The following is a 57,671-nucleotide window of genomic DNA, read 5'->3' as shown; positions in this document are numbered from 1 at the left end:
TCCGGATCCGGGTTGGAGCATGCAAACACGATCGGGTTCGGAGCCATTTTCTTGAGCTGGTCGCCGGTCAGCAGGTCCGGACCGGAAAGGCCAAGGAACACATCCGCACCATCGATGGCGTCATCCAGCGTGCGCTTGTCGGTATCATTGGCGAACATCGCCTTGTACTGGTTCAGATCATCGCGACCAGAGTGGATCACACCCTTACGGTCGAGCATGAAGATGTTCTCAGAGCGAATACCGCAGCTGATCAGCAGCTTCATGCAAGCAATGGCGGCTGCACCGGCACCCAGGCAAACCACCTTCGCCTCTTCAATCTTTTTGCCCTGCAGTTCGAGGGCATTGAGCATGCCGGCTGCAGTGACGATGGCAGTACCGTGCTGGTCATCATGAAAGACGGGCACGTTGCATTTCTCAATCAGAGCTCGCTCGATTTCAAAGCACTCCGGCGCCTTGATGTCTTCGAGATTGATACCACCGAACGTATCCGCAATACGCTCGACCGTTTCAATAAACGCCTGCGGGCTCTCGGAATTGACTTCAATATCGAAGACATCAATTCCGGCAAAGCGCTTGAACAGTACGCCCTTGCCTTCCATAACCGGCTTGCTTGCCAGCGGACCCAGGTTGCCCAAGCCGAGAATCGCAGTTCCATCAGAGATGACCGCCACCAGGTTGCCCTTGGCAGTGTACTTGTATGCATTCTCCGGGTCCTTTGCGATCTCTCGGACCGGCTCGGCAACCCCGGGGCTATACGCCAGGGAAAGGTCGCGGGAAGTCTTGGTTGGCTTGGTGATTTCAACACTCAGCTTACCAGGCCGCGGCTTGGCGTGATATTCAAGGGCTGCTTCTTTCAGATCTTGAGACATTGCCACTGTTCCGTTTGTCACGTTTAAAGGTAATAAACCGCCGGAGCTTACCCAGCGGAGCGCGCCATTATGGCCCGCCAGACCCGAAACGACAAGTGGCTCAACAACATTTTATGAACAGTCAATAGGGCTAATTGCGTATGTATTCTACCACTACATACCGTATTGCAGATCAAAAAAAAGCGCCCGGAGGCGCCTTTTCGAATCCGCAGCAATCAGTCTTTCTTGCCGCCGATACGGCCGCCGAAACGCTTCTGGAAACGGTCGATACGGCCACCGGTGTCCATGACTTTCTGCTTGCCAGTGTAGAACGGGTGACACTGTGAACACACATCCAACTGCAGATCGTGCGTGTAGGTAGAACGTGTCTGGAAGGTGTTACCGCAGGAACAGGTAACGGAAATCTCTTCGTATTTGGGGTGAATACCTTCTTTCATGGCGAACCTCGTTAGGTCATGCCGCTACCTGATCACGGGGTATCTGAATTACCCTGGCGCCAGGCACCGCATGTTTGAATCAATTGAGAAGACGGGGCACAATCATGCCCTGCCGGAAACAGACCGCGAATCTTACTTGCAAATACCGCAGCAGGCAAGCACCAGCCTGATTTCCGGACCCGCCGAACGCAGAGATGTCGCGGCAGGCCGCCGATTACTAGCCGACCACTACAGGATAGGGAAAAACCGTGACACTCGTTTTCCAGTGGAGCACTCAGTGCCGTTGATCGCACGCATTGCCCTGAACCGTCCGCTGCGCCGGCTCTTCGATTATATTGTTCCTGAAGGCGTCCAGCTTGTGGCTGGCCAGCGGGTACGAATTCCCTTTGGCCGCCAGCAGGCAACAGGCCTTATCGTACAAACCGGGGTAGAGCCGCCTCCGGGAGTCAGCCTCAAACCGGTGTTCGCGGCCATGGAGGACTGGCCAGCATTGCCGGACGAGACCGTCAACCTTCTCACCTGGGCCAGCGACTACTACCAACATCCTCTGGGCGAGTGCCTGTTCACTGCCCTGCCCCCCGCCCTCAGGCGAGGCCGCAAAGCGGAAGAGAAGTCTGTGGAGTGGTGGGTGGCTTGCGATCACGGCGAACCTCTCCCAGCCAACGCCCATCGGCAGAAAGAATTGCTTGAATGGCTGAGACAGCGCCATCAGGGCGCGGCCGGCAGCGACATCATCAAGGCCGGATTTACCCGCGCCCAATTGAGGGCCCTCAGCGACAAGCAGTTGGTCAAAGCCATCTCGCCACCCGTTCCCGGCTCAAAACCCGAGGCGCCTGAGCTTCTGGCGAGGCGACCAACCCTTTCAGCTGCCCAGGCGGCCGCGGCCGAAGAACTGGCCAGCCCCCGGGAAGGATTCAGTGCCTCCCTTTTATACGGAATTACCGGCAGCGGAAAAACAGAAATCTATCTGCACTACCTCAAGCAGCAACTAGGACATGACGACCAGGCCCTTGTACTGGTTCCGGAAATTAACCTTACCCCTCAGACCGTCGCCCGTTTCAGGCATTATTTCGGTACGCGCATTGTGGTATGGCATTCCGCACTCAACGACAGCGAGCGCCTGACCACCTGGCTGAAGATCCGCGAAGGCGAGCCCGTCATCCTGATCGGCACCCGGTCCGCTGTTCTGCTACCGTTTACCGGATTACGCACAATCATTGTTGATGAGGAGCATGACAGCTCCTATAAACAGGGCGAGGGCTTCCGATATTCCGGCCGCGACGTGGCGGTTTACCGCGCGCACCTGAACCGCTGTCCGGTCATCCTCGGATCGGCCACGCCATCACTTGAATCCGTTTACAATGCGGAACAGGGCAAATACCGCCTTGTAAAGCTCGAAGAGCGTGCGGGAAATGCGACTCCGCCGATTATCAGCCTGCTGGATATTCGCAGCCGCCCCCTTGAAGGCGGGCTTTCCCGGCCTGCATTGAACGCCATTGAACAAACGCTCGCCAAGGGCGAACAGGCACTGGTTTTCGTCAACCGGCGCGGATTTGCCCCTGTCATGATGTGCTTTGACTGCGGTTACATGGTCGAGTGCCCCCGCTGTGACACACGCCTCACCTATCACCGCAGGGACCGGGCCATGCGCTGCCACCATTGCGACTACCAGACGGCAGCCACCGACCATTGTCCGAAATGCCAGAGTGAGGCCTTCAAACCCGTCGGCCAGGGCACTGAAAGAACCGAGGACATTCTTGCCACGGCCTTCCCGGACACACCCGTGGTTCGCGTGGATCGCGACAGCACTCAGCGCAAGGGCAGCATCCAGAGCATCCTGAATCAGGTTAACAGTGGCAAGCCATGTGTACTCGTCGGCACCCAGATGTTGGCCAAAGGCCACGATTTCCCTAACGTCACTCTCGTGGTGGTGGTCAACGCCGATGGCGGCCTGTTCAGTGTCGACTTCCGGGCGCCCGAGCAGCTCATTCAAACCCTGCTGCAGGTCAGCGGCCGCGCCGGCCGCGGCACGAAACCGGGAAAGGTGCTGGTGCAAACCTGCCACAGCGACCATCCGCTGTTAAAAACACTCTGCGAGGGGCATTACCTGGATATCGCCGAACAGCTCCTCAGCGAACGCGAGGAAAGCCAGTTTCCGCCATTCCGCGCCATGGCCATCTTCCGCGCCGAGGCCGACACCATGGAAAAGAGCCTGCAAGTCCTGGATGCCATCAAACCGCTCACCAATGCTCCTGGCATTGAAACCTGGGGCCCACTACCCGCAATGATTGCCCGGCGTGCCGACAAGCACCGCGCACAGCTGATTCTGAACGCCCGGAACAGAAAGCGACTGAACACCCTTTTGACAGGAGTCTGCCAGGAACTCGACCAGAGAAAGCTGCCGGCCGGGGTCAAGTGGATGATTGACGTTGACCCTCAGGAGACCGGTTAATTGTGGTGCTTGAAGGTTCAACGAACGGTTACAAAGTTTTTCATAAATGAATACTAATCATCATTGCTGATTAAGTTCCTGTGCTATGATTTTCAGCAAACTAACAACCAATTCTGTGAAAATACCTGAGCTTGCGGTTCTCTGCAGGGAATGCGCACTTAAAGGCTTTTGCTGTAAATGGAAACTGGAGAAAAAATAATGTCAGGGAACATCCTTGCGCGTTCTACGGCTATTTTACTAGCGCTTCTGCTCTCGGCCTGTGGAGGTGATGAGAACTCAAGCCCTCTCGCTGGCTCGCCGAATAACGGTGGTGGCGGAGATCCAACGACCTTGCCCGACACAGCGGAAATCGGAACAATTGATCTTGTCGCCAGTCCCGTGCGACTGGACACTTCAGCCAATGCCCAGTCGGCCATCACAGCCCGAGTCAAGGACTCAAGCGGTGTCCTTCTTCAAGGCATCACAGTCAACTTTAGCGCCACTAACGGTGGGACCCTCGAAGTTACACAGGGTGAAACCGACCAGGCAGGGGTTGCGTCAGCCATCCTGACAACGGACGGTGATCCCCGAAATCGCAGTGTGACCATTACTGCCCAAAGTGGATCGATTTCAGATACTGTCAATGTAGATATCTCAGGCACGTCTCTTGCAATTTCGGGCCCCGCCTCGATTTCCCTCGGCTCAAGTGCCTCGCTTCGTGTAACGCTCTCTGACGCAGATGGAAACGGTATTCCTAATGAGACCGTTAACCTTGAGACAAGCCTCGGGACACTCTCAGCATCAACTCTGACAACAAGCAGCAATGGCTTGGTGGATTTCCAGTTAAACAGTGGTACCAACGGAGGAACTGCAACCGTAACAGCCACCGCCTATAGCGGTTCAAATACCATCTCCGCTACTCGTGATATTGTTATAGCCGGCGACAGCTTTGGATTCTCCTCCCCTGCCCCAGGTACCGAAGTCGACCTGAACACTCAACAAGAAGTAACCTTGGAATGGCGGGTGAATGGCAACCCTGTGGCAGATGGGAAACAGATACAATTTACAGCAACCCGCGGGACGTTAACTCCAGCGAATGGCGTAGTCACGACCTCAGGCGGTGAAGCCAGTATCGACATTTCCTCAACCAACGCAGGCATCTCAACGATAACGGCGTCTGATCCGAACTCAGGACTTGCTGCCGACCTTACCTTCGAATTTGTCGCGACCACCCCGGATGAGATTAACCTGCAAGCGACCAAGACCCAACTTGACCTGAGTGAAACAACGGAAATTGTTGCCGTGATTCGAGACGCCGACAACAACCTTGTCAAAAACCAGAACGTCTCTTTTAGTATCCTGGAAGATGGTAGTGGCGGCAGCCTAACATCAAGCCGGGACATTACAGACTCTCAAGGAAAGGCGTCGACCATCTACCAAGCTGGCGCCAATACCAGTGGCCGAGATGGAGTAGAGATCCAGGCAACTGTCGCAGGTTCGATTTCTGACACAGTTACCCTAACAGTCGCAAGGCAGGCGTTGCGCCTTGCAATTGGAACTGGCAACGAGATCATTGAGCCGGACACCGTACGCTACATCAAAGATTATGTAGCAATAGTAACCGATGCGAATGGCGCCCCTGTCGAAAACGCCAACATCGAACTTAGCGTACTCCCCACTGGATACATCAAGGGAAATTATGTGCCCTCAATCGACGACACCTGGGTTATTAGCCCAGGCAATCCCGTATTCTGCGATGCAGAAGACGTAAATCGAAACGGACAACTGGACGCTGGGGAAGACACCAATGGAAGCTTAGCCCTTGAGCCTACCAACTCAGCCACGACCAGTGCGTCTTCTGTTATTTCAGCGGCAGATGGATCGGCAGATTTCTCACTGATCTATCCGCAAAGCCATTGCAACTGGGTGAGAGTAGAGCTAACCGCAACGGTCCGCGTAGGCGGCTCAGAAAGTGTCGAGTCTTCAGAGTTCTTTCTCTCGTGCGCATCCTCTGACTTGAACAATACAGATATTTCTCCTCCCGGCGGGACAGAGGGCCTGTATGGAAGCGACCAATCCTGTAATGTGAACAATTGATCCATAAAAGCCCCGCCTATGGGCGGGGCTTTTTCTTACTGTATTTGAGTACGCCACACCTTTCCGCGATAATACCCGCCTTCTGTTATCAATGGGCCTCCTGCCCTGACCCTAATTCTCCTGTAACCCGAGTCACCTGACAGCATGAAAGAAACCGTTTCCGATCTGCTCCAGTCTGCGCTGGCAGCACTCCAATCCGATGGTACTCTGCCTGCGGACCAGGCCTTTGCCCCTCAGGTGGGCAACACCAAGGACAAGTCCCATGGGGATTACGCCTGCAACATTGCTCTGGTTGCATCCAAAGCAGCCGGTTGCCCGCCTCGACAGCTGGCAGAAGCACTGATCGAGAAGCTGCCACAGAGCAAGGCGGTTGAGAAGGTGGAGATTGCCGGGCCGGGCTTTATTAATTTCTTCATGAGCACCGCCAGTGCCTTCGAAGTTGTGAATACCATTCTGGATGAAGGCGAACGCTTTGGTCGCAACAATCAGGGCAAAGGCGAGAAAGTGCAGGTGGAGTTTGTATCGGCCAACCCCACTGGCCCACTGCATGTTGGCCACGGGCGCGGAGCGGCGATTGGCGACTGCCTCTGCCGGTTGCTGGAAGCGAACGGGTACGATGTGACCCGGGAGTTTTATTACAACGATGCTGGTGCCCAGATCAACAACCTGGCCCTTTCGGTCCAGTCACGAGTTAAGGGCTTGAGCCCGGAAGATGAAAACTGGCCAGCTGATGGCTATCGCGGCGACTACATCGTCGATGTCGCCAAAGCGTATCTCGCCGGTGAGACAGTGACAGCGGATGACCGGGAAGTCACTGCCAAGGCGGACCCGGAAGACCGTGACGCCATCCGGGAGTTTGCCGTGGCCTACCTGCGCCGCGAGCAGGATCTGGACCTGAAAGCGTTCGGTGTCCAGTTTGATGTCTACTTCCTGGAGTCCTCCCTCTATGAGGAAGGCAAGGTTGAAGCCACGGTAAAGCGCCTGCGGGAAAACGGCTACACCTACGAGCAGGACGGCGCCATGTGGCTGAAGACCACAGAGTTTGGCGATGACAAGGACCGCGTCATGCGCAAGAAGGACGGTGGCTACACCTACTTCCTGCCGGATGTGGCCTACCACCTCGATAAATGGCAACGGGGCTTCACCACCGTTATCAACGAGCAGGGGGCCGATCATCACTCCACCGTTACCCGCGTCCGCGCTGGCCTGCAGGCACTGAACGTTGGCATTCCGAAAGGCTGGCCGGACTATGTTCTACACCAGATGGTAATGGTCACCCGCTCCGGCCAGGAAGTAAAAATCTCCAAACGGGCCGGCAGCTATGTCACCGTCCGTGACCTGATCGATGAAGTTGGCCGCGACGCCACCCGATTCTTCCTGGCAGCCCGGAGAGTCGACTCCCAGTTAACCTTCGATATTGATCTTGCCCGCTCCCAGACCAATGAAAATCCGGTGTATTACATCCAGTATGCCCATGCGCGCATCTGCAGCGTACTTCGGAAACTTGCCGAGGAAGGTGTGCAGCGTGGTCGGAACGAATGTGTAGGGGATTTGGAACTGTTGACTCTGGACGAGGAAAAAGAACTCGCCAACCAGTTGGCAAAGTACCCCGAGCTGATTATCAACTCCGCGGCCCAGCGTGAGCCGCATCACCTGACCCACTACCTGCGAGAGCTCGCAGGGCAGTTCCACACTTACTACAACGCCCACAAGGTGCTAATTGAAGACACAGCCACCCGCGATGCCCGTGTCAGTCTTTACCTTGCAATCAGACAGGTTATCGAAAACGGTCTGGACCTGCTGGGCGTCAGCGCCCCGGAAGAGATGTAAAACCCAATGTCCCGAGATTACGCCCGTAAAGACAGGTCAGCCAAGGCTTCAGCCACTCCGCGCCGCAAGCCGGTAAAACAGGCAAAGACGAAGGCTGCACGACCAAAATCGGCAGCCACGGCCCGCTCGCAGCACGGGGGGTTGTCGTTGAAGTGGATTCTGTCCCTGGCAGCCGTCGGCGGGTTTATCGGGTTTATTGTATACCTGAACTCCCTGCCGGCCGGTCCGGGCGGCAACGTTCAGTCAGTTTCTGAAAAGCCGGCCCAACAAACAGCCAGGAAACCGGCGGAAACGGCTCGCCCGGAAGACCGGAAACCGGCCTTCCGCTTTTATGACATGTTGCCGGAATCCGAGGTCGTACCTCCAAAGGTTGACGAATACACGCCTGGCCCAACCCAACAGGACTTCGACTACCTGGTGCAGTCAGGCTCGTTCCGCAGCAAGGAAGACGCCGAACGCCAACGGGCCCAAATTGCCTTCCAGGGCCTGCGAGCGAGCATCCAGCGCATTGATCTGGACAATGGTTCCATCTGGTACCGGGTCAACGTGGGTCCGTTCACGTCTCGCAGCCAGATGAACTCTGCGATCGACAAGCTGGTTTCCCTCAGCATCCAGCCTTTGGTTCGGAAGATTCCCAAGGAAGGTTGATCTTCGTTTTCTGGTCCTTAGTTTTGGTGGAAGCGCCTTTAGAGCGAGGCCTTCCGAAACACGCTGTGAATACGTCCCTGTGCGCTTGAGCTCCGCCATCCATGGCTCCGCACAGTTTTGTAAAGCAAAAACCCAATCCGAGCCTTCTCTCAAGCCAGAGCGCTCTTGAATTCCAGCCAGAAGCCTCCATAACTTCCGGATACCAAGTTTAACCAGGCAATTGGAGCCCCAATGACTACCATTCTTTCCGTCAGACGCGATGACGAAGTTGCCATGGGTGGCGACGGCCAGGTTTCCCTGGGCAATACCGTAATGAAAGGAAATGCCCGGAAGGTTCGCCGCCTCTATAACGGCCAGGTAATCGCCGGTTTTGCCGGTGGCACGGCCGATGCCTTCACGCTGTTCGAGCGATTCGAGGCCCAGCTTGAAAAACATCAGGGTAACCTGACAAGGGCCGCCGTGGAGCTGGCGAAAGACTGGCGAACGGATCGGGCGCTGCGCCGACTGGAGGCCTTGCTGGCCGTGGCTGACAAAACCGCCTCGCTGATAATTACCGGCAACGGCGATGTTATTGAGCCGGAACAGGGGTTGATTGCCATCGGCTCAGGGGGGCCTTTTGCCCAGGCCTCGGCTCGGGCACTGCTCGAAAACACCGATCTGTCCGCCCACGAGATTGTCGAGAAGGGCCTGGATATCGCGGCTGATATTTGCATCTACACGAATCACAATCGCACCCTTGAAGTGCTCTCCAAAAACGACTGATCCGGAGCAACCATGTCTGCAATGACACCCCGTGAGATTGTCCACGAGCTCAACAAACACATCGTGGGCCAGCAAGAAGCCAAGCGGGCGGTAGCCATCGCCCTGAGAAATCGCTGGCGCCGGATGCAGCTGGATAGCAGCCTGCGCGATGAGATTACCCCCAAGAACATTCTCATGATCGGCCCCACCGGCGTCGGCAAGACCGAGATTGCCCGGCGCCTGGCCAAGCTGGCCGATGCGCCGTTCCTGAAAGTGGAAGCCACCAAGTTCACAGAAGTGGGTTATGTTGGTCGTGACGTCGAATCCATTATTCGGGATCTGGCGGACATGGCCGTAAAAATGCTGCGTGAAGCCGAGATGAAGCGTCATGAAGGCCAGGCACTGGATGCCGCGGAGGACAGGATCCTGGACGCGCTCATTCCGCCACCGAGAGATCTGAACGAAGACAGCCAGCGCAGCTCGGACTCATCCACCCGCCAGCTGTTCCGGAAAAAACTCCGGGAAGGCGAGCTGGATGACAAGGAAATTGAAATCGACCTGCGCAACTCGGGTCCCGGCATGGAAATCATGGCGCCTCCGGGTATGGAGGAGATGACCAATCAGCTGCAAAGCATGTTCTCCAACCTCTCATCCGATAAGCGCAAGACCCGCAAGATGAAGGTCTCCGATGCCCTGAAGCGGGTCAAGGAAGAAGAGGCCGGCAAGCTGGTCAACGAGGAAGAGATCAAACAGAAGGCCATCCAGGCGGTGGAACAGAATGGTATCGTGTTCCTTGATGAAATCGACAAGGTTGCCAAGCGCTCGGAGAATACCTCATCGGATGTGTCCCGCGAGGGTGTCCAGCGTGATCTGTTGCCGCTGATCGAGGGCAGCACGGTAAGTACGAAATACGGTACAGTGCGTACCGATCACATCCTGTTCATTGCCTCCGGCGCGTTCCACCTGTCCAAGCCTTCGGACCTGATTCCGGAACTCCAGGGCCGCCTGCCCATACGAGTAGAGCTGCAGGCACTTACGCCTGAGGATTTCAAGCGCATCCTGACCGAACCGGATGCGTCGCTGGTTCAGCAGTATGAGGCGCTAATGTTAACAGAAGGCGTAAAGCTGACTTTCCGCGAAGATGCCATCGCCCGCATTGCAGAGGTTGCCTGGAAGGTTAACGAAAGCACCGAAAACATTGGTGCCCGGCGGCTTCATACCGTGCTTGAACGGTTGCTTGAGACCCTGTCCTTCGATGCCGGTGACGAGGTCACCGATGGCTTTGAGGTCACCGCCGAATATGTCGATGAAAGGCTTGGAGAATTGGCGGAAGACGAGGATCTGAGCCGGTACATTCTCTGAATTCAGTGCCATGAAAAAAGGTCCAGATGAATCGTCATCTGGACCTTTTTTATTTGCCCATCCGCACTGTGTTCCAGGAGCCTTACTCAGCTTTCGAGAAAAGGTGGGTGACATTTCCAAGGCCTGCTGCCAACTTCCCCTTCTCCGCTTTCTTCTTCCTGCCCTTGGCCACATACAGAGGCAGCATTTCACCGTAGAGGCTGGTACTGATCGTGCGTTGTTCGTCTTCCAGACGATCCCTCCGCAGTTTGATGCCGTATTTCGCCAGCTTGGGCTCCAGCTGGTCTGCGCGGTTCAGAAGGTCCCGCCGGGTCATCTGGTAGGCGTGTTCGCAAACCATGCGCCGGGACTGGAAACTGAACACATTGGAGAAGAACAGCTTGGCGTCGTCACGAGTGGGCTCGAACAGCAGAATGTCCTTATCGGGGTAGTCTCGGGCGTATTGGGCAATACCGGACTGCATTCGTGAGTACACCATGGTCCGGAACATCTGGGACAACAGATTGGGCATACCGGAATGGGTCAGCTCACCTGGCTTCATGGATCCGGCACGAACCGCGGCACTGGCGTCAATGGGCACCTGGGGATTCACGGCGAACACAAGGTCTGCGCCATCCTCAAAGGCAACGGATGCGTGCAAACCCTTGCGCAGGGTGCCATCCACATAATAGCGGCCATCAATATCCACGGGCACATATAGACCCGGCGAGGATGTGCTTGCCTGAATCGCCTTGGAAATGGGCACATGATCAAAGCCAGGAGCGCCAAAACAGACCGCCTCCGTACTCTCGACATCGGCAGCCACAATGTAGAGGCTACGCTTCAGCTGACGAAAATCATTGGTTCGCCCGAGCATGGTAAAGGCACGCTTGAGGTACTCATGCAGACCTTCGTTATCAAACAGTCCCGCCGGCGATGCCTGCGCCAGAATGGTCATGGCTTCCAGCAGGCTCTGATCATAGGGGTTATTTACAAACCTTCGGACCGCGGTTGAAACCAGCCCGGGCACCGCCAGCAAACGGCTGCCAATTTCCCGGAACGCAGGACGGAAAAATACTTCTGGATGAAAAGGGTGAACTTCCGCCTCATTGCGAACGAAAATCCGGCACAGTTGCGCGGTGGTCATCTGGTTGGCGAGATTCGCCGCCACAAAGGAGCCGGCATTTACTCCGACATAAACATCGATATTGTTGAAGTCGAGGCCGTCCAGCGCTTCATCGAGGGCACGCAATGCTCCGATCTCGTATATTCCGCCCAAAGGACCACCACCGCCCAGGGCAAGCCCGATGCGGGGAGCGGATTTGAGATCAGCTGATGCCTTCATAGCCTTTCCTTTTTCCGGAGAAAAAATGCGATTCCGTATTCTGAACCGCCGGATACTGCAGGTAATAAGGTAACAACCGGTTTTAGTATTTACACCCTATATTCACCAAATCGCCCCGTTCTCAGGACACTGCCGCCTCGGAAACCGCCATGGCGCTTGACTTGCCGGGTCTCAGGTAGCGGCCAAACCCTGCGTTTCTCAGGGCCAGATCCACACAACTCTTGATGACGTGGGGAGAATCCAGCAGCAACACATCTTCCAGTAGCTGTACGGCCCATTCCCGGCTAACGCTTCGAATCACCGATTTGACCTTGGGCAGACTGGCAGCGTTCATGGACAGAGAATCGTAACCCATGGCCATGAGCAACAGCGCGCCACCTGGGTCCCCAGCCAACTCTCCGCAAATTCCCACCGGCTTCCCGACCGAATGAGCGTCCTGGGCAATCCTGACCAGCGCCTGAAGCACCGCCGGGTGATAGGAATGATAAAGCTGGGCAACCCTTGGGTTGTTGCGATCTACCGCCAGAAGGTACTGGGTCAGATCGTTGGAGCCCACCGACAGAAAGTCCACCCGGTCTGCAAACTCACGGATCTGATAGACGGCGGCAGGAATCTCGACCATCACGCCTACTTTGGGCATATGTATGTCGTAACCCTCTTCACGAACCTCGTGATACACCCGGTAAATAAGGTGCAGGGACTCTTCCACCTCTGAAATATTCGAAATCATGGGCAACATGATCTGCAGGTTGTTCAGGCCCTCGCTGGCCTTGAGCATCGCCCGTACCTGAACCAGGAAGATCTCCGGATGGTCCAGCGTTACCCGGATACCACGCCAGCCAAGAAAGGGGTTTTCTTCCTGGATCGGGAAATAGGTCAACGCCTTGTCGCCACCGATGTCCAGGGTACGCATGGTTACCGGGCTGGGCGCAAAGGCTTCGAGCTGCTCCCGGTAATACTCACGTTGCTCCTGTTCGGAGGGAAACCGGTCTTTGATCATGAAGGGCACTTCGGTCCGGTACAGACCAATGCCCTCAGCTCCGTTGGACAGCGAGCGGACAACGTCAGTCATCAGCCCGGTGTTTACCAGCAGAGAAACGCGGTGATGATCGGTGGTTTCACAGGGCTTGTCCTTGAGTACTTCCAGTCCACGGATAAGCTCATCTTCTTCTTCACAGATCGCCTGATAGAACGACCTCAGGTCCGAGGAAGGTGATGCGAATATCTGGCCCTCAAAACCGTCAACGATCAGTTCCCTGCCGTCGAGCTGGTTGACCGGGATATCCACCAGCCCCATGACTGTGGGCACGCCCATGGCCCGGGCAAGAATCGCGACGTGGGAGTTGCTGGAGCCCTTGACCGACACCAGGCCGACCAGCTGACCCTTGGGCACCTCTCCCAACATGGCGGGCGTCAGCTCCTCGCTCACCAGGACGGTCCGCTCGGGGTAATTCAGATGCTTCTGCTCCCCCTCCTGGAGATGAGACAGCAGACGGCGACCAAGATCCCGGATATCAACAGCGCGTTCCTGGAGGTAATGGTCTTCCATCATCTCGAAGTGACGGATATATTGCTGAACTACCTGTTTCAACGCACCCTGGGCCCAAACCCCTTCCCGGATCTTGTTTGCGACCTCGCCGGGCATGGCATCGTCGCCCAGCATTCTCAGGTAGACATCAAACAACGCCTGTTCTTCCGGGCGCAGCTGTGAGGCGAGTCGTTTGGCAACGCGTTCGATATCCTCCCGGACCGCCTTCACCGCAGACCGGAACAGTTCCAGTTCCCCATCGATGTCGTCGGTGGGTTTTTCAGGAACAACATCCAGATCCGCCGACGGGTAGACCACAACACCAGTTCCGATAGCCACACCGGGAGCACCGGGTACACCACTGAAGCTGACATCGTGAGCCTCTTCACCTGTCAGCGACAGGCCACTGATAGCGCCGGTGGCCTCGCTGTGGGCAATCACACCAGCCAGCTGGGCAGATACGGTTACCAGGAAGGCCTCTTCACCTTCATCGAAACACCGGGAGCTTTCCCGCTGCTGGACAACCAGTACGCCCAGAACACGACGGTGGTGGATGATGGGAACACCGAGGAAAGACCGGAAACGCTCCTCCCCGGTTTCCGGAAAGTAGCGATAGCGCGGATGGGACGGCGCATCCTCCAGGTTGATGGGCTCTTCACGGGCGCCCACCAGACCGACAAGGCCTTCAGAATACGCGAGACTCACCTGCCCGACCGCTTTCTGGTAGAGACCTTCGGTGGCCATCAGGATATAGCGATTGGTAGCGGGATCGAGCAGGTAGACGGAACAGACCTCCGTTGCCATGGCCTTCTGCACCCGCGATACGATGATATCCAGCGCCTCCTGCAAATCGCGGGCGCTGTTTACCTCTTGTACTAGACTTCGCAGAATGCTCAGCATGGCGGTCTCAGTCCGTCATTTCTGTTGTTCCTTTAAACGCCGATTCTGCTCTGCCCGTTGCCACTGCTCCATGTTGTAGAACAGTCGCGGCGCAAGCTCTCTCAGCGCACGTCGATACACTTCACGCTTAAATGAAACCACCTGGCCCAACGGATACCAGTAGCTTACCCACTGCCAGCCATCGAACTCCGGTGAATCCGTACCATCCACGCACACCTGCGCGTCTGGCGATAACATCCTCAGCAGGAACCATTTCTGTTTTTGGCCCACACAAACGGGGAGCGAGTTGTGCCGTACCATCCTCCTCGGGAGTCGATACCTCAGCCAGCCCCGGGTGCAACTGATGATTTCCACATCGTTCGCACAAAGGCCGATTTCCTCTCCAAGCTCCCGGTACAGTGCTTCCTCGGCTGATTCATCATGCTTGATGCCACCCTGTGGAAACTGCCAGGAGTCCTGCCCTATTCGCCGTGCCCAGAGAACCTCTCCCCTGTGGTTGGCCAGAATGATTCCGACGTTGGGTCTGAAACCGTCTGAATCGATCACGGCACAGTCCTCTTAAAAAGTCGGTAGACCGGGATAAAAATTCACCGGTCGGATTTATCCAAGTTGCTCTCATTCTTACAGAATCCCAAGGGTTCGGCAAACGCAGCCGTTGAGGACAGGTCGTGTTAGACTTTGCGCTTTCCCGCAAGCCCTGTGATCACCGGAGGTAACAGCTTGACGCTCGCAATTTTTGATCTGGACAACACCCTTCTGGCCGGCGACAGCGACCATGCCTGGGGTGAATTTCTGGTAGAGGAAGGCATTGTGGATGCCGAGGAATATCGCCTTGCCAACGACCGTTTCTATCAGGAATACCTGAACGGCGAGCTGGATATCCTGCACTACCTTGGCTTCGCCCTTCAGCCCCTGGCCAACCACAACATGAGCGAGCTACTGGCCTGGCGGGAAGCTTTCATGGAGAAAAAAGTGCGGCCCATGATGCAGGCCAGCGCCGAAGATCTCCTGAACAACCATCGGGAGCAGGGCCACACCCTGATGATCATTACTGCCACCAACCGCTTCGTGACCGAGCCCATTGCCGAGGCGCTCGGCATTGAGCATCTGATTGCCACCGAACCCGAACTGGTCAACGGCCGCTACACTGGCGAAGTGGCGGGAACCCCGAGCTTCCAGGACGGCAAGGTCAAACGCCTGAAGGACTGGCTGAAAGCCCATGGCAGGACGCTTGAAGGCGCCTGGTTCTACAGCGACTCCCACAACGACCTGCCGCTACTGAAGAAAGTGGACAACCCGGTAGCCGTTGACCCGGACCCGACTCTGGAGGCGTTCGCAAAGAAAAATGGCTGGAAAGTGATGTCACTGCGAGGTTGAAACGCGAACATGGGGTCAGATGAAAGCGTTCATCTGACCCGCTTTTACCTTTCTCAGAAGAAGCCGGTCAATGACCGGACAAAACAGGACTTGATGTAATCGGTTTCAGGAATCCCCGGAATCACCGGATGGTCCGGGGCCTGATGCCCCTGTTCCAGCAACTGGACAAAGCGGTCAATCTTGCGGCCACTGCCTCGGATAATATCCACCAGCTTTTCCTGCGAGAGATGCATCGAGCAGGACGCGGACACCAGAATGCCATCCCGCTCGAGCAACCGCAGACCCAACTGGTTCAGCCGCGCATAGGCTTCTTCCCCCGCCTTCTGATCCCTGCGCCGGGGAATCAGTGCCGGCGGATCCAGCACCACGATATCGAACTTTTCCTTCTCATCCGCCAGCGCCTTGAGCGCCTCAAAGGCATCGCCCTCAATCGTCTCCACATTGTCCAGGCCATTGAGCCTGGCATTATGATGAACCGAATCAATCGCGCCTGCCGAACTGTCCACACAGGTCACCTGAGTGGCCCCGGCACAGGCCGCCTGAATTCCCCAGCCACCGACGTAACTGAACACATCCAGAACCCGCTTGCCCGGCGCATAAGCCTGCAGACGCTGACGATTCATCCGGTGATCATAGAACCAACCGGTCTTCTGACCACCCTCCAACGGTACTTCGAAACGGACCCCGTTTTCCTCAACTTTCAGCAGACTGACCTCCGGGCCATGGGCCTGCGCCACATAGGTATCCAACCCCTCGACCTTGCGCATCTTGCCATCGTTCTTGAGAATGATCGCCTCCGGATGCACCAGACGCTGAATAGCCCGGACAACCGCCTCCTTCATCAGCTCCATACCCGCAGTGGAAATCTGCACCACGACCGTGCTGTCAAACCGGTCAATCACTAGCCCGGACAGCCCGTCACTATCCCCGAAAACCCAACGGTAAAACGGCCTATCAAACAGTCGGTTCCGCAACTCCAGAGCCACTTCCATCCGCTGGGTAAGCCGCTGCGGCGTCATACCATGGCCAGGATCCCGGCTGATCAATCGCCCACAGATCAGCGCATGGGGATTCACAAACAGCGTGCCCAGCGGCTTGTCATTCGCCGCCCGAAGCTCCGCCTGAACACCGGCCTCAAAATCCGTCAGCGGACTGCGGCGGGTATCCACCTCGTTGCTATAAACCCAAAGATGGCCTGCACGGAGACGGCGTTCTGCGCCTTTTCGAAGATACAAAATCGGAAAATTCATGAGAAACACCAGCCAAACAAGGGTAAATAAGAGTGCGCGATTATAACTTACGAGGCGTCGCACAGATGCACGGGAGTGGGCGGGCAGGGCTTTCGAAAACTGTGCGGAGCCATGGATGGCGGAGCCCAAGCGTCACATGGACGTGCCGCAAGGAGCGCGTTTTCGAAAGCCCTGCCCGCCCGCTCCTGCACGGAGATTAACAAACGGCCTTATTCCTCGGCAGCCACATGCTCCGCATAAGCCGTAGAATCCATGAGGCCATCCAGCTCACCGGCATCCACCAGCTTCACCTTGTACAGCCAGCCATCGCCATAAGGATCCTCATTGACCTTCTCCGGCTCATCCTCAAGGCTCTCATTCACCTCAATAACCTCGCCGGTCACCGGGCTGAACACATCCGAAGCAGACTTCACCGACTCCGCCACGCCGGCCTCCTCACCGCCGTTAACCGTCGCACCCACATCCGGAACACCGATATAAACCACATCACCCAGCTGCTCCTGGGCAAAATCCGTAATACCAACCGTCGCCGTGCCGTCGTCAGACACGCGAACCCACTGGTGCGTTTCAATGTATTTCAGGTCTGCGGGTATCTCACTCATAGTCTGCTTTCCTGGACAAATTTTTGCGCAGTTTAACCGAAGACACTAGCTCCAGCGAACCTCTCTTGCCAGCTTCATGAACGAATTCAGATAATCCACCGTCCGATCCCGCTCGCGAAGACCCAGAAAGATCTGCTTGGGAATACCCTCCTTGCCAAGCTGCACCGCTTTTACCGGGATCCGCCCCCCGTAATCTTCCACCAGCCATCGAGGCAAGGCCGCCACGCCACGCCCTGCCGCCACCATCTGCAGCATGATGTCCGTGGTTTCTATGGTTTTATGGCGCGCGGGGCTGGTGTGGGCAGGCAGGAGAAAGCGCGTGTAGATATCCAGCCGTTCAATCTCCACCGGATAGGTAATCAGAGTTTCGTTTTCCAGATCCTCCGGTTCTGCCCAGGGCTTACCTGCCAGCGGGTGGTCCGCACCCACCACCAGAACCTGTTCGTAATCGAACACCGGCTCAAAGATCAGGCCGGGGCGATGTAACGGGTCCGGCGTCACCAGCATATCGATGTCATGGCCGAACAGGGCACCAATGCCACCGAACTGGAATTTCTGCTTTACATCCACATCCACGCCCGGCCACAGCTCCAGATAGGGCCCCACCACTTTCAGAAGCCACTGGTAACACGGGTGGCACTCCATACCGATGCGAAGGGTTCCCCGCTGCCCCCTGGCGAACTGACCAATCAGCATCTCCGCATGTTCGATCTGCGGCAACAGCCGGGTGGCAAGGGAAAGCAAATACTCACCTGACTGTGTCAACCGGAGTTGCCGCCCCTCTCGTACCCAGATGTCCGTGCCAAGCCGCTGCTCCAGCTTTCCGATCGAATGACTCAGGGCCGACTGGGTCAGATACAGCCGCTCGGCCGCCGCCGTCAGCGAACCCTGCTGATCCACTGCCCTGAGGATCTCCAGATGGCCACGCTCAATCATCTCGCCTCCAAACATGAGCCAGTTTCATAGTTACCTGAAATTTTACCATTATTTTTCATCTAACCAGAGCGGTAACCTTCCTTCTCTTGCAATCAACACGACTGACCAGAGGACAAACCATGGTGACCACCCACAATCTTGGCTTCCCGCGCATTGGCGCCCGCCGGGAACTGAAATTTGCCCAGGAAGCCTTCTGGAAAGGGCAAATCAGCGAAGAAGAACTGCAAATCACTGGTGCCGGTCTGCGCCGAACGCACTGGCACAGTCATCGAAATCTCGACCGGGTGCCGGTAGGCGATTTCTCGTTTTACGATCAGGTGCTGGATATGAGTTTCACCCTCGGTAACCTGCCCGAGCGTGTAAGCAAGTCGGAGGGCAGCGCCCTGGAGCGGTATTTCCGGGTGGCCCGGGGCCGGTCCGGCCACGATCCTTCCTGCTGCAGCGTACAGGCCGGAGAAATGACCAAGTGGTTCGACACCAACTACCACTACATCGTGCCGGAATTCCACCGGAACACCCGTTTCCGGCTGAATGCCGACCGCCTGATTGAGCAGATCAGCGAAGCCCGGGCCCAAGGACTGTCTCCTAAACCGGTCATTATTGGCCCGGTGACCTATCTCTGGCTAGGCAAAGCCAAAGACGACAGCGACCCACTGACCCTGCTGGAGTCTCTTCTGCCCGTGTATTCGGAACTTCTGGACTTGTTTTCGAACCACGGCATTGACTGGGTTCAGGTGGACGAGCCAGCCCTGGTCACGGATCTGGATGCTGACTGGCGCCACGCCTTCAGCCTGGCCTACTACCATCTCAAAACCAGCAGCCCAAAATTGTTGGTAACCACTTACTTCGGCGAGTTGCGGGAAAATCTGCAACTGGCCTGCGAACTGCCGGTTGCCGGCCTGCACCTGGACACTGTCAGCTCGCCACAGGAAGCAGCCCGGGTTGTGGACTGGCTGTCACCCCACAAGCACCTTTCACTGGGTGTTATCAACGGCCGAAATATCTGGCGAACAGATCTGGGTAAAATCCTGGACTGGCTGGAACCGGTCCATGAAAAGCTGGGCGATCGTTTGTGGCTGGCGCCGTCCTGCTCGCTACTGCATGTGCCGGTAGATCTCGACATCGAACACAAGCTGGACCCTGAAATACGCAGCTGGCTGGCGTTTGCCCTTCAGAAACTGGACGAGCTGGATATACTGGCCACCGCACTGAACCAGGGCAGAAGCGCAGTCCGTCAGGAACTGGCTGAATCCGCGGCGGCGACCAAAAGCCGGGAAATGTCCGACAGGGTTCGTAATCCCTCGATAGAAGCCCGAATCCAGGCAATCCGCCCGGACCTCGGTGACCGGCAAAGCCCCTACTCTGAACGCATCACCGTGCAACAACAGAAACTTGCCCTGCCCCCGTATCCAACCACAACCATCGGGTCCTTCCCCCAGACACAGGACATCCGTCAGGCTCGCCTGCAGTTTCGCAAAGGCGAACTGACAGAGGCAGCCTACACCCAACGGATCCGTGAGGAAGTGAGACGTTGCATTGACGAGCAGGAAGCCCTGGGCCTGGATGTTCTGGTGCATGGCGAGGCAGAGCGCAACGACATGGTTGAATACTTCGGCGAACAGCTTGAAGGTTATGCCTTCAGCCAGTTCGGGTGGGTCCAGTCTTACGGTTCCCGCTGCGTGAAACCGCCCATCCTGTTCGGCGCCATTTCCCGCCCGAGAGCCATGACCGTGGAATGGATTCGCTACGCCCAGTCACTGACCGACAAGCCAGTAAAGGGCATGCTGACCGGTCCCGTGACGATTCTCAACTGGTCCTTCGTACGGGACGACCAGCCCCGCATGGATACCTGCCTGCAGCTGGCACTGGCGATTCGCGAGGAAGTGCTTGATCTGGAAGCCGCCGGCGTTGGCATTATCCAGATAGACGAAGCCGCCCTGAGGGAAGGCCTCCCCCTCCGCAAATCGGACTGGGCAGGTTATCTGGACTGGGCCATTGAGGCGTTTCGCATCGCGGCCAACGGTGTCGGCGATGGAACCCAGATCCACACCCACATGTGCTATTCAGAGTTCAACGACATCATCAAGGCCATCGCCCGCATGGATGCAGACGTGATCACCATCGAGACATCCCGGTCTGACATGGAGCTTCTCAACGCGTTCCGCGGTTTTCAGTACCCGAACGATATTGGCCCCGGCGTCTACGACATCCATTCGCCCAACATTCCGGCCAAGGGGCAGATGAAGGCGTTGATGACGAAAGCCGCGGAGCAGATTCCAGCCGAGCGGCTATGGGTAAACCCGGACTGTGGACTTAAAACCCGTCAATGGGAGGAAGTGATTCCGGCCCTGAAAAACATGGTCGCGGCAGCTCGGGAATTACGGGAGGGAATTCAGTAACCGGTGCTGCTCTGATCCAGATCGAACTGGAACTCCGTGGCCCGGCAGACTTCCGTAGTGAAGTCGCCGGTGTCATGGAATTCGAACCAGCGATAGCCGGGCGGCAAGTCCTCAACCGCGAACTTGCTGGAGCCGGAGGTGAACTGAATGCAGGTAGACGGCGTGGCCATCAATTGCACCCCATGGCGCTCAAGTTCGTGTTCCTGATGGATATGCCCCCACAACACAATTTTTACCTGGGGAAACCTGTCCACAACCCGCCAGAAGGCCTCCCGGTTGGTAAGGCCGATTTTCTCCATCCAGTCTGAGCCGATATCCACAGGATGGTGGTGCAGCGCGACAACCGCCGGCAGGTGCGGATGTTTTGCCAGCGTTTCTGCCAGAAATTCCAGCTCAGAGTCAGCCAGGGCGCCGAAGACTTTGCCGGGCACAGACGAATCCAGCATCACAAACTGCCAACCGCCCTGGATCACATGGCGGTGGTTCGCACCATACTCAGCGGCGACTCTTTCCAGGTTCTCGACATGGTCGTGATTACCGGCAATCCATACAGAAGGACAGGAAAACACTTTCAGGCTGTCGCCGAACACCTGATAGGCATCCACCGAGCCATCCTGAGCAAGATCCCCTGTTGCCAGGATAAGATCCGGCTGGCCGTGAACCCTCAACACTTCACTGATCACAGCCTGCAGGCTCTCCCGGGTTTTAACGCCCAGCAGATCCCCGTCGGCACGGGCCATCAGGTGCGGATCGGTCAGCTGTAATACCCGGAGCGGCCGGGTTTTTTCCTTGATGGTCATGGCGTTCTGGATCTACTCTCTGCGCAACACTTCATCTGGACACAAGTGTACGACGTGAGTTCAGGGATTTATCACTTGTGAACCGAACAAAAGTCACATTCTGGCCAGGCTCTGACAATATATTGCAATTTTTGACAACTATGGCACATCAGAAAGCCATAACCACACCACTTCAGTACTGCCTGCCGCTCTATAAAACGTCGTTTCAGTCGACGCCTTCACCGGCAGACCAGGCGGCATGTTCCATGGGAAGATGCCCAAACCGCAAACAATAATCCAGCCAGTCGGCCAGGAAGCCGTTGACCTGGACCTTCTCGTCCGGGTGGTGCATAAAACGGTTGGGATAGTCATTTACAGGGGCAATCTGGCGGTCCCGGTAGCAACTGATGACCTCCGCCATTGAAGCATCGTGATAAACCCGAACGGTCATTTGCGGATTATTGAGCCAGCGCCCCGAGTTGTGCACCTGCTCAAGCAACAGGGTTTCGGTGAATCGTGCGGTTTGCAGCACCTGGATGCGGACCCGACCCAGATAATGATTCTCCCGGTGCAACTCAAACTCGCACACCGGCTTGCCGTCCACTTCCAGCTGACGCAGTTTCTGCAGTCTCCGGTAGTTGCCATCACACAGGGCACCGAGCTGGCGCAGGTCCGGAACATACCGCTTGGGCTTCATGGTCCACTCACCCATTACTGCCACCCTTGTCTCAAACGGGCCCGATTAAGTTCGAGCCACTGCAGAGCAATAATGGCGGCGGCGTTGTTGATTCGACCATCGTGGATCATCGCTATGGCATCTTCCGCAGACACCACATGTGCACGGATATCCTCGTGTTCATGCTCCATGCCATAAAGTCCGCCGGCATCTTCGGTGCTGACGCGACCGCAATAGAGGTGGATCATCTCGGTGCTGCCACCGGGTGAAACCAGGTAATCGCAAATCTTGTCCAGCGGTTCAAACGTAAGCCCGGCCTCTTCCTGTCCTTCCCGCTGGGCAACCTCTTCCGGGCTTTCACCATCCTCGTTCATACCGGCGACCAGCTCAAGCAACCAGGGTGACTGGTCGCGACCCAGGGCGCCGAGGCGAAACTGTTCAAGCAGCACGACTTCGTCCCGCTCCGGGTCATAGGGAAGCACGCAGGTGGCGTCGCCCCGGATGAACAGTTCCCGGGTAAACACGGGCATTTCCCGGCCATCAAAACGCGCGTGTGTCAGCCAGAGCTTGTCCATGCGGAAAAAGCCCTGGAAGACGGTTTCGCGTTTTTCGACTTTGACGTCGCTGGCTTTGAACTGGAACGGCTTGGTCATCTTTTATCCGGTTGCTGAATCGACTTTGAACGATAGCCTTTTGTTAGGGCTTACTTCAAGCTCCACTCTTATACTTTGGCTTTGGCCCTAGCCTGTGAGTTTGGTGGTGGGCATGTCGGGACTTTCCTTCCAAAACACGCTCCTTGCGGCACCCCTCCGGGGTCCAGCCTGCAATCATAGATTGCAGTCGTTCGGCTGTCGCATGAAGCTTCGCTTCATAAACGCTCGGCCTCACCCATGTGGCGCTTGGGCTCCGCCATCCATGGCTCCGCACAGTTTTGGAAGGAAAGTCCCGACACACCCGATCTAACAACGTGCAATTCGCAAATAACACCCGTCAAACGAGAATCTGAGAACGACGCCTTGCTAGCAAAGGCGGGGCTTCAAGGCGATATTGCCCGAGTCAGATTGAGCCGGGGAGGCGGCCCCGTTCAGAAACGTGCGGAGCCAGGGATGGCGGAGCCCGAGACGCACAGGGACGTCTCGAGTCGTTTTCTGAACGGGGCCGCCTCCCCGGCTCACATTCCGGAATTGTCAGGCTGGGAGAAAATAAACCCGAGAGTCAGATCTTGTCGTAGAGCTTACTTCCAGACTCAACAAACTCCCGGGATTTCTCCTGCATGCCCGCGTCAATCGCAGAAACCTCATCAAGTCCATGCTCCCTGGCATAATCCCGAACTTCCTGGGAAATCTGCATGGAACAGAACTTCGGGCCGCACATGGAGCAGAAGTGGGCCACCTTGGCGGACTCCTTCGGCAGGGTTTCATCGTGATAGGCACGGGCCGTGTCCGGGTCCAGTCCGAGGTTGAACTGGTCTTCCCAGCGGAACTCGAAGCGGGCCTTGGAGAGGGCGTTGTCGCGAATCTGGGCGCCCGGGTGGCCTTTGGCCAGGTCGGCGGCGTGGGCGGCGATCTTGTAGGTGATAATGCCGGTTTTCACGTCGTCCTTGTTGGGTAGACCCAGGTGCTCTTTGGGGGTGACGTAACAGAGCATGGCGCAGCCGTACCAGCCGATCATGGCAGCGCCGATGCCGGAGGTGATGTGGTCGTAACCCGGGGCGATGTCGGTGATCAGTGGGCCGAGGGTATAGAACGGGGCTTCGTCGCAGCATTCCAGCTGCTTGTCCATGTTCTCCTTCACCAAGTGCATGGGCACGTGACCGGGACCCTCGATCATGCACTGCACATCGTGCTTCCAGGCAATCTTGGTGAGTTCACCCAGGGTTTCCAGTTCACCGAACTGGGCAGCGTCGTTGGCGTCGGCGATGGAGCCGGGGCGCAGGCCGTCGCCGAGACTGAAGGAGACATCGTAGGCTTTCATGATTTCGCAGATGTCTTCAAAATGCTCGTACAGGAAGCTTTCCTGATGGTGCGCCAGGCACCACTTGGCCATGATCGAACCGCCCCGGGAAACGATGCCGGTGGTGCGCTTTGCGGTGAGCGGCACATGGTGAAGGCGGACGCCGGCATGGATGGTGAAATAATCCACACCCTGCTCGGCCTGCTCGATCAGGGTATCCCGGAAGATTTCCCAGGTCAGGTCTTCAGCTACGCCGCCTACTTTTTCGAGAGCCTGGTATATGGGAACGGTGCCGATCGGTACCGGGGAGTTGCGGATAATCCATTCCCGGGTTTCGTGTATGTTCTTGCCGGTGGACAGATCCATAATGGTGTCCGCGCCCCAGCGAATACCCCAGGTCAGTTTCTCGACTTCTTCCTCGATGGAGGAGCTCACTGCAGAGTTACCGATGTTGCCGTTGATCTTCACCAGGAAGTTACGGCCGATGATCATCGGTTCGGATTCCGGGTGGTTAATGTTGGCCGGGATAATCGCGCGGCCACGGGCCACTTCATCCCGTACAAATTCAGAGGTGATTTCATCCGGCAGGCTGGCGCCAAAGGACTGCCCGGGGTGCTGGTCTTTCAGCAGTCCCTGTTCCCTGGCTTCCTGCAGTTTCAGGTTTTCCCGGATGGCGATGTATTCCATCTCCGGCGTCACAATGCCCTGGCGGGCGTAGTGCATCTGCGAGACATTGTGGCCCGGTTTGGCCCGGAGTGGCTTGCGTTCATCCATGAACCGAAGCGGATCAAGCTGCGGATCCTTCATGCGGCGACGGGTGAACTCGGAAGAGTAGCGGGGCAATTGCTCAACATCGGCCCGCTCGGCAATCCAGGCGGCACGGAGTGGTTTCAGGCCTTTACGCAGATCAATAGTGGCTTCAGGATCTGTATAGGGGCCGGAGGTGTCGTACACCACAACCGGAGGATTTTTTTCGCCTCCCATCTCTGTTGGCGTATCCTGCACGGAAATTTCCCGCATAGGCACCCGAAGATCGGGTCGGCTGCCCTCTACGTAGATCTTGCGTGAGCTCGGCAAAGGCTTGATGGCGGCGGAATCCACCTGGGCGGAATCACTGAGGTAATCTGGTAAAGTTGTCATCATTCGCTCCCGGAACAGTTCGTTGGTTTTCGGGTCGCGTATGACGGAGCTTCGGCACGGATTCCAATTGCGAGAATACTGGCCACTCAGCATTGTGGTCTTAAATCCCTACGCCGGTATTATCCGGATCAGGTCGCGGGTTCTGCGTTGCAATCTCAGCCGGCTGCCCCTATTTCATAAAAAGGCAGACCAGCACCCCGTCAAGACGCGAATCTGTATAGCATGACACTCGAAATGAGTGCTGTTTGCAAGTGTAGAGGTGCGGGCAATTATTGTCCATAATGGCCAACCAGACCCCGGCGGCTCAGGAAAACAAGGCCGCCCAGCGTGGCTTGTTGCCTTAAGCGCCCCTTAAAACGGGTGCAGACGCGTAAATGTATTCAGGAGACATAATGAAGAAACGACTGCTTTCCGGACTTATTGGCCTCATGGCAGCCCAGCCTGCTCTTTCCATGGATCTGGTCGAGACCTATGAGAAAGCACTTTCTTACGACTCCGGCATTGCCGCTGCCCGCGCGAGCTTTGAGGCCCAGCAGGCCGCCAGCGACGTCAGTCAGAGCGCCCTGCTGCCCCAGGTAGGCGCCTTCGGCGAAGCCAACCATACAGATCTTGACGGGGAAACCCAGAACACCTCCTACAAGTCTACGAGTTACGGGGTCCAGTTGAACCAGCCGCTGTTCCGCGCCGATGCATGGTTCCGCTACGATGCCAGCCAATTCCAGACTGATTCGGCCCGGGCTCAATACAACCTCGCCCAGCAGCAGTTGATCCTGGACGTTGCAACGGCCTACTTCAACGTACTCAGGGCCCGCGACACGGTGACCACCGCTCTGGCCACCGAGGCCGCCATCCAGCGCCAGTACGAACAGGCGCAAGAGCGCTTTGACGTCGGCCTTATCGCCATTACCGAAGTCTATGAAGCACGCGCCAGTTACGACGATGCCAAGAGCCTGCGAATCGCGGCGGAAAATCAGCTCAATATTGCCAGGGAGCAATTGGCACGTTTGACCGGTGATTACCCGGAAGATATTGAAAACCTGCGCAGGGCCTTTCCGCTTGACCGGCCAGAGCCCACGGACCCGTCCGCCTGGGAACTAGTGGCCCTCGCGCAGAACTGGTCCATTCAGTCTGCCATCTACGAACTGAACGCCAGCGAAGCGAGCCTGAAAGTAGCCAAAGCCGGCCATTACCCGACCCTGGATCTGACCGCGTCCTATGGCGACACCCAGATTGATGGCGGCAGGACTAACCAGTTCGAAGGTACCCAAGGCGTCATCGGCGTAACCCTGAACGTGCCACTGTATTCCGGTGGTGGCACCCAGGCATCCGTGCGCCAGCAACGCTCCCTGATGACCGTGGCTGAACAACAGCTCAATACGGTGCGAAGGGATGTCCGGGTGAATACCCGGAGCCTGTTCCTGACGGTAAACAACAACATTGAGACTGCCTCGGCCCTGGCCCAGACCATTATTTCCCGGCGTAGTGCCCTGGATGCAACCCGTGCGGGCTATCAGGTGGGAACACGGAACATCGTTGAGGTACTGGATGCCGAGCGAGCCTACTACGTGGCGCTGAGAGACTACGCCAACGCCCGCTATGACTATGTGATCAACTCACTTCAGCTCAAACAGGTAGCCGGTACTCTCAGCCCGCAGGATCTGCTCGAGCTGAACAAATGGCTGAGCGAGACCGCTCCGGGCATTGAGGCATTGGCAAACGAGGACGAAACACTCGACGACCCGACCCAATAATAGCCAGGCGGGTGATCCGGCTCGCCCGCCTTTCGGCCCCGCCTCGATTCAGACCCGCTCAATGATACCATCGACGACCTTGTCCAGGGCTCCCCGGTTTTTATTAACCACAGCCAGAGCCCTGCGGCCAATGGCTTTACGCTCTTGCTCATCACTGAACAGCGATGACACATGGGCAGCCAGATCATCTGAATCGGCAACCAGTTTGACACCTTTGTCATCAAGCAGACGCTGGTATATGGTCTCGAAATTGAAAATGAAGGGCCCTGAAAAAACCGGAATCCCCCAGCCAGCCGGCTCCAGGGGATTATGTCCCCCACGTTCAATCAGCGAACCACCGACGAAAGCCAGATCACTGGCGCCATAGAGCATCATCAGCTCGCCCATGGTGTCGCCCAGGTACACCTGCGCACTGCCAGGGTCTTCACCCAGCGATCGCCGGGCCAGGCTGAGCCCCTCCCGCATGGCTTTCTCGGCCACTGACTCAAAGCGGTCCGGATGTCGCGGAACCAGAATCAGCAGGGCCTCTGGATGGGCTTGCAACACCTTCCGGTGTGCCGCCAGCAGCTGTTCATCCTCGCTGCCATGCGTGCTGCCGGCAATCCAGACTGGCCGGCCGGTCAGGCTCTGCCTCAGTGCACTGGAAGCCGCCCGGACCTCATCCGGAATATCAACATCAAACTTGACGCTGCCCGTGACAGCCACTTTCGCTGGTGCAACACCTATGCGACGGAACCGTTCGGCATCTTTTTCCGCCTGGGCGGCAACCCAACTGATACTTCGCATAATGGGTGCTGCAAGGCTTCGGATTCGCTCGTACCCGCGCGCAGAGCGCTCGGACAGACGGGCATTGATGAGAAAAACAGGAACCCGGCGGGCCCGGCACTGGCGAATCATGTTCGGCCAGATTTCGGTTTCCATGATGACCAATATCCGGGGGTTGGCCCGGTCCAGAAACCGTCGGATAGCGCCCGGAGTATCGTAAGGCGCGTAGGCATAATGCACCTGATCACCAAACATCTTCTGGGCCTGGGCCAGCCCGGTATCGGTCATGGCTGTCATCAGAATAGTGATACCCGGATTTCGGGCAAGAAGGCGTCTGATCATGGGTGCGGCGGCAATGGTTTCGCCCACAGAAACAGCGTGGACCCAGACCACGGTTCCACTCATAGCAGGCACTAGCCCGAGGCGTTGATGCCAGTTACGCCTGAGATCCGGTGCACGGCGACCGTTCCACCACAGGCGCAGCAAAATGAACGGCAAAATGAGCCTTATCAATTGGGAATAGATAAATTGCAGCACACAGGACTCCGGGCAAAACAGTGCGCTATCATAGCGCAAAACCTATTGATTTGCTTCCGATTGATCGGACTGTCCAGTGAGCCGAGAACGATCAAGACACGACCTGGAAGGACCCGCTTTACGTGAACAGGAAATACCGCAAACAACCGCGAAATACCGATTACTCTGCCTACCTGCACCCCCGTTGGTGGTCTACCTGGTCAGGCATTCTGGCCATGTGGTGTGTTTCCCGGCTGCCGATCCGCGTCCAGTGGTGGCTTGGCAAGGTTGCCGGACTGCTGGCATACCACCTTGCTCGTAGCCGCCGCCACATTGCCGAGGTTAATATCCGGCTGTGCTTTCCCGAGCTCAGCGCCGCGCAGCAGTCTGCGCTCGTGCGCAACGCCTTTATCGCCAATGGTATCGGTTTGCTGGAACTGGGGATTGCCTGGTTCCGAAACCCGGCCGGATTGACAGACATCACCCGGGTTCATGGCCTGGAGCATTTTGAGAAAGCCCTGTCCGAAGGCAAAGGCGTTCTGCTGCTTGGCGGCCATTACAGCACTCTGGACCTGGGTGGCAGCCTGGTCACCGAATTCATTGAAGCTGACGTGATGCAGCGTGATCACAACAACCCGCTAATGAACGCAGTTATGACCCGGGCCCGTGAGCGCCGGTATGGCATCGTTCTGGGCGCGAGAGATTTGCGGGGCCTGTTCCGCAGCCTGAAGAAAAACCGTGCGGTGTGGTACGCCACGGACCAGGATTATGGTCGCAAAGACATCGTGTTCGCGCCCTTCTTTGGCATTCCCGCAGGCACCATCACCGCAACCTCACGCATTGCCGAACGCAGTGGCTGCAAGGTAGTACCTTTCAGTCACTTCCGCAGGGAAGACGGCCCCGGGTACGATATTTACTTCCACCCGGCTCTGGAGGACTTTCCCAGCGGGAACGACCTTCAGGATGCAACGCTGATTAACAAGACTATCGAAAGAGAAGTCCGACGCGCCCCGGACCAGTACCTGTGGATGCACCGGCGCTTCAAGACTCGTCCGGACCCGAACGATCCCGGCTTTTATGGCCGTCGCTGACCCCTACAACCCCGGGGCAACAAGGAGGCGGGCATTCAGTGCCTGACAACCATGCCAAAGCCCAGTGACCAGGACTCGGCCGCACCAGTGGTGTGGCTTCTGACTGACAACAAGCCGGGGCACCGGAACCAGCTGAAAGGTCTAGGCAATCGACTTCGCGTGCTCGCCGGGGCAAGCCTGTACTGGATCGACGCCTCCGGCATAAAGGTTCCGCTCTGGCGAACCCTTCTGGCAGTTGCACCACATATGGAACCGGAACTGCCACACCCCGATCTTGTGATCGCAGCAGGATCAGGCACGCACCGGCTGTTACTGTCCCTGCGAAAGCTCCGGGGAACCAGAACACTGGTCATAATGAAGCCCGGCTTCCCATTGTCGCTGGTCAGCGGTGCTCTGATTCCTGCCCATGACCGTACCCAGCGCGATTCCCGAGTATTCGTTACCGAGGGTGTTGTGAATACCATAACGCCTCTGGCAAAGATCACCGAGAAGCGGGAAGCGCTTCTGCTGGTCGGCGGACCTTCACCGCATTTTGACTGGGAAGATGATGTCATCTTCGGGCAGGTGTCCCACCTGATCGGGCAATATACGGACTGGCGCTGGACCATCAGCAGTTCCAGGCGAACCCCGGAAGCACTTCGGGATCGACTGGACGAACTCGCCGGGCTTCGGATTACCGTTGTTCACCCGCAGCAAACTCACGAGGATTGGCTCAGCCACCAGCTGTCTGCCTCTCGGGCAGTCTGGGTGACGCCGGACAGTATGTCCATGGTATGCGAAGCCGCGACTTCCGGTGTTCCGACCGGGCTTTTCGAGTTATCCGCCAGGCCCGGCAGCCGGGTAGCGGAGGGCGTAGACCGGCTGGTCCGGGAGGGATACATTGGCCAGTGGCGCGACCATGCCAGTGTCATGGCCGGCAAGGTCAGCCATGCTCACACCCTTTGGGAAGCCAATCGTGCCGCCCGCTGGGTACTGGAACAGGGGCTTCTGCCACAGAAACACAAAGCCAACCAACGCCACCACAAGGGGACCAAGCGTTGAGAATTCTCCAGGCACTGCCGGCGCTTTACAGCGGCGGAGTGGAAAGGGGCACCGTGGAGTTCGCCGCGGACCTCGTCAAACGCGGCCACGAATCGTTTGTTGTCTCAAAAGGTGGCCCCATGGCCGAGCAGCTCCGCGGCCAGGGCTCGAAACACATATTCATGCCCATACACCGGAAGACCCCGGCGTCTTTCGGGCAGATCCTGCCAATGCGAAAACTGCTGCGGGAGCTGAATCCGGACATTGTGCATGTCCGCTCCCGCATGCCGGCCTGGATCATTTTCCTGGCCCTGAAAAGCATTCCGGCCCATGAACGCCCTGCAATCGTGTCCACCTTTCATGGCATGTATTCGGTCAACCCCTACAGCGCGATCATGACCCGGGCTGACCACATAATCGCCGTGTCCCAGTGTGTCCAGAACTATGTTCTTGACAACTATCCCGTACCGGAAGAAAAACTGACGGTCATCCAGCGTGGCGTGGATGTCGATGCCTTCCGACAGCGGGAGCTCAGCTCCCAATGGCTGGACCGCTGGTTCCGGCAGTACCCCCAGCTGGCTGACCAGAAAATCATTATGATGCCCGGTCGCATCTCACGCTGGAAAGGCCAACTGGATTTCCTGGCCATGATGGCGCAGTTGCTACGGGAACGGCCGGATTGCCATGGAATCATCGTGGGCGGCGCCGAACCCGGTAAGGAGCATTTCCTGGAAGAGCTGGAAAAAGAACGCGCCCGCCTGGACCTGACCGACAAGGTCAGTTTCCTCGGGCAGCGCAATGACATGACGACCCTGTATCTGCTGGCAGATGTGGTCTGCCACATGAGCACCAAACCGGAACCCTTCGGCAGGACGGTTACCGAGGCCCTGGCCTCCGGCACACCCGTTGTTGCCTATAACCGGGGAGGGGCAGCGGAAACCTTGCAGGCCTGCTTCAAAGAAGGACTGGTGCCACCGGACAATATTGGGGAATTCGCCCAGACGGTATCCCGGCTGCTCGATTCCGAACCGCCGGCCATCGACATTCCCTATCGATTCCGTCTTGAGGCGCAAACGGAGGCGACATTGCAGGTTTACGAGAAAGTACTGAAGCAGGCCGCTCACCGGACATGAACCCGTCGAGACGATTAACCATCGCATTTCTCCTCGCAACGCCCGGCACAACCTGGGGTGGCATGGAGCAACACACGGCCGATCTGGCCGGAGCCCTGGCCGACCGCGGTCACAGGGTCCATGTGCTTGGCCACCGGGCTTACCGTGAGAAATTTCCGGCTAATGTCGGATTTCATCCGCTACCCTTCCATCTGGGGCGCCGGAACCTGTGGCTGCAACTGGCCCTCCGCCGATGCCTGCGCCGGCTGTCGCCGGATATTCTTCACGCTCAAGGCAACAAGGCCGCGCAACTTGCCAGCAAAACCGGAAAATTGGCACGGGTGCGGGTGCGGGTGGGCACGGTTCATGGCACCAAATCCAGTCATAAAGCCTTTGATCGCCTTGACCGGGTTATTGCTGTCAGCCCTCAGATTTTCAGGACTCTGCAGCACCCCAACAAACACCTGATCTACAACGGTGTGGACGTCACGCGCAGGCCCCTGGGATCCGAAGACAGTCCTGCGCTGCAAACAGGTATCACCAATGTGATTGCCGTCGGACGACTGGAGACGGTAAAAGGCTTCGATGCCCTAATCAGGGCCTGGTCGAGGCTTGGAGCATTAACAGTATCCTGTCACCTGACCATCTTCGGTGAGGGCAGCGAGCGACAGCCGCTTGAAGGTCTTATCCGCCAATCCGGCCTGGAAAAACAGGTCACCCTTGCAGGTTTCTGCCAGAACCTGGCGCCGGTCTATGAGCAGGCCCAGCTGACGGTGATCAGCTCCAGGCGGGAGGGATTCCCCTATGTCCTGGTGGAGTCGCTGCTATACGGGTGCCCAGTTGTATCAACGCCGGTGTCCGGGCCCCGGGATATTCTTCCAGCCGCAGCAGTTAGCCCGGGGCACAGCGACCAAAACCTCGCAGACCTGCTGTCCGGATGGTTAACCGACCTGGATGCCCTGAATGAAGCGGAACAACCGGCAATGGCGTTTGCCCGGGAAACGCTGACGCTCGAGGCCATGGTGGCTCAGACCGAAACCCTCTATCTCGAGGCGATTGCTTAAAATCCGGGAAGCGGACACAGGGGCCACGATTGTTCGAGCTCGATCAGTCGGTCGTACGATCTTTCTCCAAGGCCGCCAGCATCTGCAACTCCCTGGCCTTGGCCAGCCGCATGAAATTGCGGTTGGCGGCAATGATTGCGACACTGAGGCCAAACCAGCCGTTCAATACCTGCCGGTGCACCAGATAATATTTCAGAAACTTCACAGGAAACTCCACGAACAGCCGGGCGTTCGAGATCTTCCTGCCCTTTTCTGCCAGAAAGCGGGCCTGTTCCGTCGATAACTGACAGTACTTGCGCTCCATCTGCTGCAGCGAAATCAGAGTGCGATGGAGGACATCGCCTTTCAGATCCAGAACCCGACCGGCTTTTACCTGCGGCCGGTCATTGTTGCTGTCTTTTTCCCCCTCGATCACGGCCTTGGTGCGGTTGTAGAGCCTCAGGATTTTTTTTGATTTGTCGTGCCGGAATGGGTGCCTGGGGTTCGGCTGGGAGAGCACCCAGCGCATTCTGAAACCTGCAATGTCGGAATCCACGGGCTTTGAAAACAGCTCCCTGATATTGCTCACCAACTCGTCCGAAAGGACTTCATCGGCATCCAGGTCCAGCACCCAGTCATTCCGGCACAAACTGGCGGCGAAGGCTTTCTGGCAGGCGAACCCTTGCCAGTCATGATGAACAAAGCGGGCGCCCGAGGCTTCTGCGATTTCACGGGTTCTGTCAGTACTCCCGGAATCGACTACGATGATTTCATCAGCCCAGCCGGAAACCTTTGCCAGGGATTCCGGCAGTCGCAGTTCTTCGTCCTGGGTGATGTAATAAACGGATAACGGTAGCTTCATCACAAATCCTGGTGGCTGGGCGGTCAGTTTACAGATCGGTCAGAACAATATCATGGTCGCCTTATGATAAGATTACGCGCCTGATTTTGATGTTTTTCCAAGGCATTCTCCAACTCAAGCCCGGAGTGCACCCATGATTCACCCCGTCATTATGGCTGGCGGCACCGGCTCACGGCTTTGGCCGATGTCCCGGCAGCTGAACCCGAAACAGTTCCTGAAACTGACCAGCGGCCCCCTGTCGATGCTGCAGGCCACCGTTGCGCGGCTTGAGGGCATGGACACAGCGAACCCGCTGCTGATCTGCAACGAAGAACACCGGTTTCTGGCAGCAGAACAGATGCGCCAATCCGGCCACGAAGATACCCGGATTATTCTTGAGCCGTGCGGACGCAATACCGCCCCCGCCATCGCACTGGCTGCCCTTCAGTTGTGTGAATCCGTGGAAAACGGCACCGATGATCCCCTGATGCTGGTACTGGCGGCTGATCATCTGATCAGGGATGTCACTGCCTTTCAGGAGGGAGTCACAAAGGCCATTCCCCTCGCCCGGGAAGGCAAACTTGTCACCTTCGGCATCGTCCCCCACCATCCGGAAACCGGTTATGGCTACATTCACCGGGGTACCGAACTGGGCCCGGACAGTTACGCCGTCGACAAATTTGTTGAAAAGCCTGACCAGGCAACAGCGAACCGCTACCTCGACTCCGGAGAGTACCTCTGGAACAGTGGCATGTTTCTGTTCGGTGCCCGCCAGTACCTTGAGGAACTGGAAGCTTATCGCCCCGACATTCTCACCGCATGCCGTGCCGCCATCGCCGATGCCGCTGACGATCTTCACTTTACCCGGGTAAGCGCCCAGCGCTTTGCCGAGTGCCCCTCGGATTCTGTTGACTACGCGGTGATGGAAAAGACCGACAAGGCCGCCGTGGTTGCCCTGGATGCCGGTTGGAGCGATATCGGCTCATGGTCGGCACTCTGGGAAGTCAGCGACAAGGACCCGAACGGCAACAGTCTGACCGGGGATGTGATTACCCATAATACCTCCAACACCCTCGTGCGCGCAGACAGCCGCCTGGTGGCGACCCTTGGCGTGGACAACCTGGTCGTCATCGAAACCAAGGACGCGCTGCTGGTAGCCCACAAGGACAGCGTTCAGGACGTGAAAACAATCGTCGAGCAGATAAAGAACGATGGCCGGCATGAACACATGAACCACCGGGAAGTTTACCGGCCATGGGGCGTCTATGACTCCATAGACAACGGTGCCCGCTACCAGGTGAAGCGCATCACGGTAAAACCCGGTGCCAAGCTGTCTGTACAAATGCACCATCACCGCGCCGAGCACTGGATCGTGGTCAGTGGCACTGCACGGGTTACCAACGGCGACAAGACTTATCTGGTGACCGAGAACCAGTCCACCTACATTCCTATTGGCCAGGTCCACTCTCTGGAGAACCCCGGCGTGATAGACCTGGAACTTATTGAAGTTCAGTCAGGCTCATACCTGGGCGAGGACGACATTGTTCGCTATGAGGACCGGTACGGCCGAAAATGAGCAAGTTCAAGTATTTCGTTATCGCCGGCCTGCTCAGGATCGCCGGCTGGCTTTCTCTTGCTGGCGCCCAGAGGGCTGGCAGATTCGTCGGCTATCTGGCGTGGCGGCTGCCAACCAAGTCCCGCCAGGTGACCGACATCAACCTGTCGATCTGCCTGCCTGAGTTTTCCGGACCCGAGCGCGCAGCCATGTCAAAAGCCTCCCTGGCCCAGACTGGCATGACCATGCTGGAAGTGCCTTTGATGTGGGAATGGCCGGTTGAAAAATGCCTTGGCCTGATCCGCGAAACCGAAGGCCTTGAACTGATTGACGACGCCATGGCCGGTAACAAGGGGCTGATCCTGCTCGCACCGCACCTTGGCAACTGGGAGCTGGCCGGCCTGTTTTTTTCTTCGCGCTACAAGATGGCGGCACTCTACAGCCCCCCGAATATGCCCGAATTCGAGGACTACATGATCAAGGTTCGCGGTCGGCTTGGCTCCGAACTGGTCCGGGGCGACCGACGCGGCCTGGCCCGGCTGGCCTCGATCCTGCGGGAAGGCGGAGTCGCCGGCATCCTGCCGGATCAGTCACCGCGGGGTAAAGGCAATGCCTTTGCGCCCTTCTTCGGCATGGAAGTAAAAACCATGACTCTCGCTTCCAAACTCATTCAGCGTACCGGAGCCAATGTCCTGATCACTTATGCAGAACGCCTGCCAAACGCCAGAGGGTTTCGAATCGTCGTCCGGGAAACCGGGCCCGGCCTGGGCGACAGCGATCCGGTTGCCGCCACAACTGCCATGAATCACGCCATTGAACAGTGCGTCCGGGAAATCCCGGAGCAGTATCAATGGGAGTACAAGCGGATGCGTCATCGGCCGCCAGGAGCGATTAACCCCTACAACCCCGATCGTGTATGTTAACCACGCAACAAAACACCAGACCGAGCTATGCGGAAAATATCACAATGACCTCGCACTCCAGACTGCTTCTCAGCGCACTTCTTATGGCAGGGTTGGGAGGCGCCCTTCTGTCCTCAAGCATTCTTGCCGGTGCCACCTTGCTACTTGCCCTTGCAGGCATGGTGCTCAGTGTTCGCAAGTCTCTGTACAAAACCGGATGGGACAAACCCAAAGAATTGCGGTTGCTGCATTTCGCTTTCTGGTTTTTTGTGCTGGCCAGTTTTCTGTCCTGGACTCTGGAAGGATTCGATTACGAGGGCGGAAAAACGCTGGGCACCCATGCCCGCTTCATCCTGTTCTGGCCGTTAATCGTTGCCGTGACTTATGCCCGGATTGGCGCCCGAACTATGTTTGCCGCCATTGGCCTGATCGCCGTGTCCGTAATTGCGATTTTCCTGGCGACCATAGCAGCCCGCCAGGGTGCCTTTAATCAGCTATTGAACTCTCGCTTTGGTGGCGGGATCAACCCGATCAGTTTTGGCAATCTAGCACTTCTGGGCGGCATGTTAACCATTGTTGCTGCCATCTTCTTCACCCGCGAAAAACGCAGGATCGTGGGCACACTTTTATTCCTGGCCGGAACCGCAGCCATCGTAATTTCCATGCTTTCGGAGACCCGCAGTAACATGGTTGCACTGCCGTTTCTTCTGGTCGCGCTTATTCCGCTCCTCGGCAAACGGCTGCGCATCGCCGGCCTGGTTGTAATTCCCCTTCTCGTGGCCGGCGCAATCGTAACCAGTGACCGTATGTCCCACTCACTGAACGGCCTGCTTCATGACGGTGACCTGGACACTGGAATGGAAATCCGGATAGAAGTCTGGGGACAAGCCTGGAGCATGTTCCGGGAAAACCCCTGGACCGGAGTCGGCCTGGGCGGTTACACCCATCGCATTGAATCGGAGGTTGAGGCTGGAAACCTGTCAAAGCACTTTATAGACTGCTGTACCGGCCACGCTCACAACGATTTGCTGAATAATGCTGCAACCAGCGGCATCCCGGGTATTCTCAGCTGGGCGTTGCTCATTTTCATCCCGCTCGCCATTTTTGCGCGACACCTGTTCAGCCGTCATGTTCCGACGGCGCACCTGGCGACAGCCGGCACCATGGTCTGTGCCGGATACTTTTTCTTCGGGCTGACCGAAGCCACCTTCAACCGGACCCTGTTTCTGACCTTCTACCTACTCGCGGTTGCCTCCCTCGCCTCCGCAATGTTTACGGAACTGAGTGGGTCCTACGTTCGTAACAGGGCTCGTAGGGTCTCTGCGACGGTCATCACGAAAAACGAAGAAGACCATATTGCCGACTGCCTGACATCGGCACGACTGGTTGCGGACGAGATCATTGTCCTGGATAGCGGAAGCTCCGACAGAACGGTCGAGATTGCCAGGGGGTTGGCCGATGTCGTGGAGGTGACAGACTGGCCAGGGTTCGGAGTCCAGAAACAGCGAGCACTCGAGAAAGCCACGGGTGAATGGGTATTGTCGCTGGATGCCGATGAACGCATCACCCCGGAGCTTGCCAGGGAAATCAACCATCACCTGGCGGACCCGGATGCAGACGCCTACAAGCTTCCGTGGGCGGTCACCATCTACGGCAGCCGGCTTGATTTCGGGCGCAGTGGCCGGGCTCCCCTCAGACTATTCCGCCGGGAAGGTGTGAGCTTCTCTGACGCACTGGTGCACGAGCGGATCCTGATTCCCGCCGGCCGGAAGGTCAAAACCCTTCGTGGTCGCCTGACCCATTACACTCACCGGGACTTCGGCCACTCCCTGGAGAAAAGTGCAAAATATGCCTGGCTCGGCTCACTGGAAAAACACCGCAAGGGCAAGAAAACCCGCACCATGATTTATCCAACGGTGCGAGGGGTAATGACCTTCGTGCAGGTGTTCTTCATACGCTTTGGTTTCCTGGACGGCGCCGTTGGCTACCTGACGGCGGTCACCTATGCTCAGGTAACCTTCAACAAGTATGCGGGGTTGTGGACGCTGGACCGGCCGGCGCGCCCCAAAAACCATGAAGATTTACAATGATGTCGTTTCTACGCCAATGCTGTTGAACATTCCCACTATCTCGCCATAGTAGAGCAACTTTGCACTCAAGGCCGAGTCATCAATCTGGAACACCTGCATTTCCGGGAAGATTTTCTTGAGCGTGAACAAGGCGGTAGAGGCAAAGCTGTAAAAGGCGATGTAGGTCTCTCCTGATAGCGCCACTTCAACTTCAATCGGGCGACCTGCCTGTCGGATTTCAACCGGGAATCCGGCCAGCGCCCGCTCCAGATCCGCCCTGGTCTCTTTCCGATGCATAAAATAGACTATTGGACTATCAGGGTGACGCTCCACCACATGCTGGATCTGGAGCCTCAGTTGCTGGAGGCGATCCTCACCTCCGAATGGCTGCCCGAGAAACCCAACCAGGGGCGTTAGATCACTGTCCCGGGCTGAGGTTTTAAAGGTATCCCGGAACACCGGGAAGTCGTGAACCTGAACCTCGACAAGGTCAGAGCTTTGCAGGGGAAAGCAGGTAAAAAACGCAATGACATCCGGAACAGTTCGGTGGATCCGGATTCCCATGGCACTCAGCAGGCGCTTTTTGCCAGACGAAATCCGGGATGCAATTCCTTCGTCGTGGATTGCGTGGTAATACCTCACCGTCGCCAGACCATCATCCACGAAAATCAGCTGCTCGCTGTCGAAGCCCCGATAAAACACCTCATGAATCCAACTGGATTTGTTCCCTATGAACAACCGCTTTATTGTCCGCCTTGCCAGGTTTCGTGCAACAGCACCAAGGCGCAGATAAAACGAACTTTTCTTCAGATGGATTGTTTCAATTCCATGCCAGCCCAGCGCCTCCGCGAGAAACGCCATTTGCTCCTCCGTTTCACGGTTGTCTGGCCGGGCAATAATCAAGAGCGTGGTTTCCCGGCTGCTGCCATAGAAGTGACGGGCCTCGGAACAGCTGATCAATTGCAGAGGTGTGCTGGCAACAAACACATTGAGAGGTGAGGCGCTTTTCACGAACTCTCCGGAGGCATACTTGCCAGTTCGTTGCGGAGCCGGCGCCTGACCTTCAGTTTTCTCAGTAAATTCAGTGGCTTGCTTTTCAGATCGCTTTGTCTGTTGAGCAGAAAGTCTTCAACGGCGTCGAGAACCCGGCCGCTGGACTGACCATCCCTGAAGCTGTGCAGTTCATCGCAAAGCGCCCGGGTTTCATTCATCAGATCCTCGGGATACTCAACGGCCGTCTCCAGAGCCGACTCAACGTCTTCGACGTTCTGCACATCAATCAGGTAGGGGCCAGGCATTTTCGTCCGAAGGGTAACAACCGGGCGGTCCAGGAACATGAATTCGAACATGATTGATGAGGTATCGCACAGCATAACGTCGGCCTGCGGCAGCAAAGGCAACAGATCCTCGTCACTCTCGACGAAGCGGAGGTTTTCCCCGTTCAGCTTCCGATATTTCTCAACCACGGAAGGGTCCATCTTCGGATGCAAAGTGACGATAAACTTCCAGCGACCACTTTGGGCAAGCTCACCAATTTTTTCCACCAGATCCGGCGCGGAAGTTACTGAACGGCTGAAGGTCGAAGCGTAGAACACTACGGGCAACTCAGCGTTCGAACACAGCCGTTTACCCCGAACGGGCTGGGATAATAACGGATCGAGTTTGGGCCACCCCGTATGGGAGACCGCAAAATGCTGAAACTGCTGAGCCAGCTCCTGGAACTTCGCTGTATCCTTCATCGCGTGGGTGCAGTAAAGATCGAACCAGCCCCGGATCCGGTAATGATCACTGTCGTCTTCGCTGCTATGGCCACGCTTGTTTCGTGCCATGCCATGAAACACTTCAACCTTGATGCCGGGAAAAAAATAAGGCACCCAGTCTCCGGGTACAAAGGTGGCATCAGCCTTGTAGTCCATCACCTCTTTAACGGTCGCGAGACGCCGCTCATCGGGACGAAGCGGCGCTGTCGAGCAGCCGGCGACGAACCACGCGGCCTCATCGCCCCGCTGGCGAATTTCATCCTGTAGCGGGCGAAGAATCGAATAGGAATAGGGTTGATTGACAAAAAAAAGATACCGGCGCATTCAGCCCCTGCCCGTCAGTGCTTTGTAGAGCTCACCCGTCTCTCTGACGGTTTGTGATGTGTGAAAATCCCGGCCGATCCTTTCCCTCGCGGCTTGCCCAAGCCTCGACGCCAACTCCCTGTCACGATAAAGGCGTTCAATGGCAGCCGACAATTCGCCGGAGTTGTTAGGGGCAACCACCAGGCCACTGACCCCGTCTTCAACGAGTTCCGGCATGCCACCAACATTAGTCACCACAGGCGTCACACCATAGGCCATGGCTTCGATAACGGCTCTAGGCAGCCCCTCCCGCTCTTTTGATGGCAGGACGAACACATTGCTGGCAGCGGCAATAGCAGGTGCATCATTTCGGAACCCGGTAAAGTGAATGCGTTCCGGATGAGAAGACCCGGCTGCCAGGGCCTGAAGTTCGTCATTGTTGATCATATCCCCGACCAGCAGCAGGTGGGCATCGACATCGGCCGGCAGCTCATCCATGGCCTTGATCAGGACGTCAAACCCCTTCCGGGGGCTGTTGCGTCCGGTACAGCACACGACGAAAGCATCTTCCGGTACGCCAAACTGCGTCAGGTCTGCCGGGGACGCCTGATACCACGCCAGGTCGTGCCCCTTGTAGATTCGCTGGAGCTTCCTGTCTGGAATATGCATCCCCAAAAAACGAAGACTCGCCAGGTAATCCCTGATCGCATCGGCAACGCACACAATCTTGCTGACCCGCGGGTGCAAAAAGGTGATCCAGGACTCCGGGTTAAGAAAGCTGATGTTTCCGATTACCCCGCGGTAAGCCACCACCTTGATATCCCTGCCCCGGGAGGCCCGAAGCCCGCATGCCAGCGCCCTCGGATTGTAGGCGTGAATCACCTCATAGTTCTTTTTGGCAAGCTGCTCACGGATGGCCGATATCCCGTCCTTATCAAACCGGCTTTTCAAGGCCATGGGCTGGGCAACCATCCCTTCGTCCAGCAGGCGTTGATAATTCCTGCCTTTGGGGTTGCACATGACGTCAACATCAAAGCCGGCCCTTTTAAGACCGATAAAAAGCTCGCTCTCCGGACGATCACAAGCATCCGTAAGGCAAAGGATCGACGGTAGTGACCCGCCTTGCTGTGGATTGGTCAAGTAGCCATTCCCCTGTTGTATCCGTTCAAAAATGAATCCCAGACCTGCTCCCGGACCTGCTGCCCGGCGACCTTTGCCAGGGATCTGGAAAAGCGATCAAGGTTGGCTGCCTTCCAGCGAGCGGAGGCGCCGTCCTTCATGAGTCGGCTCTTGTCGAAATCGATAAGAAAATACTCTCCGCTCCGGACAAGCACATTGAAACAGTTGAGATCGGCATGCATAACGCCGGCATCGTGAAAACGGCGAATGGTTGTTCCGAGCGATTCCCAGGCCTCGCTATCCAGTGTCAATATCAGCTCTGCCAGAGGCACCGTATCCTCAAGTTGCTCGATCATGATGGCAGCCCGGTATTGTACCGGAGAGAGCTTTCGGTACCAGGCCGCGACAGGGCGAGGCACCGGAAGCCCCAGTGTCACCAGCTTGTTCAGCAAACGGAACTCGGCAAAAGAGCGTACGTCGGATTCACGCACGTACGCGTAGGCGTGTTGCGCCACCATGGCCATCAAACCACCACGGCGATACTCCCGGAGAACCAGCCTGTCATCTCCGGCCCGCACAAACCAGGCGCCGCCCCGTCCACCACTGCTCACCGGACGGGCCTTATCGCCCCAAAAGTCGGCATCGAACCAGTCGACACTAACCCTACCTCGGTAATCGGGATGAATCAGCATTACAGAGCCGCTTTCCCGAATACAGATTTCAGACTCCACCATGTTGGCACCCGGTCACCGAAGCAGAACAAGAGGTCTAGTCGAACCCGCACGCGCTGGGACGGACAAGCGCGAGTACGATAGAATGGCCGCCAGTTTACCAATGAATGCCGACAAAGCTCCACAGCACCGGGCGCCAACCTGAAATGGATCACGATTTGATAAATTCCATCTGCATTCTTCGCCTCTCCGCCATCGGCGACGTGACCCACGTGATACCGGTGGTTCTGAGCCTTCAGGAACAGATTCCTGGCGTAACGATCACCTGGGTAATTGGCAAGATCGAAGCCAGGCTGGTGGGTGACCTGCCAGGTGTGGAATTTATCATTTTCGACAAAAAGGCCGGGCGGAGGGGCTATTCGGATCTTCGCAGGCAGATGCAGGGTCGAAAATTCGATGCCCTGCTTCACATGCAGGTGGCGTTTCGCGCCAATCTGGCAGCGGCATGCATCCCCGCCAGGGTCAGGGTCGGTTATGACAAGGCCCGCAGCAAGGATCTGCACAGTCTATTCATCAATCGCCGGATCAAGCCCGCTGCACAACAACACGTTCGTGATTGCCTTGCCAGTTTTCTTGAGCCACTGGGGCTGACAGCTGCACCACCACGCTGGCACATCCCACTGAGCGAAGATGACCATGGCTTTGCCAGGGCTCAGTTGGCAAGCGACCGAAGGAATCTTGTCATCAGCCCCTGCGCCAGCCACACCCTCCGCAACTGGCCCGCCAGGCATTACGCTCAGCTCGCCGACTATGCCATCCGGGAACACGGAATGAAGGTCATTCTGGTCGGCAGCCCCGCCCCTTCCGAGGCAGAGTACTGCGCTGCCATCGAATCTTCGATGGCGGAAAAAGCCCACAACATCTGCGGCAAGGACACCCTGAAACAGCTGGCTGCTTTGATGAGTCACGCCGATCTGGTGGTGGCGCCCGATACCGGGCCGGCCCATATTGCCAGCGCCGTTGGCACTGATGTGCTTGGTCTGTATGCGGCAAGCAACCCTTATCGCTCGGGGCCCTATAACTCACTGCAGTGGTGTGTAAACCGTTACCCGGAAGCGCTTGAGAAGTTTACCGGGAAAACCGTCGAGCAGGCGCGCTGGGGGGCCAAGGCAGAGTTTGAGGGGGCAATGGAATTGATTACCGTGGAGGATTCGATAGCCATGCTGGATCGGTGGGTTGCTGAACACGGGGTCAGATGAAAGCGTTCATCTGACCCCAGACTTCACTTGCGGGCGGTGTAGTCCTGGTAGGACTTTTCTTCCACGAAACGGGAGCCCAGGGCCAGGTTCACATCTTTCTTGATGGCGGCGCGCTTGTCGTTGGTCACGTACACTGCCCGCGCCAGCTCAATAAACCGGGGGCCGAAATCCTGGGCGGCTTCCTGGTCGCGGATGTCGTCTTCGATCACCCAAAGCTCTTCGTTAACGGCCTTCAGTTCCTTGCGCAGGTCGGCTATTTCGGAAGCCTTGTCCTTTACCGCCTCGTCCCAGGTGGCGCTCAGTTCGTCCAGCTCCAGCCTTACGTTTTTGACTTTCGCCTCATCCTTGATGCGCTCGGATTTGATTTCGAGAATGGTGATCTTGTCCAGCACCTCACCAAACGATACCGGTACCTTGATTACGTCTGCCATTTGCCCGCTCCGCAGGTAAATCTCATATATAAAAAACAAAGCCGCCGGGCTGAGACAGTCAACGGCGGCTTGCGAATTTTCTGAACTCAACCTTTGACGTGGGTCAGCCAGCCACTGTGCTCGGGCAGTTTGCCCTTCACTGCGTCAAAGTACATCGCCTGAAGTTTCTCGGTTACCGGGCCACGCTTGCCAGCGCCAATGATCCGGCCGTCCAGCTCACGGATCGGAAGTACTTCGGCCGCCGTGCCGGTAAAGAAGGCCTCATCGGCGATGTAAACCTCATCACGGGTAATGCGGCGCTCTTTCACCGGAATATTCAGATCCCGGGCAAAATCGAGGATCGTGGCGCGGGTGATGCCTTCCAGGCAGGAGGTCAGTTCCGGTGTGTGCAGTACGCCGTCGCGCATGATGAAAACATTCTCACCGGAACCCTCGGCCACATAGCCTTCGTTATCCAGCAGCAGGGCTTCCTCGGCGCCACCAGAGATCGCTTCGTTCAGGGCCAGCATTGAGTTGATGTAGTTGCCGTTGGCTTTGGCCTTGCACATGGTGATGTTGACATGGTGACGGGTGTAGGAAGAGGTGCGCACCTTAATTCCCATCTCTTTGGCTTCCGGAGACATGTAGGAAGGCCAGCTCCAGGCTGCAACCATTACGTGCACCTTGAGGTTATCAGCTCGCAGGCCCATACCCTCGGAACCGAGAAACGCCATCGGACGGATATAGGCTTCGTCCAGATTGTTTTCACGTACCGCCGCACACTGGGCCTCGTTCAGCTCGTCTTTGCTGAACGGCATCTTCATGTTCAGGATGTGAGCGGAACGGAACAGGCGATCGGTATGCTCTTTCAGGCGAAAAATAGCCGGACCGTTCGCGGTGTTGTAGGCCCGCACACCTTCAAAACAGCCCAGGCCGTAATGCAGGGTGTGAGTCAGGACGTGGGTTTTGGCGTCGCGCCAGGGAACCATTTCACCATCCAGCCAGATAACGCCATCGCGGTCAGCCATCGACATTCTATTTTGCTCCTAAAAAAGCAGTTTTCGGGGAACCGGCATTCTAGCAGGAAATTCTGCCAGAATTGAATTTGCCTTAAGCCTCAATCATTACTTTTTTCCACATGGAACGGATGTAATCACGCTCTTCCGGGAAGGCATCCCCTTCTACCTGACTATTGAGATTCTGGAGCGCCCGCCGGTGAATGGTAGAGCGCAGCGCAATGAAGGTTTCCCGCAATTTTTCAGCGTCCTCCACGGCCATAACACCGGCCCTTCCCAACTCCTCCATTTGCCGGATGTTGTCGGACCACTGGGTCAGTTCCGGATGTTCGGAACACCATGCCAGCATCAGGTATTGCACCATAAATTCGATATCAATAATGCCGCCGGTATCGTGCTTGATGTGGAACACCTCTGCCTGTCGACTCTCCGGCGTGCCCAGGCTGACACGCATTTTTTCCCGCATTTCGACCACATCCGCGCGAAGTTTGTCTCGATCCCTGGATTGGCAGAGGGTGGTGTGCCGGATCGATTCAAACGCTTCCAGGGTTTCGGTGCAGCCGGCGACGCCGCGGGCGCGGGCCAGTGCCTGATGCTCCCAGGTCCAAGCATCTTCGCGCTGATATTTTTCGAAGGCTTGCAGTGTACTGACCAGCAGGCCTGAGTTGCCGGACGGCCGGAGACGCATATCCACTTCGTAGAGCTGGCCGGACGGGGTCTGGGTATTGAGGATATGGACAATCCGTTGGCCCAGCCGGGTGTAGAAAACCGCATTATCGATCGGCTTCTCACCGTCGGTGGCCAGCTCCGGATTGGCGCTGTGCACGAAGACCAGGTCAAGATCGGAAGTATAACCCAGCTCGATCCCGCCGAGTTTGCCATAGCCAATGATAGCGAAGTCTGTCTCGCAGGCGGAACCATCGGCTCTTCTCGGATACCCGTGACGGCTGACCAGATTGGCGAAGGCCACGTCCACCACGTGGTCCAGCACCACCTCGGCGATCCAGGTCAGATAGTCGCTGACTTTCATCAGCGGCAGCGTCCCTTTCAGTTCGGAAGCTGCTACTCGAAGAATATGGGCCTTTTTGAAGTGACGCAGGGATTCCATCTGCTCTTCAAGATCCTCAAAGGGAATCCGCAGCATCTGCTGTCGGAGGTCGTCCTGCAGCTCTGCTTTTGCCGGCGGATTGTAAAGACTCTCGGCGTTAAGCAACTCATCCAGGAGCAACGGTGTTTCCGCCAGCTGGCTGGCAATCCAGGGGCTTTCACTACACAACCGAACGAGCTGGGTGCGGGCGCCGGGGTTTTCGAGCAGCAAAACCATGTAGGCAGTACGCCGCAAAATCGCCTCTACCAGCTGCAAAACCCTCGACAGAGTCTCCGACGGACTCTCAACCTCGGTGAGGGCTTCCAGCAGCACCGGCATAAACTGATTAAGCCGTTTCCGGCCCTGAGTCTGCAGCGTCTGAACCGTGCGACCTTCGCGCAGTTCGGCAAGCTTCGCATAGCTTGCCTCCGGGCTCTCGTAGCTGCGGGACTTCAGCCATTCGACTGCGGCACCTTCATCCATCTCCTCCAGCCAGAGTTCGAACCAGCCTTCGTCCAGTGATGCCGGACCCTCCTCATCATCTTCTTCCGTGGCAATGATATTGGCGAAGTGGGTGGCAACGCGCTCCCGATGTTCCCGAAGCGCCTCCTCACAAGCTTGCCAGCTTTCAAAACCCATGATCATCGCTACCCGGGCCTGGGACACCTCGTCTTCCGGCAGCAGTTGGGTCTGCTTGTCTTCCATACCCTGCAAAGCGTGTTCAAGGTTGCGCAGAAACACATAGGCATCACGCAATTCCCTGACCACCTGAGAAGGCAGAAGCTCCAGCTCTTCCAACTCTTTCAGAATTACCAGCAGCTCCCGCTGCTGGAGTTCGCGATCGCGGCCACCGCGAATCAGCTGGAAGGCCTGGACCACAAACTCGATTTCACGAATGCCACCGCTGCCCAGCTTGATGTTGTTTTCCAGCCCCTTGCGTCGAACTTCCCGGCTGATCATGGCCTTCATACTGCGGAGGGATTCGAAAGCGCTGAAATCAATGTATTTGCGGTAAACAAACGGCCGCAGGGTTTCCGTCAACACCTTACCCGCCCGCTGATCACCGGCTACTACCCTGGCCTTGACCATGGCGTAACGCTCCCAGTCCCGGCCCTGGTCCTGGTAGTAGGTTTCCAGGGCCGCGAAGCTCAGAGCAAGCGCGCCGCTTTGTCCGTAAGGCCGCAGGCGCATGTCCACGCGAAACACGAAACCGTCTGCTGTAATCTGGTCCAGAGCCTGTATCAGCCGCTGACCAAGGCGGACGAAAAACTGCTGGTTATCCATAGAGCGCCGCCCGCCTCGGGTTTCGCCTTTAGAGGGAAAGGCAAAAATCAGGTCAATATCGGACGACACGTTCAGCTCACGGCCGCCCAGTTTGCCCATCCCGAGGACAACCATTTTCTGGTCTGCCTCTTCACCTGTCACCGGGTCCGCGCCCCTGGGCGTGCCATGTTGTTCACATGCATCCAGGTAAAGCCAGTCCAGGGCGCCATCAATGCAGATCTCTGCAAAGGCACTGGTCGCCGCCATGGTTTCGGCCAGGTCCGCCCAGCGCAGCAGATCCCGCCAGATAACCCGGAACTGGGATTCCCGGCGGAATTGGCGCAATGCGGAATGCAACGCGGGCTCACCGTCCACTTCTTCCAGGTATTCCTGCCATCGCTGCTCCAGATACTCAGGGGTTGTCGGCTCCGTAAGTTGTCGCGATTCAAGCAGGGACTTTACCTGCTCCGCATGCCGTTCAAGGGTCTGGCGCAGGAACAAACTACGGGACAGTGCACCGGCCACCACAGCCTCGTTCATTTCCGCAGCCGAAATCAGCCATCCTGGAACCCCATCCGGAAAAACCGATTGCCAGCATGAGGCCACATCTTCGGCTAACGGTTTTGGAAGGCTGTGCCATGGCTCGGACATAATGCAAACCCCTGTCTCTCTGGTATATTTCCGGTACTGTATAACGAACTCACCCGCAACTGAACAGGCCGACCCGCCGGATGCAGAGAAACCGCCGCCCGCTAAACCCGGAGCATCAGTCAACCCACCTCCCTATGGGGGGGTTGATACGCCACCGGATGAAACGCCTGCTCCTGATCCTCGCTGGTCTGCTGGTGCTCCAGATTCTGGTTATCTGGACGGTCGAAGAGCTGACCCTGTTCGAATCAGTCTGGATCACCATGACAACCATATCCACCGTGGGCTATGGCGACTTCGCACCAAAGACCTACGCGGGCCGGATCAGCACGATACTGATCATGTTTGTTGGCGCAATCACCATGCTGACGCTGATCATCAGTGATTACATCGAATACCGGTTCTATCGCCGGGAACGCATTCTGATGGGAAAATGGACTTACAAAATGAACGACCATATCGTGATCATCAACACCCCCAAGCACGGCGGCGAACAGTACTTCATGCGGTTTGCCTCCCAGATTCGCGCGATACCGGGCTACGAAACCATTCCAATCATAATCCTGACGCGTCAGTTTCCCTCAGGCCTGCCAACGGAATTATCCGACATCGGGGTTGTGCACTATCACGGTGCCGGTTTTGAAGCGGAGTCTCTGAAAGCGGTTCACGCAGGCAGTGCAAGACACATTATCGTGCTCGCCGCCGATGAAGCGGATCCCTATTCGGACAGCCTGACGTTCGACATCGCCCATCGACTGACAGAGCTGAATCTCGGGAATCACACCATCGTTGAGTGCGTAACTGACGACAACCGGGGGCGCTTCAAGGCACTGGGAATACGAACGACCATCCGCCCGGTGCGAACCTACCCTGAAATCATGGTGCGTTCAGTGGTGGCGCCTGGGTCGGAAAAGGTTCTGGAAGATATGTTCAACTATGAACACGACCACCCCCATCGCTACGACCTGAAACTGGATGACCTGGACTGGGCCGATATCGTCAGTGCCCTGGTACGCCATGGCATCGGCACTGCGCTGGCCTACATCGATAACGATAACGAGGTCATCTGCCACCCGGCGACCAACAAAGAGGTAGAAGGTAAAGGCCTTATTGTGCTCGTTAAATCAGCTGAAACACCGGACGTGTCTGTTGTAGAGGAAGCCCTGGAGCGTTATCGGGTGTTCCTTAAACAATGGCGCGACCATGCAGCCAAGCCGGAAAATGACGGTTAGTCACTACCTGCAGCAGCAAGCTGCAACTGAAGCACGCCCAACTCGCTGGAGCCGTTGGCAAGATCACGGACGCGGTCTCCCCGGGCGAGTTCGGCGCTTACCTGCTCCCACAGGTCCCTGCAACCTGCGGCGTCCGCCGCTTTTGCGACCTGCACGAGGTCATACTCCTTCACCGCAAATGGCTGGTCCAGCAACCAACTGACGCTCAACGCCTGGAGAAATCCGGTAACGGAGAAGGAAGCACCTGCCGGGATTACTTCCGGATGATAAATCCCCGCAAGAAAATAGCCCTGCTCCGCCTTACTGACGAGATTCAGAAATACCGGCACTTCCCGGGCCAGTGCAAGCGCCCATTCCACCAGTTTTCTGCCATCCCCGGATTTCAGCTCAAGCTCCACCTCATACAGTGGCCATCGGGCCTGGCCCGCGACAATGCTGCCGGAGTCCACGGCCACCTCAATCAGGGATTGACCATCCTCCAGCCAAAGAACCTGGCGCTGAAAGTTGGTCTCGAAGACAACCTGCAATTGTTCGAGATCAAGCTCGTCCCCAAGCGGAGTATCCTCAAGCAGCGAGAGGTCCAGCTCCGGACCGTTTAACGGCCATTCCCACTCCTGCCGGCAATGGGCGCCATCGACAAACTCACCGCGGGTTTTCAGAGTCTGGATGTAGGAGTCGCCCGCCTTGCGAACCCTCAAGGCAGCCCTGGCCCGATTCAGGTCGGCATCCGGGGTATCAAAATAGCGATTGACCAGCGACTTCTTTTTTCCGGGGCGAACCTCAGGGCGGGCAGAAAGCCACTGCACTGCCTGCTCTTGAGCAGATTCAGAAACGCTGAGTTTTATCTCCAGTTCGGTTGCCATGGCAACAGCCCTTTTTTCAGATTTCAGAAACAGAAAAACCGGCGACCCGAAGGTCGCCGGTTTTCATACTACAGGATTAGCCGATTGGCTGATCAGAAGTAGTAAACACCACCAACAGCTGCGACAGTCTGCTCGTCGCCGGAACCGCTCTCAAGAGAGTATGCAGCTGCATCGTCTGAGGAGTACATGTAGCCTTCGAAGTAGACGTACATGTTGTCAGACAGGTTGTGGAGAGCCTGCAGGGCGATGACGTCTTCCTTGTCGCCATTGGATGCGCCCGGGGAATCGTCTTCAACCACCTGGTAAGCCAGTGAGAACTGGTTGGCGCCCAGGGCGTATACACCAATCAAACCGAACTCGTTAGACACGTCTTTACGAGTCTGGTATTCACCGGTCAGACTCAGATCACCCATGGCATAAGTTGCACGAAGACCGTAGGTGTTTTCGTTGTTTACGTCAGGGGTAGTCTTGGAGTAGAGCGTGTTGCCGTCGTTGGAGTCCATGGCAAAGGCCAGCTCCAGAGCGTCAACAGAGTAGATTGCAGCCAACTGATACGGATAAGACTTGCCGTTCTTGCTTGCATCGCCGTCTCCATTCACCTGGACAGCGCCACCCAGGGTCAGGCCACCGAAGGACGGGGACATATACTGAATCAGATCGCCTTCACCAGTACTATAACTCCCGCCAATGCCAGTACCAACTTCGTGGAAGTTTACGATCTTGTCGATAGCGCTTTCGTAAGTGGAATCATCTGAACCAACCCACACCTGACCAAAGCTATCGCCTTTGATACCGATGTAAGCTTCGTCAAGCTTGTCAATGCCACTGCTCGCAGCCTTGTCATCAGCGTTGATACCTTCCAGCTCCATCTTCAGGAAGCCAGTGATGCCCGGTGCAATTTCGTGGTCGTGCTTAACACCCAGAGTGGTGCCGTTATCGAAATGGTCTACGGTTGAACCGGCGCCGTCTACGTTGGTATGGGAGAGTGCGTACTGGATGTTACCGTACACGGTCGGCATGTTGCTTTCCTGGGCCGCGACAGCGCCAGAGAAAGTAGCGGCTGCAATAGCAGATGCGATGAGTGTTTTTTTCATGTTGCGTCTTCCTTTTTGAGTTAACTCAGGTTTTAGCGACGGGTTCTTATCCCGATTTTGTAAGGCTTCACCAGTCAGGCTGGATGAGGCCGATTCTGCATTACGCCGATGTCAGTTTTGTGACAACGAAGTAACTTTTCTTCTTTTTTGATTAAAACCACCGAAAGGCAGCTCTATATGGCTCAATTAGTTACAGAGCATTGTTAAAGCTCTGCGTGATGAACCTGTTTTAATACAACCATTCGCTTTTTGCAAATAATTGACGGTGCATTTTTAGCTCTTTTGGCACCAGGAACGCAAGTGTTTATGCTTTATCGTGCTCACGAGCTGCGTGACGGTTACATTTCAATTCCGAGGCCAAAATTACATTAACCCTTATAAATCATGATCTTAAAATAAACAAAAGTACGTTTTCTAATATTCTTATTCTCATTTACCGGCATTTTTGCACCAACAAAACCCAGTGACAGAGAAGATGCCTGATATTAGTGCAAGTACTTATTCGCGCCTTTGTCCGACCTCAAGCAGGAAGGTTACCGGCCCGTCATTCACCAGACCGACTTTCATATCGGCACCGAACTCGCCCTCACCCACTTTTTCAGGACCCAGCCCGGAGCTGGCCTCAGCCACAAACAGTCGGTACAGCCGGTTCGCCACATCAGGCCCGGCGGCAGTTGAAAACCCCGGCCGCGTGCCCGATGAGGTATCGGCCGCCAACGTAAACTGTGGGACTATAAGGAGGGAACCCCCGATATCTGCCAGACTTCGATTCATCCGGCCTGCGTCATCGGGGAATACACGGTAAGTCAGGATTTTACGGCATAGCTCTCTTGCCGCACTTTCTACATCGCCCTTTTCGACACCCAGCAGCACTAGCAACCCGGTTCCTATCGAGGCTATCTGCTCACCATCCACTGTGACACTGGCTTCCGATACTCGCTGAATCAGTCCTTTCATCAAATTCCCAGAGGACGAATGAACAGTTAGAAATATGATCGGCAGAGAGTTTATCCACGGCGCTCAAAGGCCGCAACCCTGAGAATGGAATTCAACCGACACTTTTCTCGGTTTTGGCAACAACTGACTCAACACCACGAATCAGGGCATCGACAATCGCAGGCTCGGAAGCGGAATGGCCGGCATCCCGAATAATCTGAAGCTCCGCTTCCGGCCAGACCATGCTTAGCGCCAGGGCGTTCTCGAGAGGGCAGACCATATCATAACGGCCATGGACGATGACGCCCGGAATGTCCGACAGTTTGCCGGCATCCCGCAGGATCTGATCAGGCTCCAGGAATGAGGAATTCATGAAATAGTGGCATTCGATTCGAGCCAGGGCGATGGCAACATGAGGATGACCAAAATGCTCAACCACCCTCGGATTCGGATGCAGGGTTGCGCACCGACCCTCCCACACAGACCAGGCCTTGGCGGCCTGAATCTGCTCCAGTTCGTTGGTACTGGTTAGCCGCTGATAATAAGCTGAGACCATGTCGTCACGCTCTGCCTCGGGAATCTGTGCCTCAAAGTCTGCCCAGTAATCCGGGAACACCCGGCTTGCGCCATCCTGGTAAAACCACTGGATATCGCGGGGACGGCAGAGAAAGATGCCTCGCAAAACCAACCCCAAAACACGCTCGGAGTGGGCCTGGGCATAGACCAGGCTCAGGGTCGACCCCCAGCTTCCACCAAACAGAAGCCATTTGTCGACACCGAGGAAGGAGCGCACAGCCTCCATATCTTCAACCAGCTTTTCCGTGCTGTTGCCTTCAAGTTCCGCCAATGGCGTCGACCTTCCTGCGCCGCGCTGGTCCATCAGAATGATCCGGAAACGTTCGGCATCGAAGAAGCGGCGATGGTAGTCCTCACAGCCTCCGCCGGGCCCGCCATGGACCACAAGAACCGGGATGCCATCCGGGTTGCCGCTTTCTTCAACATAGAGTTCATGCGGCGCATCAACGGCAATACGGTGTTGGGCGTTGGGTTTGATTTCAGGGTACAGGGTGAGCATGAAGCGCTCCGAAGTAAGGATTTAACCGGAGTTTAGCTTACGCCAATGAAAAAAGGGCAGATGAGAATTTCATCTGCCCTTTTCGAGATGAGCCCGGGGTCAGAAGAAAACGTTCTTCTGGCCCCTGTTTCAATCAATGGCTTACTTTTTGTTCGACCGCTTCCGCTCGTTCTCGGTCAAAAGCTTCTTCCGAAGGCGAATCGATTTCGGCGTCACCTCTACCAGTTCGTCGTCATCGATAAACTCCAGCGCCTGCTCAAGCGTATGCTTGATGGGCGGCACCAGCGCGATAACTTCATCCTTGCCGGAGGCACGCATGTTGTCCAGCTTCTTGCCCTTGGTGGGGTTAACCACCAGATCGTTATCACGGCTATGGATACCGCAAAGCTGGCCTTCGTAGATTTCCTGACCCGGGTCCAGGAACAGCTTGCCACGGCTCTGCAGAGTTTCCAGAGAATAGGTCAGTGCTGTTCCGGTCGCCATGGAGACGATGACACCGTTCTGGCGGCTGGTCACATCACCAACCTTGACGGGGCCGTAATGACTGAAGGTCGAGGTCAGAATACCGCTGCCTGAAGTCATGGTCAGGAAGGTATTTCGGAAACCGATCAGGCCGCGGGCCGGAATGGTGTACTCAAGGCGCATCCGCCCCTTGCCGTCCGGTACCATGTTGGTCAGATCACCTTTACGCAGACCCATCTGCTCCATGATCGGGCCCTGATGCTGCTCTTCAATGTCGACGATGACATTTTCGTAGGGCTCCTGCTTCACGCCATCCACTTCCTTGATGACAACTTCCGGGCGACCTACGGCCAGCTCGAAGTTCTCGCGGCGCATATTCTCAATCAGCACCGACAAGTGCAGCTCACCACGACCGGACACCTTGAACTTATCTGCCGACTCGCCTTCTTCAACGCGCAATGCCACGTTGTGCAGCAATTCCTTCTCCAGGCGCTCCTTGATGTTCCGGCTGGTGACATACTTGCCTTCCCGGCCGGCAAAGGGCGAATCGTTTACCTGGAAGGTCATTGATACGGTCGGCTCATCCACCGTAAGTGGCGGCAGGGCCTCAACGTTGGCCTGATCACACAGCGTATCCGAGATAAACAGCTGATCCATACCGCTCACGCAGACAATATCGCCGGCCTGTGCTTCATCCACTTCAACGCGCTGTAGGCCAGAGTGCCCCATGATCTTGAGGATACGACCATTGCGCTTCTTGCCATTGGCCCCAACCGCGGTCACCGGCGAGTTGGTTTTGATCTTGCCCCGCGCGATGCGACCAATACCGATCACGCCCAGGAAACTGTTGTAATCCAGCTGGGAAATCTGCATCTGGAACGGACCGTCCATATCGACGTTCGGTGCAGGCACATGATCAACGATCGCCTGGAACACGGCATCCATGTTGTCATCCAGTTTTTCGTGATCCATGCCCGCAATGCCATTCAGGGCACTGGCGAAAACAATAGGAAAGTCCAACTGTTCATCAGTCGCACCCAGGTTGTCGAACAGATCAAACACCTGGTCCACAACCCAGTCCGGACGGGCACCAGGACGGTCAATCTTGTTGACCACCACGATCGGGCGCAGGCCGGCGGCAAACGCCTTTTGAGTCACAAAACGGGTTTGTGGCATAGGTCCGTCGATGGAATCGACCACCAGCAATACACAGTCGACCATGCTCATGACACGCTCAACCTCGCCACCGAAGTCAGCGTGGCCCGGAGTATCAACGATGTTGATGTCGTAGTCGTGCCATTTCAGGGCCGTATTCTTGGCCAGAATGGTAATGCCACGCTCTTTTTCCTGGTCGTTGGAATCCATAACCCGCTCGCTTTCGAGCTCTTTTCGGTCCAACGTGCCGGACTGGCGCAACAGCTGATCAACCAGCGTGGTTTTACCATGGTCAACGTGGGCAATAATGGCGATATTACGAAGTTTTTCAATCACAAAAATAATCCTGCGGCATGCACTAAATGACCTGAGAGGGTCGTTCGAAGGGAGAATCCCCGCACATGCCGTCTCAAATCCGTAAAATGAACTCATTCACCGGGACTGGTTGCCCGGCACCCTGCATGGATCTTCTCGATCCCGAATCTCAAAATGGCAGGGTGAAAATGAAGCGGCGCGTAGTATAGCGAAAAGTCTGTGTCGTTAATATGAAGAAAAACGCCTACTCTTTGGGCGATGCCGCGCACTCATTTAGCGCACCCAAACAATTAACGCACCAATTAAGTGCACCAATAAAGTGCAGGAACCGAACCGGTAACAGCGAATTTGGCCTGTACATGCCCCAAACCCTTGCAGTTGCTCAGTTCTGGAGCATGCCCTAAAAATTGGCAAGCGCCTTGCTTTATCGAAAGCAGCCGAAATTTGCAGGTAAGACGCACTGGCATTTGCTAAGCTGCGCAAACCTGAGAAACAGATCGGAACTCAGTATTCTGAGCGATCCGGCATCACGAACATGAATACAGCCGCCTTTGCGGTATAACTTATGGAGCATGCACAATGTCCAAGACAGTTGATTTGATCAAAGAACACGAAGTCAAATGGGTTGACCTGCGCTTTACTGATAGCCGCGGTAAAGAGCAGCACGTGACGCTGCCAGCCACCGAAGTAGATGAAGATTTTTTCGCGGACGGCAAAATGTTTGACGGCTCTTCCATTGCCGGCTGGAAAGGCATCAACGAATCCGACATGATCCTGATGCCGGACGACGAGACCTCAGTACTCGATCCGTTCACTGAAGAAACCACCGTTAACATCACCTGCAACATTGTAGAGCCCACAACCATGCAGGGCTATGAGCGCGATCCGCGTTCCGTTGCCCGTCGTGCCGAGGAATACCTCAAGTCCACCGGCATCGCCGATGGCGCCCTGTTCGGCCCGGAGCCGGAGTTCTTTGTCTTTGATTCCGTTAAATGGAACGTAGACATGCAAGGTTCTTCGTACCACATCCATTCGGAAGAGGCCGCCTGGGTATCCGGCGAAGACTTCGACCGCAACAACATCGGCCACCGCCCGGGTGTGAAAGGCGGCTATTTCCCGGTTCCGCCGGTGGACAGTCTGCACGACCTGCGTGGCGCCATGTGTGCGGCCATGGAATCCATGGGTCTGGAAATCGAAGTTCATCACCACGAAGTGGGCACCGCTGGCCAGTGTGAAATCGGCGTTGGCGCCAACACCCTGACCCGCAAGGCTGACGAAGTTCAGATCCTGAAGTACTGCGTACACAACGTGGCTCACGCCTACGGCAAAACAGCCACCTTCATGCCCAAGCCGGTTGTGGGTGATAACGGTTCCGGCATGCACGTACACATGTCCCTGAGCAAAGACGGCAAGAACCTGTTTGCAGGCGACAGCTATGCCGGCCTGAGCGAAGCGGCCCTGTACTACGTTGGCGGCGTTATCAAGCACGCCAAGGCCATCAACGCCTTCACCAACCCGGCAACCAACAGCTACAAGCGTCTGGTTCCGGGCTACGAAGCACCGGTTATGCTGGCCTACTCCGCCCGTAACCGTTCGGCCTCCATCCGTATTCCTTACGTGAACAGCCCGAAAGCGCGTCGTATTGAAGTTCGCTTCCCTGATCCGGCGGCCAACCCGTACCTGGCTTTCGCTGCCCTGATGATGGCCGGCCTGGACGGTATCCAGAACAAGATCCACCCTGGCGACGCCATGGACAAGGATCTGTACGATCTTCCGAAGGAAGAGGCCCTGAACATTCCGAAGGTTGCCGAAACCCTGTCTGAAGCTCTGGACTGCCTGGCGGACGACCACGAGTTCCTGACCCGCGGCGGCGTGTTCACTGAAGACATGATTGCCGGCTACATTGACCTGAAGCGCGGTGAAGTTGAGAAACTGAACATGACCACTCATCCGGTTGAGTTCCAGCTGTACTACTCCTGCTAAAACCTCTCTCCCGAGAGTTTAAGAGCAGCAAAGCCCCGCTCCGAGCGGGGCTTTTTTTTGTGCGCAAAAGCACATTGCCTGCAGCCCTTAACGATATGTAACCAACATCCCGCCCCCAGGCGTTGAAATGCCCCCGGGCGCCGCCGATAATCGGTAAAACCCAATGACAGGTGAGCTTATGAATCCAATGTCTGGATTGGTTGCCGGCCTTCTCTTTATTCTGGCGGGCCCGGCCTCCGCCGAGGTCTACCGCAACGTCGATGCCTACGGCAATGTCACGTTCTCCGATGAACCGAGCGAGGGCGCTGAAGCCGTAGAGGTCAAACCGGTCACTACGATCACTCTGCCCAAGCCCGAGGTGGTGCAGGAAACCGACAAGCTTCGGGAAGAGGTTCAGAGAGAGGGCGCAGCCTACGAGAGCGTCGCTTTTGTGTATCCCGATAACAACCAGGCCTTTTACAGTGGTAGCGGTGATATCCAGTTCGAGGTTCGCAGTACTCCCGGCCTGCAGCCTGGTCACAAATACGAAGTAACCATTGATGGCCAGCCCGTTGGCCAGAGCGCTTCCGGCTCGGTTACCGTTAACAATGTCTTCCGTGGAACCCACCAGGCCCGCGTTCATATCGTGGATGAAAATGGGGTTCAGGTAAAAACCGGACCGTCCATTTCCTTCACTGTTCACCGCCCTTCTGTAGCAAACTAGCCAAACCGACCCATCATCCACAATGCACCGCACTATGTTGGTGCAGGCGCACCAGAAAAAAGCCATACTCTGATCAGCAACGGGGCGAAATTTCCGGGCTGGTCAGGGGCTAACTCCCCTTTTGCACCAGCTTACGACACATTTCAACGCCGATTCGGCTCTATGCCCGTCCTTTGCCCATTCATTTGTGAGCCCGGCCCAATGTGGTTCGCTTTTTGCAAAACTCCGGAGGTCAAACTTTGTCGAACCAACGGAAATCACGCATGGCACTGCCTTCGGCCCACGCAATCGGATACAAAAGCATTCTCGACAGCCTTACCACGGCCGTCCTGGTGCTGGAAGAAAACCTGAACATACGGTATCTCAACCCGGC

Annotated in this window: 47 protein-coding genes and 1 riboswitch (2 of these 48 only partly in view); of the genes, 21 read left to right on the top strand and 26 right to left on the bottom strand. The window is 56.6% G+C overall.

Annotated features, from left to right (window positions below; genetic code table 11):
* Together CLH62_RS19265 and rpmE are read right to left on the bottom strand one after the other, a co-directional pair.
* On the bottom strand, positions 1-869 hold the 5' portion of the coding sequence (locus CLH62_RS19265) for a malic enzyme-like NAD(P)-binding protein (protein ID WP_099619813.1). It extends 397 nt beyond the left edge of the window; the window shows 869 of its 1,266 coding nt (coding positions 1-869); it begins with the start codon at positions 867-869; its stop codon lies off the left edge, out of view.
* Positions 870-1,084: 215 nt separating this feature from the next.
* Positions 1,085-1,306 carry a 50S ribosomal protein L31 gene (rpmE, locus tag CLH62_RS19260; protein WP_099619812.1) on the bottom strand — a complete coding sequence of 74 codons (222 nt, stop codon included), beginning with the start codon at positions 1,304-1,306 and terminating at the stop codon, positions 1,085-1,087.
* Positions 1,307-1,583: 277 nt separating this feature from the next.
* Between rpmE and CLH62_RS19255 the strand changes: the two genes are divergently transcribed.
* The 6 genes from CLH62_RS19255 to hslU all read left to right on the top strand — a co-directional run bounded on the left by CLH62_RS19255 (position 1,584) and on the right by hslU (position 10,415).
* Complete coding sequence (locus CLH62_RS19255) at positions 1,584-3,758, top strand: primosomal protein N' (RefSeq protein ID WP_099619879.1); 2,175 nt, start codon at positions 1,584-1,586, stop codon at positions 3,756-3,758.
* Between the two features lie 177 nt (positions 3,759-3,935).
* A complete protein-coding gene (locus CLH62_RS19250; RefSeq protein ID WP_099619811.1) occupies positions 3,936-5,834 on the top strand; it encodes an Ig-like domain-containing protein in 1,899 nt (632 codons plus the stop codon).
* Positions 5,835-5,978: 144 nt separating this feature from the next.
* Positions 5,979-7,664: an arginine--tRNA ligase gene (gene argS, locus CLH62_RS19245; RefSeq protein WP_099619810.1), complete on the top strand. Its 1,686-nt coding sequence runs from the start codon at positions 5,979-5,981 to the stop codon at positions 7,662-7,664.
* Positions 7,665-7,670: 6 nt separating this feature from the next.
* Positions 7,671-8,312: an SPOR domain-containing protein gene (locus CLH62_RS19240; protein WP_099619809.1), complete on the top strand. Its 642-nt coding sequence runs from the start codon at positions 7,671-7,673 to the stop codon at positions 8,310-8,312.
* 231 nt (positions 8,313-8,543) lie between these two features.
* Positions 8,544-9,074 (top strand): ATP-dependent protease subunit HslV, encoded by a 531-nt coding sequence (hslV, locus tag CLH62_RS19235; protein ID WP_008170810.1) that lies wholly within the window; start codon positions 8,544-8,546, stop codon positions 9,072-9,074.
* Positions 9,075-9,086: 12 nt separating this feature from the next.
* Positions 9,087-10,415: an ATP-dependent protease ATPase subunit HslU gene (gene hslU / locus CLH62_RS19230; protein ID WP_099619808.1), complete on the top strand. Its 1,329-nt coding sequence runs from the start codon at positions 9,087-9,089 to the stop codon at positions 10,413-10,415.
* An 82-nt stretch (positions 10,416-10,497) separates the two neighbouring features.
* Here hslU and CLH62_RS19225 read toward each other — a convergent pair whose 3' ends face one another.
* The 3 genes from CLH62_RS19225 to CLH62_RS19215 form a co-directional block, all read right to left on the bottom strand.
* A complete protein-coding gene (locus tag CLH62_RS19225) occupies positions 10,498-11,739 on the bottom strand; it encodes a patatin-like phospholipase family protein (RefSeq protein WP_099619807.1) in 1,242 nt (413 codons plus the stop codon).
* A gap of 121 nt (positions 11,740-11,860) precedes the next feature.
* The gene (gene ptsP / locus CLH62_RS19220; protein WP_099619806.1) at positions 11,861-14,167 is read right to left on the bottom strand and encodes a phosphoenolpyruvate--protein phosphotransferase; all 2,307 of its coding nucleotides are present in this window, start codon (positions 14,165-14,167) and stop codon (positions 11,861-11,863) included.
* A gap of 15 nt (positions 14,168-14,182) precedes the next feature.
* Positions 14,183-14,713 carry an RNA pyrophosphohydrolase gene (locus CLH62_RS19215; RefSeq protein WP_099619805.1) on the bottom strand — a complete coding sequence of 177 codons (531 nt, stop codon included), beginning with the start codon at positions 14,711-14,713 and terminating at the stop codon, positions 14,183-14,185.
* Positions 14,714-14,887: 174 nt separating this feature from the next.
* Between CLH62_RS19215 and CLH62_RS19210 the strand changes: the two genes are divergently transcribed.
* Positions 14,888-15,544: a histidinol-phosphatase gene (locus CLH62_RS19210; protein WP_099619804.1), complete on the top strand. Its 657-nt coding sequence runs from the start codon at positions 14,888-14,890 to the stop codon at positions 15,542-15,544.
* Positions 15,545-15,597: 53 nt separating this feature from the next.
* Here CLH62_RS19210 and CLH62_RS19205 read toward each other — a convergent pair whose 3' ends face one another.
* The 3 genes from CLH62_RS19205 to CLH62_RS19195 form a co-directional block, all read right to left on the bottom strand.
* Positions 15,598-16,794 carry a class I SAM-dependent rRNA methyltransferase gene (locus tag CLH62_RS19205; protein ID WP_099619803.1) on the bottom strand — a complete coding sequence of 399 codons (1,197 nt, stop codon included), beginning with the start codon at positions 16,792-16,794 and terminating at the stop codon, positions 15,598-15,600.
* Positions 16,795-17,003: 209 nt separating this feature from the next.
* The gene (gene gcvH, locus CLH62_RS19200) at positions 17,004-17,396 is read right to left on the bottom strand and encodes a glycine cleavage system protein GcvH (RefSeq protein ID WP_099619802.1); all 393 of its coding nucleotides are present in this window, start codon (positions 17,394-17,396) and stop codon (positions 17,004-17,006) included.
* Positions 17,397-17,441: 45 nt separating this feature from the next.
* On the bottom strand, positions 17,442-18,332 hold the full coding sequence (locus CLH62_RS19195) for a LysR family transcriptional regulator (RefSeq protein WP_099619878.1): 891 nt from the start codon (positions 18,330-18,332) through the stop codon (positions 17,442-17,444).
* 119 nt (positions 18,333-18,451) lie between these two features.
* On the opposite strand from CLH62_RS19195, the gene metE reads away from it, so the two are divergent.
* The gene (gene metE, locus CLH62_RS19190; protein ID WP_099619801.1) at positions 18,452-20,731 is read left to right on the top strand and encodes a 5-methyltetrahydropteroyltriglutamate--homocysteine S-methyltransferase; all 2,280 of its coding nucleotides are present in this window, start codon (positions 18,452-18,454) and stop codon (positions 20,729-20,731) included.
* Here metE and cpdA read toward each other — a convergent pair.
* From cpdA to thiC, 4 genes are all read right to left on the bottom strand, one after another.
* A complete protein-coding gene (gene cpdA / locus CLH62_RS19185) occupies positions 20,725-21,531 on the bottom strand; it encodes a 3',5'-cyclic-AMP phosphodiesterase (RefSeq protein ID WP_099619800.1) in 807 nt (268 codons plus the stop codon). The two genes, metE and cpdA, sit on opposite strands and share 7 nt — an antisense overlap.
* 205 nt (positions 21,532-21,736) lie before the next feature.
* Entirely contained in the window at positions 21,737-22,222 is a 486-nt protein-coding gene (locus CLH62_RS19180) for a DUF1249 domain-containing protein (protein ID WP_099619799.1), read from the bottom strand.
* Positions 22,222-22,839 carry an NUDIX domain-containing protein gene (locus tag CLH62_RS19175; protein ID WP_099619798.1) on the bottom strand — a complete coding sequence of 206 codons (618 nt, stop codon included), beginning with the start codon at positions 22,837-22,839 and terminating at the stop codon, positions 22,222-22,224. The genes CLH62_RS19180 and CLH62_RS19175 overlap by 1 nt, the downstream gene beginning before the upstream one ends.
* Before the next feature lie 562 nt (positions 22,840-23,401).
* A complete protein-coding gene (gene thiC / locus CLH62_RS19170) occupies positions 23,402-25,279 on the bottom strand; it encodes a phosphomethylpyrimidine synthase ThiC (RefSeq protein ID WP_099619877.1) in 1,878 nt (625 codons plus the stop codon).
* A gap of 87 nt (positions 25,280-25,366) precedes the next feature.
* Positions 25,367-25,489, bottom strand: a riboswitch (TPP riboswitch).
* A 182-nt stretch (positions 25,490-25,671) separates the two neighbouring features.
* Here thiC and CLH62_RS19165 point away from each other — a divergent pair.
* Entirely contained in the window at positions 25,672-27,030 is a 1,359-nt protein-coding gene (locus CLH62_RS19165) for a TolC family outer membrane protein (protein ID WP_099619797.1), read from the top strand.
* A 48-nt stretch (positions 27,031-27,078) separates the two neighbouring features.
* On the opposite strand, the gene waaA is transcribed toward CLH62_RS19165, so the two are convergent.
* Entirely contained in the window at positions 27,079-28,332 is a 1,254-nt protein-coding gene (gene waaA / locus CLH62_RS19160; RefSeq protein ID WP_099619796.1) for a lipid IV(A) 3-deoxy-D-manno-octulosonic acid transferase, read from the bottom strand.
* A gap of 122 nt (positions 28,333-28,454) precedes the next feature.
* Between waaA and lpxL the strand changes: the two genes are divergently transcribed.
* The 4 genes from lpxL to CLH62_RS19140 are packed head-to-tail and all read left to right on the top strand — an operon-like array spanning position 28,455 to position 32,598.
* Positions 28,455-29,402, top strand: coding sequence for an LpxL/LpxP family Kdo(2)-lipid IV(A) lauroyl/palmitoleoyl acyltransferase (gene lpxL, locus CLH62_RS19155; RefSeq protein WP_211285853.1), 948 nt, complete (start codon positions 28,455-28,457; stop codon positions 29,400-29,402).
* 51 nt (positions 29,403-29,453) lie between these two features.
* Complete coding sequence (locus tag CLH62_RS19150) at positions 29,454-30,443, top strand: mitochondrial fission ELM1 family protein (protein WP_099619795.1); 990 nt, start codon at positions 29,454-29,456, stop codon at positions 30,441-30,443.
* Positions 30,440-31,555, top strand: coding sequence for a glycosyltransferase family 4 protein (locus CLH62_RS19145; RefSeq protein WP_099619794.1), 1,116 nt, complete (start codon positions 30,440-30,442; stop codon positions 31,553-31,555). Before CLH62_RS19150 ends, CLH62_RS19145 begins: the two co-directional genes overlap by 4 nt.
* Positions 31,552-32,598 carry a glycosyltransferase gene (locus CLH62_RS19140; RefSeq protein ID WP_099619793.1) on the top strand — a complete coding sequence of 349 codons (1,047 nt, stop codon included), beginning with the start codon at positions 31,552-31,554 and terminating at the stop codon, positions 32,596-32,598. Before CLH62_RS19145 ends, CLH62_RS19140 begins: the two co-directional genes overlap by 4 nt.
* Positions 32,599-32,641: 43 nt before the next feature.
* On the opposite strand, the gene CLH62_RS19135 is transcribed toward CLH62_RS19140, so the two are convergent.
* Complete coding sequence (locus CLH62_RS19135; protein WP_099619792.1) at positions 32,642-33,439, bottom strand: glycosyltransferase family 2 protein; 798 nt, start codon at positions 33,437-33,439, stop codon at positions 32,642-32,644.
* Between the two features lie 133 nt (positions 33,440-33,572).
* Between CLH62_RS19135 and CLH62_RS19130 the strand changes: the two genes are divergently transcribed.
* The 3 genes from CLH62_RS19130 to CLH62_RS19120 are packed head-to-tail and all read left to right on the top strand — an operon-like array spanning position 33,573 to position 37,965.
* Positions 33,573-34,994 (top strand): mannose-1-phosphate guanylyltransferase/mannose-6-phosphate isomerase, encoded by a 1,422-nt coding sequence (locus CLH62_RS19130; RefSeq protein ID WP_099619791.1) that lies wholly within the window; start codon positions 33,573-33,575, stop codon positions 34,992-34,994.
* Entirely contained in the window at positions 34,991-35,896 is a 906-nt protein-coding gene (locus tag CLH62_RS19125; RefSeq protein WP_099619790.1) for a lysophospholipid acyltransferase family protein, read from the top strand. Before CLH62_RS19130 ends, CLH62_RS19125 begins: the two co-directional genes overlap by 4 nt.
* 44 nt (positions 35,897-35,940) lie before the next feature.
* The gene (locus CLH62_RS19120; RefSeq protein ID WP_099619875.1) at positions 35,941-37,965 is read left to right on the top strand and encodes an O-antigen ligase family protein; all 2,025 of its coding nucleotides are present in this window, start codon (positions 35,941-35,943) and stop codon (positions 37,963-37,965) included.
* Here CLH62_RS19120 and CLH62_RS19115 read toward each other — a convergent pair.
* From CLH62_RS19115 to CLH62_RS19100, 4 genes are read right to left on the bottom strand one after another with little or no spacing between them, the layout of a single operon-like run.
* Positions 37,957-38,955 (bottom strand): polysialyltransferase family glycosyltransferase, encoded by a 999-nt coding sequence (locus tag CLH62_RS19115; protein WP_099619789.1) that lies wholly within the window; start codon positions 38,953-38,955, stop codon positions 37,957-37,959. The genes CLH62_RS19120 and CLH62_RS19115 overlap by 9 nt on opposite strands.
* A complete protein-coding gene (locus CLH62_RS19110; RefSeq protein ID WP_099619788.1) occupies positions 38,952-40,028 on the bottom strand; it encodes a CDP-glycerol glycerophosphotransferase family protein in 1,077 nt (358 codons plus the stop codon). The genes CLH62_RS19115 and CLH62_RS19110 overlap by 4 nt, the downstream gene beginning before the upstream one ends.
* Positions 40,029-41,147, bottom strand: coding sequence for a glycosyltransferase family 4 protein (locus tag CLH62_RS19105; RefSeq protein WP_099619787.1), 1,119 nt, complete (start codon positions 41,145-41,147; stop codon positions 40,029-40,031). It abuts the gene before it with no gap.
* Positions 41,144-41,860 carry a 3-deoxy-D-manno-octulosonic acid kinase gene (locus CLH62_RS19100; RefSeq protein ID WP_099619786.1) on the bottom strand — a complete coding sequence of 239 codons (717 nt, stop codon included), beginning with the start codon at positions 41,858-41,860 and terminating at the stop codon, positions 41,144-41,146. Before CLH62_RS19100 ends, CLH62_RS19105 begins: the two co-directional genes overlap by 4 nt.
* A 158-nt stretch (positions 41,861-42,018) precedes the next feature.
* Here CLH62_RS19100 and CLH62_RS19095 point away from each other — a divergent pair, with 158 nt between their 5' ends.
* Entirely contained in the window at positions 42,019-43,056 is a 1,038-nt protein-coding gene (locus CLH62_RS19095; protein WP_099619874.1) for a glycosyltransferase family 9 protein, read from the top strand.
* A 23-nt stretch (positions 43,057-43,079) separates the two neighbouring features.
* Here CLH62_RS19095 and CLH62_RS19090 read toward each other — a convergent pair whose 3' ends face one another.
* The 3 genes from CLH62_RS19090 to glnE all read right to left on the bottom strand — a co-directional run bounded on the left by CLH62_RS19090 (position 43,080) and on the right by glnE (position 47,483).
* Positions 43,080-43,487 carry a DUF6165 family protein gene (locus tag CLH62_RS19090; protein WP_099619785.1) on the bottom strand — a complete coding sequence of 136 codons (408 nt, stop codon included), beginning with the start codon at positions 43,485-43,487 and terminating at the stop codon, positions 43,080-43,082.
* An 86-nt stretch (positions 43,488-43,573) separates the two neighbouring features.
* Positions 43,574-44,500, bottom strand: a complete 927-nt coding sequence (locus CLH62_RS19085) for a branched-chain amino acid transaminase (RefSeq protein WP_099619784.1) — start codon at positions 44,498-44,500, stop codon at positions 43,574-43,576.
* 76 nt (positions 44,501-44,576) lie between these two features.
* On the bottom strand, positions 44,577-47,483 hold the full coding sequence (glnE, locus tag CLH62_RS19080) for a bifunctional [glutamate--ammonia ligase]-adenylyl-L-tyrosine phosphorylase/[glutamate--ammonia-ligase] adenylyltransferase (protein ID WP_099619783.1): 2,907 nt from the start codon (positions 47,481-47,483) through the stop codon (positions 44,577-44,579).
* A gap of 80 nt (positions 47,484-47,563) precedes the next feature.
* Here glnE and CLH62_RS19075 point away from each other — a divergent pair, with 80 nt between their 5' ends.
* Positions 47,564-48,712 (top strand): potassium channel family protein, encoded by a 1,149-nt coding sequence (locus tag CLH62_RS19075; RefSeq protein ID WP_099619782.1) that lies wholly within the window; start codon positions 47,564-47,566, stop codon positions 48,710-48,712.
* On the opposite strand, the gene CLH62_RS19070 is transcribed toward CLH62_RS19075, so the two are convergent.
* The 5 genes from CLH62_RS19070 to typA form a co-directional block, all read right to left on the bottom strand.
* Positions 48,709-49,575: a CYTH domain-containing protein gene (locus tag CLH62_RS19070; RefSeq protein ID WP_099619781.1), complete on the bottom strand. Its 867-nt coding sequence runs from the start codon at positions 49,573-49,575 to the stop codon at positions 48,709-48,711. The two genes, CLH62_RS19075 and CLH62_RS19070, sit on opposite strands and share 4 nt — an antisense overlap.
* A 92-nt stretch (positions 49,576-49,667) precedes the next feature.
* Positions 49,668-50,669, bottom strand: a complete 1,002-nt coding sequence (locus CLH62_RS19065) for a porin (protein WP_099619780.1) — start codon at positions 50,667-50,669, stop codon at positions 49,668-49,670.
* A gap of 498 nt (positions 50,670-51,167) precedes the next feature.
* On the bottom strand, positions 51,168-51,626 hold the full coding sequence (gene dtd / locus CLH62_RS19060; RefSeq protein ID WP_099619779.1) for a D-aminoacyl-tRNA deacylase: 459 nt from the start codon (positions 51,624-51,626) through the stop codon (positions 51,168-51,170).
* A gap of 91 nt (positions 51,627-51,717) precedes the next feature.
* Positions 51,718-52,680, bottom strand: coding sequence for a prolyl aminopeptidase (pip, locus tag CLH62_RS19055; RefSeq protein WP_099619778.1), 963 nt, complete (start codon positions 52,678-52,680; stop codon positions 51,718-51,720).
* A gap of 141 nt (positions 52,681-52,821) precedes the next feature.
* Complete coding sequence (gene typA, locus CLH62_RS19050) at positions 52,822-54,633, bottom strand: translational GTPase TypA (RefSeq protein WP_099619777.1); 1,812 nt, start codon at positions 54,631-54,633, stop codon at positions 52,822-52,824.
* Positions 54,634-55,191: 558 nt separating this feature from the next.
* Between typA and glnA the strand changes: the two genes are divergently transcribed.
* From glnA to glnL, 3 genes are all read left to right on the top strand, one after another.
* Positions 55,192-56,595, top strand: coding sequence for a glutamate--ammonia ligase (gene glnA, locus CLH62_RS19045; protein WP_099619776.1), 1,404 nt, complete (start codon positions 55,192-55,194; stop codon positions 56,593-56,595).
* Positions 56,596-56,773: 178 nt separating this feature from the next.
* The gene (locus tag CLH62_RS19040) at positions 56,774-57,298 is read left to right on the top strand and encodes a DUF4124 domain-containing protein (RefSeq protein ID WP_099619775.1); all 525 of its coding nucleotides are present in this window, start codon (positions 56,774-56,776) and stop codon (positions 57,296-57,298) included.
* A gap of 263 nt (positions 57,299-57,561) precedes the next feature.
* Positions 57,562-57,671 carry the 5' portion of a nitrogen regulation protein NR(II) gene (gene glnL / locus CLH62_RS19035; protein WP_099619774.1) on the top strand. The gene runs 985 nt beyond the window's last position, so 110 of the gene's 1,095 nt are visible here — the first part of the coding sequence; it begins with the start codon at positions 57,562-57,564; its stop codon lies off the right edge, out of view.

This window comes from Marinobacter guineae, from assembly GCF_002744735.1.
Taxonomy (GTDB): Bacteria; Pseudomonadota; Gammaproteobacteria; order Pseudomonadales; family Oleiphilaceae; genus Marinobacter; species Marinobacter guineae.
The sequence above is the reverse complement of the archived record's forward strand: the minus strand, read 5'-3'. Positions and strand labels throughout refer to the sequence as shown.

What these genes read in the sequence shown, in the direction of transcription:
- rpmE (WP_099619812.1), bottom strand. Translation starts at nt 1,306, where the DNA reads ATGAAAGAAGGTATTCACCCCAAATACGAAGAGATTTCCGTTACCTGT.
- CLH62_RS19250 (WP_099619811.1), top strand. Translation starts at nt 3,936, where the DNA reads ATGGAAACTGGAGAAAAAATAATGTCAGGGAACATCCTTGCGCGTTCT.
- argS (WP_099619810.1), top strand. Translation starts at nt 5,979, where the DNA reads ATGAAAGAAACCGTTTCCGATCTGCTCCAGTCTGCGCTGGCAGCACTC.
- CLH62_RS19240 (WP_099619809.1), top strand. Translation starts at nt 7,671, where the DNA reads ATGTCCCGAGATTACGCCCGTAAAGACAGGTCAGCCAAGGCTTCAGCC.
- hslV (WP_008170810.1), top strand. Translation starts at nt 8,544, where the DNA reads ATGACTACCATTCTTTCCGTCAGACGCGATGACGAAGTTGCCATGGGT.
- hslU (WP_099619808.1), top strand. Translation starts at nt 9,087, where the DNA reads ATGTCTGCAATGACACCCCGTGAGATTGTCCACGAGCTCAACAAACAC.
- CLH62_RS19225 (WP_099619807.1), bottom strand. Translation starts at nt 11,739, where the DNA reads ATGAAGGCATCAGCTGATCTCAAATCCGCTCCCCGCATCGGGCTTGCC.
- ptsP (WP_099619806.1), bottom strand. Translation starts at nt 14,167, where the DNA reads ATGCTGAGCATTCTGCGAAGTCTAGTACAAGAGGTAAACAGCGCCCGC.
- CLH62_RS19205 (WP_099619803.1), bottom strand. Translation starts at nt 16,794, where the DNA reads ATGAATTTTCCGATTTTGTATCTTCGAAAAGGCGCAGAACGCCGTCTC.
- gcvH (WP_099619802.1), bottom strand. Translation starts at nt 17,396, where the DNA reads ATGAGTGAGATACCCGCAGACCTGAAATACATTGAAACGCACCAGTGG.
- CLH62_RS19195 (WP_099619878.1), bottom strand. Translation starts at nt 18,332, where the DNA reads ATGATTGAGCGTGGCCATCTGGAGATCCTCAGGGCAGTGGATCAGCAG.
- metE (WP_099619801.1), top strand. Translation starts at nt 18,452, where the DNA reads ATGGTGACCACCCACAATCTTGGCTTCCCGCGCATTGGCGCCCGCCGG.
- cpdA (WP_099619800.1), bottom strand. Translation starts at nt 21,531, where the DNA reads ATGACCATCAAGGAAAAAACCCGGCCGCTCCGGGTATTACAGCTGACC.
- CLH62_RS19180 (WP_099619799.1), bottom strand. Translation starts at nt 22,222, where the DNA reads ATGGGTGAGTGGACCATGAAGCCCAAGCGGTATGTTCCGGACCTGCGC.
- CLH62_RS19175 (WP_099619798.1), bottom strand. Translation starts at nt 22,839, where the DNA reads ATGACCAAGCCGTTCCAGTTCAAAGCCAGCGACGTCAAAGTCGAAAAA.
- thiC (WP_099619877.1), bottom strand. Translation starts at nt 25,279, where the DNA reads ATGACAACTTTACCAGATTACCTCAGTGATTCCGCCCAGGTGGATTCC.
- CLH62_RS19165 (WP_099619797.1), top strand. Translation starts at nt 25,672, where the DNA reads ATGAAGAAACGACTGCTTTCCGGACTTATTGGCCTCATGGCAGCCCAG.
- CLH62_RS19150 (WP_099619795.1), top strand. Translation starts at nt 29,454, where the DNA reads ATGCCAAAGCCCAGTGACCAGGACTCGGCCGCACCAGTGGTGTGGCTT.
- CLH62_RS19140 (WP_099619793.1), top strand. Translation starts at nt 31,552, where the DNA reads ATGAACCCGTCGAGACGATTAACCATCGCATTTCTCCTCGCAACGCCC.
- CLH62_RS19135 (WP_099619792.1), bottom strand. Translation starts at nt 33,439, where the DNA reads ATGAAGCTACCGTTATCCGTTTATTACATCACCCAGGACGAAGAACTG.
- CLH62_RS19130 (WP_099619791.1), top strand. Translation starts at nt 33,573, where the DNA reads ATGATTCACCCCGTCATTATGGCTGGCGGCACCGGCTCACGGCTTTGG.
- CLH62_RS19125 (WP_099619790.1), top strand. Translation starts at nt 34,991, where the DNA reads ATGAGCAAGTTCAAGTATTTCGTTATCGCCGGCCTGCTCAGGATCGCC.
- CLH62_RS19120 (WP_099619875.1), top strand. Translation starts at nt 35,941, where the DNA reads ATGACCTCGCACTCCAGACTGCTTCTCAGCGCACTTCTTATGGCAGGG.
- CLH62_RS19110 (WP_099619788.1), bottom strand. Translation starts at nt 40,028, where the DNA reads ATGCGCCGGTATCTTTTTTTTGTCAATCAACCCTATTCCTATTCGATT.
- CLH62_RS19100 (WP_099619786.1), bottom strand. Translation starts at nt 41,860, where the DNA reads ATGGTGGAGTCTGAAATCTGTATTCGGGAAAGCGGCTCTGTAATGCTG.
- CLH62_RS19090 (WP_099619785.1), bottom strand. Translation starts at nt 43,487, where the DNA reads ATGGCAGACGTAATCAAGGTACCGGTATCGTTTGGTGAGGTGCTGGAC.
- CLH62_RS19085 (WP_099619784.1), bottom strand. Translation starts at nt 44,500, where the DNA reads ATGTCGATGGCTGACCGCGATGGCGTTATCTGGCTGGATGGTGAAATG.
- glnE (WP_099619783.1), bottom strand. Translation starts at nt 47,483, where the DNA reads ATGTCCGAGCCATGGCACAGCCTTCCAAAACCGTTAGCCGAAGATGTG.
- CLH62_RS19075 (WP_099619782.1), top strand. Translation starts at nt 47,564, where the DNA reads ATGCAGAGAAACCGCCGCCCGCTAAACCCGGAGCATCAGTCAACCCAC.
- CLH62_RS19070 (WP_099619781.1), bottom strand. Translation starts at nt 49,575, where the DNA reads ATGGCAACCGAACTGGAGATAAAACTCAGCGTTTCTGAATCTGCTCAA.
- CLH62_RS19065 (WP_099619780.1), bottom strand. Translation starts at nt 50,669, where the DNA reads ATGAAAAAAACACTCATCGCATCTGCTATTGCAGCCGCTACTTTCTCT.
- dtd (WP_099619779.1), bottom strand. Translation starts at nt 51,626, where the DNA reads ATGAAAGGACTGATTCAGCGAGTATCGGAAGCCAGTGTCACAGTGGAT.
- pip (WP_099619778.1), bottom strand. Translation starts at nt 52,680, where the DNA reads ATGCTCACCCTGTACCCTGAAATCAAACCCAACGCCCAACACCGTATT.
- glnA (WP_099619776.1), top strand. Translation starts at nt 55,192, where the DNA reads ATGTCCAAGACAGTTGATTTGATCAAAGAACACGAAGTCAAATGGGTT.
- CLH62_RS19040 (WP_099619775.1), top strand. Translation starts at nt 56,774, where the DNA reads ATGAATCCAATGTCTGGATTGGTTGCCGGCCTTCTCTTTATTCTGGCG.